Consider the following 57,671-nt stretch of genomic DNA (forward strand, 5'->3'; position numbering starts at 1 on the left):
CAATTTGGCACTATAATCCGTCCAATCCTTAAACAACTGGATAATCTTATCCTTATCCGTCGTATGCAAGTCCAAGACCACAAAATAAATATTCTTTTGCATGGGCGTACTAATCCCAGCTTGATGCTTGCCATAAAAAGCAATTTTTTCATTTCCGTACGAGATTTTTTCCTGACTTCCTAGCTTAGGTGCGAAAAAAGCAGAAGCACCAGAGAGTCCTAGCGCTAAACCAGCCCCTCCAATCCCTGCTTTTTTTAGAAATTCTCGACGGTCCATTTTCTTCTCAAAAAACTTTTCGTCTTTTTCAGTCATGACTCTTATTCTCCACTAAGAAATTTACCCATTTGTGACAGAGGTTCACCAAGTTTTGTCACTGCTTCTGACAATTCTTTGGTATCTTCTTTTGTCAAATCAGTATAGAGCTTGTAGTGTTCCTTGTCGATCATGTGTTTGTCCAACAAGCTATTAACAGATTTGAAATCTGCTTCCAATTCTTTAACTAGGTTAGCGTCTGATTTTTCAAGCAAAGGTTTAAAGAGTTGGAAAATCTTCTCAGCTCCCTCAATATTGGCACGGAAGTCATACAAGTCTGTATGAGAATAAACTTCCTCTTCACCTGTAATCTTGCTTGTCGCTACTTCATTGAGCAAGTCAACTGCCCCAGTCAACATAACCTTGTAGTCCACATCTACAGTTGCAATCTTGGCTTTCAATTCCTTGATATCATTTACCAACTGATCGCCGTAGCTTTCAGTTCCTTTAGTTGTATTGTCTTCCCAAAGGATACGCTCGATACGGTGGAAACCTGACCAACCTTCTTCTGTCTTGTTTTCGTCCATGTAGTCTGCCAAACGGAAGTCAATCTTGACATCTGACTCACCAAAACTTTCAGCAATTGGTTCTGAACGCTCATAGGACATACGAATCAGTGGATAAACTTTCTTAGCCTCTTCTAATTTGCCTTCTTTCAACAATTTGACAAAGCCTTCCGTATCTGTCAACAGTTTATCGATTTGCTCTTGCACAAAAGTTTTATAGTCAGAAGTGGCCTTATCAAGCATTTTTTGCTTGTCTTCAGACAAGGCTGTCACCTTGGACGAATCACTTGTGTTGCTTGGCTTAGATTGATTATTAGCACAAGCTGTCAATAGCAAGGCTGAAGATAAAAGGACAAAACCTAGTTTTTTCATTGTTTACTCCTATTGGTTCAGGAAACCTGAATTAATTTTACGTTTCATTATACCATGTTTTCACTCATTTTTCAATAAATTTTCAGACAATTTAATATTGAGTAACTTATACTAATAATAGACTTTTATCCTCAAAATTGATAAAATAGGAAAGAAAATAAGATAAAAGGAAACTGAAATCACCATGATGAACATGCAAAACATGATGCGTCAAGCACAAAAACTTCAAAAACAGATGGAACAAAGCCAAGCTGAGCTTGCTGCTCTGCAATTTGTTGGCAAATCTGCTCAAGACCTTGTTCAAGCGACCTTAACTGGAGATAAGAAAGTTGTCAGCATTGACTTCAATCCAGCTGTCGTTGACCCTGAAGACCTTGAAACTCTTTCTGATATGACCGTTCAAGCCATCAACTCTGCTCTTGAACAAATCGATGAAACTACCAAGAAAAAACTAGGTGCTTTCGCTGGAAAATTACCATTCTAAGCATAAGAAAAAGGCTCTTTAATATCTGTAGGTAAGTTCCCCTACAGATAATATAGAGCCTATTTTGTTGTCTTGAAAATATCTGAAAATATCAAATCAATGCTTCTATTTAATATGAAAAAGGCTACTGGATTTTTTCAAAATGAACATCCAGCAGCCTTTTCACTTTTTATTAATAAGTTCCTTCTTCACCTTGACTAGTCAAGATAACTGGTCCATCTTTAGTAATCACGAATTGGTGTTCATATTGACAAGATAAACCACCGTCAATGGTCTTATGCGCCCAACCGGTCTTCATATCTGTATCAATTTCCCAGTCACCTGTATTGATCATTGGTTCAATAGTCAATACCATTCCTTCACGGAGACGAAGCCCACGACCAGCAATACCATAGTTAGGAACCATTGGTTCTTCGTGCATAGTTGGACCAACACCATGACCAACCAAATCACGTACTACACCGTAACCACGACTTTCAGCGTATTCTTGAATAGCTGCACCAATATCACCGATACGATTTCCAACAACAGCTTGCTCGATTCCCTTGTACATAGCTTCTTTGGTTACATCCATCAAATTTTTCACTTCTTCGGACGGTGTACCAACAGCATAAGCCCAACACGAGTCTGCTAAACCACCAGAGTAGCTCTGAGTGTATTTTTTCATTTGCTCCACATTGTTGAAGTTTAGTTTTGAGACATTCAGGTCAGATTTGGCTATAGGACCTCCCAAAACCATATCAACTTTCAGTAAATCACCATCTTTCAAGATATAGTGACGAGGGAAGGCATGAGCCACTTCATCATTAAGAGAGCAACAGGTAGCATAAGGATAGTCCATCATAGCACCGTCAACTCCAATCTGAAGCGGAAGGAAATTTTCTTCCTTACAACGACGGCGGACATACTCTTCAACTTCCCACATATCTACGCCAGGCTTAATCAAATCACGTAAGCCGATATGAATACTTGCTAGAAAATCACCAGCCTTATCCATAGCTTCGATTTCACGAGCTGATTTTAATGTTATCATTTTTTCTCCTAGTTTCTAATTAATTTTAACAGTCACATTTGCTTTTGAAACAATCTGGTGACCATGATAAATATCGTAGTCAATAATAGCTGACCGTCTCGTATGATGGATAATTCGTGCTTGAATGCGCAGTATATCATCTATCTGAACAGCCTGTAAAAAGTAAATCAGCATCTGCTCGATAATGAGATTTCGACCACTATTAACAACTAAATCTTGGGTCATGTGGGTCAAAATTTCTGCCAATACACCATTAGCCAAAACACCGTTCTTCTCAAGCATAAAGGGTTCCACTGTAATGACTACTTCATCATGATGATAAGAAAGTTTTTGTCCAATCTGCTCAGAAAAAGTAGGTAGAGCAGAAACTTGGGAACGACTCATCTTCTCCATGACATCTCGTCTAGTTACAACGCCAAGTAAGGTTTGATTACTTCGAATAACTGGTACCATTTCAAAGTCTTCAGCAATCATCCGTTGACTCACATTGGCAATATTTGTCGATAATCCAACTAAAAATAGACTACGAGACATGACCTTATCAATTGTCGTACTTGGCGATTTATCACCAGCGTCCCTCATGGTTACAACTCCAACAACAACCTGATGTTGATTAATAACAGGGAAACGACTGCTACGATTCTTACGTACCAAGTCCAAATAATCTTTAACAGTGTCGGTCTCTCTCAGAAAACCATATTCATGACTCGGGCGATAAAGCTTCTCAACTGTCAAAATATCTGTTTTGATTTGAACATTTGACAAGGCTTTATTGATCATGGTCGCAACGGTGAAAGTATCATGTTTGCTTCTTAAAACAGGAATTCCCTTTTGGTTAGCCAGTTTAATGACATCATCATGAACCTGAAATCCACCTGTAACCAGAACTGCATTTTCATTTTCCAGCGCTAATAATTGAATACGAGTCCGGTCTCCGACAATCAAGAGCCCCCCATCATGAAGGTAAGATAAGATATTTTGCTCAGTCATGGCACCGATCGAGAACTTACTAAATTCTCTCTCTAAACCTTCTTGACCAGCCAGAACCTCAGAAGAAGTCACTTCTGCAATTTCAGCAAAAGTTAATCTCTCTATAGCAACTTTCTGAGATTTAACACGTATAGTACCACTTCTTGGGCGAGTCTCTACAATTCCACGGTTTTCAGCTTCCTTGATAGCCCGATAGGCCGTTCCATCACTGACTCCTAGATGGTTGGAAATGCTTCGAACACTGACTCTTTTACCAACGGGTAATTCTTCCAAATAGCTTAGAATTTCTTGGTGTTTACTCATTAATTTCTCCCTTTACAAAGCGAAACTCAAGATAATCTCGCATTTTCCTTGTATAGCGATCACTTCCTTTAAATTGCCGAATTAAACGGAATCCAGACTTAAGAGCAACTTTTTGGCTAGCTTCATTTTCAAGATGAGTAATGATGGATAATTGTTTTAAACCAAATTCTTCAAAAGAAAGCTGACAAATTTTTCTAACAACCTCGGTCATAAATCCTTGAGACCAAGCATCTTTTCTCAAAAAATAGCCAAGCTCCGCTTCTTTTTTAATTTCATCTAGCTTCTCAAACTTAATTGAACCAATCATTTTTTCAGTTTTCTTGTCACAAATAGCCCATACTCCTAAAGGAGCCTTCATAAAATAATTGGCCAGTGCATATTGACTCTCTTCCAAACTAGCTTGACTTGGAAAAATGAATTGTAAATTTTCTGGATTTGAAGCTATCGCATGGAAGTCCTGACTATCACTAAAAAAGAAAGGACGCAAATACAAGCGATCCGTTTCAAAGAAAGAAAACATTGCTAATTTGGTCCAAATATTCATAAACACCTCTACGGTTTATTCTTCAACAAGTGTAATATCCGCTCCTAGATTACGTAATTTTTCAATAATATCTGAATAACCACGTAAGATGAACTCAATATTTGTAATTTCAGTTTTACCTTCAGCCATCAAACCAGCAATGACAAGTGCGGCCCCAGCTCTAAGGTCAGTAGCTTTTACATTTGCTCCACGTAAACTACGTCCACCGGTATATAAAATATGGTCATTTGTAGTCGTAATATCCGCGTCCATCTTTGCTAGTTCAAAAACATGGTTTACACGTTTTTCATAAATAGTATCAATAATGGTACCACGCCCTTCCGCTGTTAACAAGAGAGGAGTAATTGGTTGTTGCAAGTCAGTAGCAAAACCAGGATAAGGAGCTGTCTTAATATTGATTGCTTTCAAATTAGACTGTTCTTCGACAAAAATGCTATCTTCAGATACAGTCATTCGAACTCCCATTTCTTCCAACTTCGCAATGAAACCTTCTAAGTGCTCGTATAGTACATTATTAATACGAATTCCCTTACCAACTGCAGCAGCTAAAGAAATATACGTTCCAGCTTCAATACGATCTGGAATCACCTGATGACGCGTTCCATGTAATCTGTCAACACCATCAATAATGATGATATTGGTTCCAGCACCACGGATATGGGCACCCATATTATTCAATAGAGTAGCAACGTCAATAATCTCAGGTTCACGGGCTGCATTTTCAATAATAGTACGACCATTTGCTTTAACCGCAGCAATCATCGTATTAATCGTCGCACCCACACTAACCGTATCCATGTAGATACTTGCGCCGTGAAGTCCTGTATCTTTGGCAGATAACTTCATGTTATCTCCCTCGTAGCTAACAGTTGCTCCCATAGCTTCAAAAGCCTTAAGGTGTAAGTCAATAGGGCGAGGTCCCAAATCACATCCACCAGGTAAACCGACAGTGGCTTCCCCAAAACGACCTAAAAGACTTCCATAAAAATAATAAGATGCACGAAGACTATTGATTTTCCCATAAGGCATTGGAATATTTTGAACACCTCTTGGATCAATCTCTAACACATCGTCATAACGCTTAACGGTAGCGCCCATCAATTCCATAATTTCGACAAGACTTGCCACATCCGAAATATCTGGTACACAATCCAAAGTCACAACATCATCTGCCAAAATAATAGCCGGAATCAAAGCTACAACACTATTTTTTGCGCCACTAATGGTAATCTCACCTTGCAGGGGCAAACCACCATTGATAACAATTTTTCTCATTTTAAATTTTTAATACTCTTTCAAAATTTCTAAAAAGGTCTTTCTAGTCCATTATACCATAAATTTTAATAATTTCCCATTGCTCTTATTAAAATCATCCCCTTTTTGCCCCCTGATACAAAAAAAGACCTATCATACAGGCTAGAAAGCTTGATATGATAGGCTTTTTTTATTTTGATTAGCGTACTGTGCGGATACGCATTGTGTTTGTACGAACAGCTTCTCCAACTGGTACACCAGCTACGATAACGATATCGTCACCAGATTGTACAAGTCCTGCTTCAACTGCTTTACGTTCAGCGATTTCGAACATATCGTCAGTTGATGATGGAGCATCTGTCAACATTGGGATAACACCCCAGTTCAACATCAATCCACGTTCTGTCAATTCGTCGAATGTCAATGCCAAGATGTCAGCATTTGGACGGTATTTAGAGATCAAACGTGCAGTGTGACCTGTCTTAGTAAGAGTTACAACCAATTTGATATCCATTGAGTTAGTAGCATCTTTAACAGCTGAAGCCATTACTTCTGTCTTAGAGTTACGTTCAAATGAATCTGAGTTCAAACGACCGTATTCGTTAAGAAGAGTTTGAGCGTTCTTGTCGATTGTAGCCATTGTAGTTACTGACTCAAGTGGGTATTTACCATTTGCAGACTCACCTGAAAGCATTGTTGCGTCAGTTCCATCGATAACAGCGTTAAATACGTCTGATACTTCTGAACGAGTTGCACGTGGTTTTTCAGTCATTGTTTCAAGCATGTTTGTTGCAGTGATAACAACTTTACCTGCAGCATTGACTTTAGTAATAATCATTTTTTGGTAAACTGGAACCATTTCGAATGGTACTTCGATACCCATGTCACCACGAGCGATCATGATACCGTCAGCAGCTTCAATGATTTCATCCAAGTTGTCGATACCTTGTTGGTTTTCGATTTTAGCGAACAATTGAACGTGTCCATTTCCAGTTTCTTTACAGATTGCACGAACTTCGTTCACGTCTTTAGCAGTACGTACGAATGAAATCGCGATGAAGTTGATACCTTGTTCAAGACCGAAGCGGATATCATCGTTATCGCGTTCAGCAAGAGCTGGGAAAGGAATTTTAGTGTTAGGGATGTTAACACCTTTTTGTTTAGCAATTACGCCATCGTTTTCAACTTCAACTTCAAATTCACGAGTTGCATCATCTTTAGCAACCACACGAAGACCAAGTTTACCATCGTCAACCAAAACTTGACGACCAACTTCAACATCATCATAGATATCAAGAGCGCCAGCAACGTTCAATGCAATCACTTCACGAGTTGATTTGATTCCTTGTTTAGTCGCAATACGGATTTTTTCACCAGTTGCGTAAGAGTACTCTTTTGCATCTCCTTCAAACAATTCAGTACGGATTTCTGGTCCTTTTGTATCAAGAAGGAAACCAACTTTTTTACCTGCAAGTTTTTCTGCAAGTTTAACAGTTGCCATACGGTCACCTTGTTCTTGGTGGTCACCGTGTGAGAAGTTGAAACGGAATGTGTTAGCACCAGCTTCAATCAATTTAGCAATGTTTTTAGCTGAAGCTTCAACATCAAGTTTTTCACCCCAGTATCCGTCATCACCAAATTTTTTACCACCACGGATTTCTACCGCAGGTCCCAAAGTTGCAACGATTTTTACACGTTTATTCATGATTTTTGTGACTCCTTTATATATATGACCTTTTTGGTCTTATTAACTAAATTATAAATTATGACAAGCTCTTATTCAAGCTAGATAGCTCAAGGTCAGCCTTGTGTGGGTTGTTAACCACAATCTTACCATCTGCAGTAAGGCTAAACAATGCTCCTTCTTCTGCAGTTCCAAGAATTGGGTTTTCAACCATTTTCTCGTTACGGATACCAACCGCAACCCCACCGATACCTTCTTTAAGAAGTTTAACAGCATGTGCACCCATACGTGATGCCAAAACACGGTCACGCGCAGTTGGAGAACCACCACGTTGAATATGTCCAAGTTCTGTCACACGAAGGTCGCTTGTATCCCCAGCTTCTTTTAGTTTTTGACCAAATTCAGCTGCAGACATCACACCTTCTGCCAAGACGATGATGTTGTGTTTTTTACCACACTCATAACCACATTTAATGCTTTCAACGATATCTTCAATCTTGAATCCTTCTTCAGGAATGATGATTTCATCAGCACCAGTTGCAATACCAGCCCAAAGAGCGATATCACCAGCGTTACGTCCCATAACTTCGATAACAAAAGTACGACGGTGACTTGATGACGTATCACGAATCTTATCGATAGCGTCCATAGCAGTCGTAACCGCTGTGTCAAAACCGATTGTAAAGTCAGTACCAACGATATCGTTATCGATTGTGCCTGGAAGACCGATAGCTGGGAATCCATGTTCAGTCAAACGCATAGCACCGTGGTAAGATCCGTCACCACCGATAACAACTACACCTTCAATTCCGTGTTTTTTCAATTGCTCAATCCCTTTAAGTTGCCCTTCAAGTTGAGCGAACTCTGGGTAACGAGCAGAGTGAAGGAAAGTACCACCACGAGAAATGATGTCTCCTACTGAAGCCGCATCTAGGGGATGAATTTCACCAGCAACCATACCAGCATATCCATCATAGATACCAAATACTTCCATTCCTTCTGAAATTGCTTGACGAACAACTGCACGGATAGCAGCGTTCATACCAGGGGCGTCTCCACCACTAGTCAAAACAGCAATACGTTTCATATTGGTTATGCTCCTTTTTCTTTTAACATTCTTACTGATTATATCACATTTAAATGGAAAATTCTTCTATTTTCCGTAATTTTAGCGATAAATCGTTTTCATAACGATTCCACCTAATTTCGCTTCTAATTCAGTGGATTTAACTACAAAATGATTGGGAGAAACAATCGTTCTCTGTTCCTCTTCATACCTGATGATGACTGGGATTGGGCCTTTATATTGATCTAAAATTCTCGAAATTTCTTGATCTGAGTCATGATTTTTCAACTGAATCCAAAAACGCTCAGCTACTGCTTCTCTTATTTCTTGTGCAATCATTTGCAGACGGCCATCTCGTAACTGGATTTTTCCTTTTATATAGTAGAAAGCTCCTTCTCTTACTTCCTGTCCAACCTGTCGATATAAATCTGAAAAGAGCGTAACATCCAATTTTTTCTTACTGTCATCCACCTGTAAGAAAGCCATATTTTCACCTTTTTTGGTACGAATTACTTTTATCTTCTGAACCTCAACCAAGATAATAGCATAGCTATTTTCTGATAAATTACTAATAGGAGTAATCGGATAAATAGCCTTACTTGCAATAGCTTGTAGTGGATGTTTGCTGACTCCTACTCCTAGAAGCTCTTGTTCCATGTAGAATTTTTCTTGCTCCGTCCAGTCCTCCAAATCTTGCCAACTATAAATGCTCTCTCCAAATAAGCTTCCTAACTCTTTCACAAATTCAAATAGATTACCTAAATTATTAAATACTTTTTGGCGATTTTTTTCAAATGAATCGAAAAGACCAACTTTTACCAAAGGTTCCAGCAAGGGAAGTTTCAAATAATTCTCAGGTAGTTTAGCTATAAAATCTTCAATGTTAGAATAAGGTCTATGTTCGATAATCCAAAGTGCCAAATCCTTGCTGAGCCCCTTAATCGATTTCAAACCTAGATAGATAGATTTGTTGGCAATTTTATCGTGATAGGGAATAGTATTAATGGACAATGGGGCTACTTCAAAACCTGCTTCTAAGGCATCTGTTACATAATCACTGTTGGCAGAATTCAACATGACTTGATAAAAAATGGCTGGATAATGTGTTTTGAAATAGGCCAACTGGAAGGCCAAGGCTGAGTAAGCATAGGCGTGAGATCGGTTAAATCCATAACCTGCAAACTTCTCCATAACATCAAAGACCTGCTCTGCCTTTTCCCTAGTATGACCAGCATCTAATGATCCTTGAATAAAGGATTCCCTCATTTCATGCATGGCAAAGGCATCTTTTTTCCCCATAGCCCGACGTAAAATATCGGCTTTCCCGAGGCTAAATCCAGCAAATCTCTGAGCAACCTGCATAACCTGCTCCTGATAGAGCATGATGCCGTAGGTTGGAGCCAAAATATCCTCCAGTACTGGATCCAGAACAGTCACTTCTTCCTGCCCATGCTTTCTTGCCACAAAATTATTGATGTAGTCACTGGCACCTGGTCGATTTAGAGAAGTAGTTGCTACGACATCTTCAAAACAGACTGGTTGCACACGTTTGAGCAAGCGAATGGCACCAGGTTGCTCAAATTGAAAGATACCTTTTGTATTGCCAGAGGCAAATAAAGCTAACGTTTCTTTGTCTTCCAAATCAATTTCTTCAATTTTAAGGTGAATACCTTCTGATTCAGCAAGCAATTCTTGCATCTTCTGGACAAAGGTCAAATTTCGCAGTCCCAGAAAGTCCATTTTCAATAGCCCGCTAGATTCAACTCCATGAGCATCATACTGAGTCAGCGGAATTTCGTCACCATGTTTTAGAGGAATGTAGTTGGTCAAATCTTGGTCACTGATTACAACACCAGCCGCATGGACAGAGGTTTGTCTTGGATAGCCCTCTATCCTGCAAGCAATTTCAAAGGCTTTTTGATATTCTAGCTTACTATTGATTTGCTGACGAAACTGAAGATTACCCTCATAGGCCGACTTGAGATTATCACGAAAACTGATTTTCTTGGTAATTGCAGATAATTCATACTCTGGCACACCAAAACGTTTTAAAACATCTCGCAGAGCTTGCTTAGCACCAAAAGTAGAAAAGGTAACGATTTGAGCCGCATGTTTACTACCATATTTATTACCAACATATCTGATAAAATCTGGACGATAAATATCAGGAATATCAATATCAATATCAGGCATGGTATAGCGTTCACGATTGAGGAAACGTTCAAAAATCAGATTTTTCTGAACTGGGTCAATCCCTGTAATGTCTAGAGCATAGGAAACCAAGCTACCAACTGCGGAACCTCGTCCCATTCCCATATAATAGCCATTCGAACGTCCAAAACGCAATAAATCCCAAACAACCAAGAAATAATCATCAAAGCCCATATCATGAATAACAGCCAATTCTTGGTCTAGACGGTCTTGATATTCTTTACCAGTTAACCCCTTCTGAGCAAGCCCCAATTCAGCACGTTCTCTTAATTCTTCTACTGCTGGTCTAGCAGGATTAAAGCGAGGCAGTTTCAGACTAGTATCCAAGTCATAAGAAATACCTGAAATAAGCTTTTCTAAGTTTTCCAAGGCTTGAGGAAAACGCTCTTGGAATAGTTTCTCTAAAGAACTTGCTGACATAAAAACATCTTGTCTAGAACGCAAAGGAACTTCTCTGAGCGGTAGATTTTCTTTAATCGCTGCTAATACTTGAAGAACTTCTCTATCCTTACTTTCAAATGTATTGACCCGATAAAGTGGCAAAATTGGATGATGAAATTCTCTGGCCAGTGTCTCTGGGTAAACCCCTATATAGTAATCACAGCCTATATTGAGCGACTCCAGTCCATCAAAATAAGGCACAATTACCGCAATATCCTCTAGATACTGAGATAAAACTGTCCAATCTTTCTCCCCCTGCATCTTGGATGTTGATAGTTTCATCAACTGCTGATAGCCCACACTAGATAAAGCTAAAAAGCGCAAATTCACATCCTTATCATCTACAAGCACATTCATTTCAAGCCCTAACAAAGGATGAATGCCGTATTTTTTTGTAACCTCTAGAAAATCGAAAGCCCCGTAAAGATTGTCAATATCCATCATAGCCAGATGAGTGTAGCCATAGTCTTTTGCTACTCTCACATACTTGTCGATTGAAATGACACTCTCCATAAAACTATAGACTGTTTTTGTATCTAGTTGTGCGATCAATTTACACTTCTCCTCTATCGTTCTCACTATATTATACCATTTTCTTAAAATTTCTATTACTATTACTGATGCTTTAATATCTAATAGCTCAAATCATAGTTAATTAGACAATCCTTGCCTGATTTACAACAGCACCACTAATATTTTTGTATTTAAGCTTATCATTTCACATGTTTATTTTATAAATACTTATTTTTATTTATTATAGTTTCTATTAATTTTTATAGTATCTTTTCTCTCTATTTTTTGATATAATAACTGTAATATATTTCATAAGTAGGAGGCTTTTATGCGTTTTAATCAATTCAGCTATTTTGCGCTACCTAGAGATACAATTATCTTTGAATTAAAAAAGTATGGATTTGATTTACCAGTCAACATCACAAATAAAAAAATGCTTGAAGCGTTTCTTATTCGTTTCTTTTTTAATTACAAAGATAGCTCCTATCCCCTATCCAGTTTAGCAGTTGATAAGGAAACTGACTTATTGACATTTTTTCAATCAGATAAAGAGTTGACTGCTGATATTTTCTATACTGTGGCTTTTCAACTTTTAGGTTTTTCTTACTTGGTTGACTTTGAAGACGGCGAAGCTTTTCGCAAAGAGACTGGTTTTCCCATTGTATATGGTGACTTGATTGAAAATCTCTATCAGTTACTCAATACTCGCACTAAAAAGGGGAACACTCTTATCGACCAACTTGTCAGCGACGGTCTTATTCCTGAGGATAATGACTATCACTACTTTAACGGCAAGAGTTTGGCTACTTTTTCTAGCCATGATGCCATTCGAGAAGTCGTTTACGTTGAGTCTCGTGTCGATACTGACCAAAAAGGTCTACCAGACCTAGTCAAGGTCAGCATTATTCGTCCTCGTTATGATGGGCAAATCCCTGCTATCATGACAGCCAGCCCCTACCATCAGGGAACCAATGACAAGGCTAGTGATAAGGCTCTCTACAAGATGGAGGGTGAGCTTGAGGTCAAACCTGCTCACAAGATTGAGCTTAAAGAACCTCAACTAAATCTCCTCCAACCTCAAGGTCAAGCTGAGCTTGTGTCAGAAGCTGAGGAAAAGCTAACGCACATCAACGCTAGCTATACTCTCAACGACTACTTCCTTCCACGAGGCTTTGCCAATCTCTATGTGTCAGGTGTTGGAACCAAAGATTCTACAGGTTTCATGACTAATGGAGACTACCAGCAAATCGAAGCTTATAAAAATGTTATCGATTGGCTTAATGGTCGTTGTCGTGCCTTCACCGACCACACGCGCCAGCGTCAAGTTAAGGCTGACTGGTCAAACGGAAAAGTAGCCACAACTGGACTTTCCTATCTAGGTACCATGTCCAATGGTCTTGCGACTACAGGTGTAGATGGTTTAGAGGTTATCATTTCCGAGGCTGGTATTTCTTCGTGGTACAACTACTACCGTGAAAACGGTCTGGTAACTAGCCCAGGTGGATATCCAGGGGAGGACTTTGACTCCCTTGCTGAACTAACCTACTCTCGTAATCTCTTGGCTGGTGACTATATTCGTGGGAACGAAGCTCACCAAGCTGACTTAGAAAAAGTAAAAGAGCAACTGGATCGCAAGTCTGGCGACTACAATCAGTTTTGGCATGACCGTAATTATCTACTCAATGCCCATAAGGTAAAAGCAGAGGTTGTCTTTACCCACGGGTCTCAGGATTGGAATGTCAAGCCACTTCATGTTTACCAGATGTTCCATGCCCTTCCTACTTATATAAATAAGCATCTTTTTTTCCATAATGGCGCTCATGTTTATATGAACAACTGGCAGTCCATTGACTTCCGTGAATCCATGAATGCCTTATTGACTAAGAAATTACTAGAACAGGAAACGGATTACCAACTTCCTACTGTTATCTGGCAGGATAATACCGCTCCTCAGACTTGGTTATCACTTGATACATTCGGTGAGCAAGAGAACTTTGAAACTTTCTCACTTGGTCAAGAAGAGCAAGTCATTCAAAACCAGTACCCAGATAAGGATTTTGGGCGCTATGGTAAAACATACCAGACCTTTAATACAGACCTCTATCAAGGGAAAGCCAATCAAATTACTATTGACCTTCCTGTAACCAAGGATCTCCACCTGAACGGTCGCGCTCAGCTCAATCTGCGTATCAAGTCCAGTACAAACAAGGGGCTCTTATCAGCCCAACTACTGGAACATGGACAAAAGAAATATCTACAACCTTATCCAGCTGTTTTAAGTGCTAGAACCATTGACAACGGTCGCTACCACATGTTGGAAAATCTCTGTGAATTGCCATTTCGTGAAAATGCGCAACGAGTCGTGACAAAAGGCTACCTCAATTTGCAAAATAGAAATGATTTACTGTTAGTAGAGGATATTAAGGCAGATGAATGGATGGATATCCAGTTTGAACTGCAACCAACTATTTACAAGTTAAAAGAAGGAGATACTCTTCGTTTAGTCCTCTATACTACTGACTTTGAAATCACCATCCGTGACAATACTGACTACCACCTGACTGTCGATCTTGAACAGTCTACACTTCTCTTACCTTGTCAAAAGGTATGATATCAGACTTTCAATATGGAAGATTTCCACTTAAACAGTTGAAACAAACATAAACTTGGTATCAAATGCAATCCCGATATAGGCTTATGATAGGTCTACACGGAAGCTTTGACAAAAGATACTAAAACCCTAACCAACATGTGTACTCATTAATAATACTCGCTACCACACCACATGTTGAAAAATCTTTGTGAATTAACATTAATCATAAATTCACAATAAGTCGTGACAAAAGGCTACCCTAATTGAATGATTTACTGTTAGTAGAGGACACCAATGTAGATAAACGGATAGATACCCAATTCATCTACACTCAACTAGTGACAAGTTAAAAGAGTGGGATTTTCTCCATTTAGTCCTATACTACTGACTTTGAAATCATCATACGTGACAATACCGCTTACCACCCGACTGACGATTTCGTTCCGTCCACGCTTTCTGTACCTAGTACAAGGAGTAACATTTTATGAATAAATCTGAACACCGACACCAACTCATACGAGCTCTTGTAACGAAAAACAAGATTCATACTCAAGCTGAGCTACAAGCTCTTCTTGCTGATAATGATATTCAAGTTACACAAGCTACACTTTCAAGAGATATTAAAAGCATGAACCTCTCAAAAGTACGAGAAGAAGACAACTCTTACTACGTGCTCAATACAGGTTCTATCTCAAAATGGGAAAAACGTCTCGAAATTTACATGGAAGATGCTCTTGTCTTGATGCGCCCAGTTCAACATCAAGTCCTACTAAAAACCCTTCCTGGACTTGCTCAATCCTTTGGTTCTATCATTGATGCTTTGAGCTTCCCCGACGCTATTGCTAGCCTCTGTGGCGATGATGTCTGTCTCGTCATCTGCGAAGATGCAGAAGCTGCTCAAAAATGCTTTGAAGAATTGAAAAAATTCGCTCCACCATTTTTCTTTGAAGAATAAGAAAATTCCGTGTCTGATGTGGCACGGAATTTTCTTATATTCTTTACTGAGATGGATTTTCTTTTTTAGTTCGTGCCAATCTCAGGGCACGATTTGGATTGAGACGATTAAATAGTTCTTCCAATTTCTTTTCATTCCAAACGTCTGCGGCAGAAACAAAATTGCCATCCGCATCTCGGAAAGATATCGGTTTATCTCCCATACCAGTCTCCTAGTCTACAAATTCAAACTCAAATTTACCAATGCGGACCAAGTCACCATCTTTAGCTCCACGCGCACGAAGGGCTTCATCAACCCCCATACCACGTAGCTGGCGAGCAAATTTCATGACTGATTCGTCACGATCAAAGTTGGTCATATTAAAGAGTTTCATCAGTTTTTCACCAGAAAGCACCCATGTTGCATCGTCATCACGACTAATTTCAAAGGCTTTTTCTTCCTCGTCAAAGCCATAGTAGGCTTCTTCTTCCATATCTGACTCGTCGTAGAGCAAGAATTCTGGTGTCTTGTCTAACAATTCAGCTGTAGCATCCAAGAGCGTTGCCAGACCTTGCTTGGTCAATCCAGAAATCGGGAAGATAGCTGGTAGCTCTTCAAATTCATCATAGTTTTCAGCTAATTTTTTCTTGAATTCTTCAAGATTTTCCTGACTCTCAGGCATATCCATCTTATTGGCTACGATAATCTGTGGACGCTCCATGAGACGAAGATTGTATGACTCCAACTCCTTGTTAATAGCAAGATAATCCTCATAAGGATCACGTCCTTCGCTAGCTGACATATCAATGATGTGAAGGATGACACGTGTACGCTCGATGTGACGGAGGAACTGAGTTCCCAGACCGACTCCCTGACTAGCTCCTTCAATCAAACCTGGTAGATCAGCTACTGCAAAGGATTCACCTGATTGGGTACGAACCATTCCTAGATTTGGCACAATTGTCGTAAAGTGGTAGGCAGCAATTTTAGGCTTAGCTGAGGTGATAACACTTAAAAGTGTTGATTTCCCAACAGAGGGGAAGCCTACTAAACCAACATCTGCCAAGATTTTTAATTCCAATTGTAACTCACGTTCCTGACCTGGTTCTCCATTTTCAGAGATTTCCGGTGCAGGATTTTTTGGTGTTGCAAAGCGGATATTTCCACGTCCACCACGACCACCGTGGGCAACGATAAATTCTTGACCGTGTTCAATCAAATCTGTCAAGACCTTGCCTGTCTCAGCATCACGCACAGTCGTACCTTGTGGTACTCGAACTCTAAGGTCCTCAGCACCACGACCATGCATCCCTTTGGTCATTCCTTTCTCACCAGAATCAGCCTTGAAATGGCGATTATAGCGGAAATCCATGAGAGTACGTAGACCTTCGTCTACAACGAAGACTACATTACCTCCACGACCACCGTCACCACCCCAAGGACCGCCATTAGGGACATATTTTTCACGGCGAAAGGCAACCATACCATCGCCACCATTACCAGCCTTGACCTTGATCTTGGCTGTATCTAAAAACATACTCATTTTTTTCTTCTCACTTTAAAAAAGGGCTGGGAAATCCCAGTCACAAAATTTTCTTGAATCTATTTTATAGATTACTGAGGGCACCAATTGCAGTTGCAAAAATACCCAAAATACTTGCTACTAACATGATAAGTACGATAAGCAAGGTTAATTTCTCAAACATAGTTTTTTTACGTTTTCCATTATCTCCAAATGCCATTTTTATCTCCTTCATTACATTCTATTTTCTATTATCTTAGCATGAATTTAGCTAGTTTTCAATAGTCACTTGCTACCGGCGCAATAATCCATAAAATGATATAAGCTACAATTCCTGCCCCATAACAAAATGCAAGAACACCCCATATTACACGAACAATAGTCGGATCAATATCAAAATAATTTGCGACCCCAGCACATACTCCAGCAATTTTTTGATCACTACCACTTCTCATCAATTGTTTTTTCATAGCTATTCCTCTTTCTATTCTTCATGGTCTTTCCAATAATCTCTGATGCTGATTAACTGTGTTTTTGAAGCCCTCAGCATTCGTCTAGAGCCTTTTACAGGCACAGCAACCACCTGTTGCGGTAGATACAAAACTGTCTTAAAGATACGCTGACTGACCGTATCATCTTTTGCTAAATCTTTCTGGAAGTTATTTGAAATAATGGCATCCAGATAAAACTCATGCACTCGTTTTCCAAAGTTCTCAGCTGAAATCTCGTACAATTTCTCTGATAAGGTATGCTCATCCATATCTGGAGTTGCAATCAGGGCTTCCAAAATAGCTCCAGCCAAATCATGTTCCCCATAGTACAAGGTTCCAAACATTTTATCACTGATAAGATTATCCAGATAAGGATTTCCATGAGCAATGACAGGCGTTCCACTGGCTAAGCTTTCCAAGTATGTCAAACCTTGCGTTTCACTTGTCGATGCCGAGATGAAGAAATCCGCCGCCTTATAGTAAAGAGCCGTCTCACTAGGAGCAATCATGCCTGTAAAGATGACGTAGTCTTGAATCTCTAGTTTCTTGGCTTGCTCTTTGAGGTCATCCAGATAAGGACCATCCCCAGCTACCACCAGTTTGACCTTGTCTTCTTCTTTCAGAACTTCTGCAAAGGCTGCTAGTACTGCTTGAATATTTTTTTCATAGGAAATTCTGGAAAGACTCAGCAACATCTTTTCATCATCTTGAATTCCTAGTTTAGTACGCAGTTCTGTCAAATTTTCCTGCTTGATTTCCGGACGCTCAAACTTGGCTAATTCAATCCCAGTTGGAATGACCCTTTTTTCAACCTTGACCTTATAGTCAGATAGCAAGTCTCGGACAATCTCACTCGGGCAAATAACCCCATCCACATCATGCAGGAAACCTCTTACTAAGTACTTGACCATACTAGGACGAATCAACATCCCCTTAGCAATATAATGCACGTAGTCTTCGTATTGGGTGTGATAGGTATGGATGACTGGAATCTTCAATTCACGCGCAATCCAAATTCCCAACAAGCCAAGAGAAAATTCTGTCTGAGTATGGATAATATCCAGTTGATATTGTTTAGCAATTTCAAGCGCCTTGCTGAATCCTCGATAGGCAAAGCGGCGATCCTTAAAAGCAAAGAAAGGAACACTTGGAATACGGATGATTTGCCAATCTTCGTAGCGATTGACATCCTTATCTGTCGTAGTAAAGATAAAAACAGCATGCCCCTGCTTTTCAAGTTCTGTTTTCAAGGTTCGAATACTGGTCGCAACACCAGAAACCTGAGGAAAATAGGTATCTGTAAATAAACCAATTCGCATAGATTACCTCACTTTTTACTTTCTCCCTAAAGCGGCTTGTTTCTCATAAAAATCCAACCAGATTTGTAAGAGATGCTCTTCAGAATACTCTCTAGAAATATTCTTAGCTTTTTCTTTCAAATCTTTTAAAGCATCAGGATTCGCTTGATATTCCAGAATAGCTTCTTTCATCTCTTCTCTATCTGCTGTCGCCCGATAATTGCCCTCCAAAATTACCTTATAAAGATCTAAATCACGCAACATAATCGGAGCTTCACAACTGGCAGCTTCTAGGATAGTCATAGGAAAGAGTTCATTGTAACTAGGAAGCAAGAAAAGATCCGCTAGGGCATACAATTCGCGCATCCGCTCTGGCGATACAATACCTGGAAAAATCAAATTTTTAGGGGGATTATCCATCATTTTCTTGTAGCGTTCATAACCATCTGTCATACCACCAAAAGAGAAACCACCTGCCCAGATAAAGGTAATTTGCGGCAATTCCTCAGCCAGACGGATAAAATCGTCAATCCCTTTGCGTTTCTGAACTTGACCAGCACCTACTACGATAAACTGATTGTCACTAAGACCTAGCTCTGTACGCAGTCTCGCTACCTCTTCCTGTGGAAGCGGATGCCATTTTTCCTTGTTGACAAAGTTAGGGATATAGGTCACTTTTTCACGTGGAATACCAGCTGCCACTAAATCCTCAATAAACATAGGATTGACCACCACCAAGTGCTCCATCCGGTTGTAAAAAGAAAATACATAGCGTTTCACAATTCCCTTTATGAAAAATGGAATTTTCAAACTCCCCTCGAGTGTATCAGGTAAGAAATGCACATAGCCAATTTTCCTTCCTGATCGTTTCTTCTGGAATGTTGATAAATAATAGGGGAGATCAATTGTATGAAAGTGAGTCACATCTGCCTCTATTGGAAGATTTTCTGTAACAATCAATTGGTCCTTGGCATCACGGTGAAGAAGACGAACTAATTCACGGTAAGCACCTGAAACTCCTTGTCCTGCTACTTTCTCACTTGAACTCAACATATTGATGCGTAATTTCTTTTTTTCCATAACTACTATTATATCATTTTCTTTGAATAAAATCAGCAAAAGAAAGGAGAGACTAGAGGAAAAGAGGGGGAAATTTCCTCGCTTTTCCAATAATCTCTCACATGTTTTTATTTGTTTACTTAATGCCTAGGGCAATACGTGCATAGCGACTCATTTTTTCAACAGTCCAGGCTGGATACCAAACTAATTTGACCTCAGTATCCGTTACTTCTGGAACCTCTGTCATAGCATCATAAATCTGGTCTGTCAAAAGGTCTGCTAGGGGACACCCCATGGTTGTCAAAGTCATATCAATCTCTGTTTGTCCTGTGTCACCGTCAAAACGAATCTCATAGATCAAGCCAAGATTGACAATATCGATTCCCAACTCAGGGTCAATAACTTCTTCCAAGGCTGATAAAATTCGTGTTTTGATATTTTCAATTTGCTCTTCTGTATAAGCCATATTCATCCTCACTCTTAGTCTTCAATAAAATCACGAAGCGGTTTGCTGCGACTTGGTTGGCGTAGTTTTCTCAAAGCTTTAGCTTCAATCTGACGGATACGCTCACGAGTCACGTTAAAGACTTTACCCACATCTTCAAGGGTACGCATTTTACCATCATCTAGCCCAAAACGCAGACGCAAAACATTTTCTTCACGGTCTGTAAGAGTATCCAAGACCTCATCCAACTGCTCACGCAAGACGATACGAGTTGTATAGTCCACTGGATTTTCAATCACTTCATCTTCGATAAAGTCCCCAAGGTGGCTATCATCCTCTTCACCAATAGGAGTTTCAAGGGATACCGGTTCTTGGGCAATCTTCAAGATTTCACGAACCTTGTCAGGTGTCATATCCATACGTTCAGCGATTTGTTCTGGTGTCGGATCTTGTCCCAATTCTTGAAGGAGGTTACGCTGTTCACGAACCAGCTTATTAATCGTTTCAACCATGTGAACTGGGATACGGATAGTACGAGCTTGATCCGCAATAGCACGAGTGATAGCCTGACGAATCCACCAAGTTGCGTAAGTTGAAAACTTGAACCCTTTAGAATAATCAAACTTGTCAACCGCCTTCATCAAGCCCATATTTCCTTCTTGAATCAAGTCAAGGAACTGCATACCGCGTCCAACATAACGTTTGGCAATAGAAACAACCAAACGAAGATTGGCTTCCGCAAGTCGTTGTTTGGCTTCGATATCACCAGCTTCAACTGCAAGTGCCAACTCTTTTTCCTCTTCATTGGTCAAGAGAGGAACGACCCCGATTTCTTTCAGGTACATACGGACAGGGTCATTAACCTTAGCCGAAGTTGAACCAATCAAGTCCTCGTCGCTGAGTTCTGGCTCTTCTTCTGCACTAAGAACACGCGCACTTGGATTTCCTTCGTTATCTGTGATAGAAATCCCTGCATCCTGAATTCGTTGCAAGAGATCTTCAATCCCATCAGCATCCAAGGTAAAAGGAATCACCAGACTAGCATTGATTTCATCATCAGTTGCTGTCCCTTTTTGTTTATGATTACGGATAAATTCTGCTACTTGTACGTCAAATGTTGTTACTTCTTTTTGTTTTGTTGCCATTATTACTCCATTCTTCTCTTTTGGGAAATTAAACGTTCCAATTCTTCTAGGGCTGTGTCTGTATCTCCTACATGGCTAGCTTCCTGCACCTTCTTTTTGATTCTCATATTGTCCTGATTCAAGAGAGCCTTGTTTCGAGTCATTTCTACTTCACTAAGTTCCTGAGGTGACATCTCAGCAGGCAAATCCTGAGCTAAAACTTGGTACCAAGCTCTTTCAACTTCCTCTGTTTGTTCTGCTAGAACTTCTGGAGGAAGATTGCCATACTGACCAAGCAAGTCATATAAGACCTGAAATTCAGGAGTATCAAATGCAAAGTCTTCTCGCAAGCGGTAATCATTCAAAATAAGAGGGGATTCCATCATTCGATAAAGTAGATGAGCTTCTGCCCTCATAATAGCCGATAACTGCTTGGTGACAGGCATAGTGATTGACGTCGGTATGGAAATACCTTCCATGCGATTCTGCCTTTGTGCCTGACGACTTTCATTAACAATCTGCTCAATCTGGGCATAATCAAAGGACGCCAGACTGTCAGCTAAAATATGTATATAGCTGTTTTGAGCAGTAATAGATTTTTCTTGAACAATCAAGGGAGCTATTTTTTCAATAAACTCAATCTGTGCCTGCAGATTTTCACTGTTTTCAGGCTTATACTGATGAATGTAAAACTCAATCGGACTAATACGAGTTTTCGTTAATAGATAGGCCAAGTCTTCTGGTCCATTTTTTTGTAGATACTCATCAGGATCCAAGTTATCAGGCATGCTAACGATTTGCACAGGCATGTCACCAATTTCGTCCAGCGCTTTCAATGTCGCAGCTTGCCCAGCCTTATCACCATCATAAACAAGAACTAACTTCTTAGTTAGCCTTTTCAAATGCTCAACATGCTCTCGACTCAAGGCTGTTCCCATAGATGCAACAGCATTTTCGATTCCAGCCCGATAGGCTGCAATGACATCCATGAATCCTTCCATCAGGTAAATCTCACTGGTTTTACCAGAAGATTTTTTTGCCCTATCCATATGATATAATTCGTAACTTTTGTTAAAAATTGCAGTCGATCGGCTATTTTTATACTTAGAAGTTTGTGAATCCGTTTTCTGCCAGATACGACCTGAGAAGGCAATGACCTTTCCCTGGTCATTTGTCAGGGGAAACATAATACGATTGTGAAAGGTGTCTACAAATTGATTGGCATCTGAGAGGTAAAACAGTCCTGAATCTAGGAAATCCTCATCACGATACTGAGCAGACAAACGTTGATAGAGATAATTTCGTTCTGGAGGTGCTAAACCAATCCGAAAATGCTTGAGCACTTCATCTGTCAAACCACGCTGATAAAGGTAGTTTCTGGCCTCTTTCCCCATGGTCGTTGTCATGAGAATAGCATGATAAAATTTGGCAGCATCTTCGTGCATATCATAAAGAGCTTGGTGGGGTGAAGCTGGCTTCTGTTCACTATAAAGCGGTTTTTCCACCTCTATCCCGACACGCTGACCTAAGATTTGGACAGCCTCCATAAAGGGAACCCCTTGGTACTCCTCGATGAATTTAAAGACATCACCAGAGCGACCACAACCAAAACAGTGGTAAAACTGCTTGTCTTCTACAACGTTGAAAGAAGGTGTTTTTTCACCATGAAAAGGACAGAGCCCTAGATAGTTCCGTCCTGCCTTTTGTAAAGAAATCACATCTCCTATGACTTCCACAATGTTGGCATTGTTTTTGATTTCTTCAATGACTTGTTTGTCAACCATACACAATACCTCCATGTTATCATAGTTTACTTTATATAGTATACTTTATTTCAGAAAAAAAGTAAACCATTTCACGCATTTTCCCTACTTTATTCAAAGAGCTGATAATAATCAGAGATTTTCATTTTTGCTTTTTCTTCTTGTTTCAAATCTTGGATAATTCGTCCTTCTTTCATGACAATTAAACGATTGCCATATTTGAGAGCATCTTCCATATGGTGGGTAATCATAAGCGCTGTCAGCTGATCTTTCTTGACAAATTCATCCGTCAATTCCATGAGTGCGACACTGGTCTTTGGATCAAGAGCTGCAGTATGCTCGTCTAACAAGAGCAATTCAGGGCGCTTCAAGGTTGCCATCAAGAGACTCAAAGCCTGTCTTTGTCCACCTGATAAGAACTCAATCGGTGTATTCAAGTGTTTCTCAAGACCGTTTCCCACTTTTTCAATAGTTGCCTGAAACTCATCCTTATAACTAGACAAGCGTCGTGGTAACAATCCACGCTTTTCACCACGAAACTTGGCAATCAAAAGATTTTCAGCCACCGTCATACGGGGAGCTGTCCCCATCTTGGGATCTTGGAAGACACGAGACAGATACTTAGCCCGCTTCTCTGGTGAAAACTTAGTAACATCCTCACCCAAGATACGAATAGTTCCACTGCTTAATGACAAGGTTCCTGCAATAGTGTTAAAGAGAGTTGATTTCCCAGCTCCATTTCCACCCAAAATCGTGATAAAGTCCCGTTCAAAAATTTCTAAGGAAACATCATTTAAAATAATCTTTTCTTCATCAAAGCCATTTTTAACGACTTTGGTTGCATTTTTTAATTCTACAATGGCTGTCATTTACTTAACTTGGCTCCTTTCAAGATTGTTTGCTTAAATGTTGGAATCATGAGGCAGACTGCTAAAATCACGGCGCTATATAGACGAAGGTAACTTGTGTTAAATCCAAGCGCGATAACAGCCCATACTAAGAATTGATAAGCGATAGAACCTACAACGATTGTAACCAAACGCTCTGCCAAGCTCAAACTCTTGAAGATAACTTCTCCAATAATCAAACTTGCAAGCCCCACAACGATAACCCCGATTCCTCGAGAAACATCAGCATAGCCTTCTTGCTGGGCAATAAGAGCCCCTGCAAGGGCAATCACACCATTTGATAAGACCAACCCCATAAGCTCCATGCGCCCAGTATGAATCCCGAAACTTCTAGCCATATCAGGATTGTCACCTGTAGCAATATAGGCTTGTCCGAGTTTGGTATCCAAGAAAAAGAGCATGAGAGCAATAACAAGACTGACAAAGATGAGACCTGTCAAGAGTTGGTTCAAATCTGAATCAAAAGGCAAAACATCCTGGATTTGCTTGGTTCCAAGCAATCCTAAATTTGCACGTCCCATAATCAAGAGCATGATAGAGTGACAGGAAGTCATCACCAAAATCCCTGAGAGCAAGGTTGGGATCTTCCCTTTTGTATAAAGAAGTCCTGCTGCCATTCCAGCCAAACAACCTGCTCCTACAGCAACAAGAGTCGCTAAAAATGGGTTCACTCCTTTGGTTATCAAAGTGACAGCAACAGCTCCCCCAAGAGGGAAGGAACCTTCTGTCGTCATATCTGGAAAGTTCAAAATCCTAAATGTCATAAAGATCCCCAGACCTAGAATAGCCCAGACAAATCCTTGAGAAATAATAGATAATATCATCTGTTTCTTAACCTTTTCTATATGATTTCTATTGTAAAAAATTGGAGGAGATGTCCCCAACTCCTCCATTGTAGATTATTCAATCACTTGTCCTGCTTCTTTTAGAACAGATTCAGGAATCGTAATACCTAGCTCTTGTGCCAATTTTTTGTTAATTACTGACTTACCAGTTGAAAAGACATTGACTGGAGTTTCAGCTGGTTTTGCACCTTTCAAGACTTGTGCAATCATTTTACCTGTTGCCACACCAAGGTCGTGTTGGTCAACTACAACTGATGCCAAACCACCTGCTTCTACCATGGCAGTCGCGCTTGGATAAATTGGTTTCTTAGCGGATTGATTACTTGATACAACTGTTGAGAAGGCTGAAGCAATGGTGTTGTCGATTGGAACCCAGATAGCATCGACCTTGCTAGTCATAACGTTGACTGTTGAAGCAATTTCATTTGTTGAAGGAACAGCAAATGTTTCGACTGTCAAACCTGCTTTTTCAGCAAAAGCCTTAAATTCTTCTACCTGTGTTTTTGAATTGTCTTCGCTGCTTGAATAAAGAGCTCCAATTGTTTTCACATTTGGTGTGAGAGCTTTGATAAGTTCAACTTGTTGTTGAGCTGGATTATGGTCAGATACCCCTGTGATGTTGCCACCTGGTTTTTTCAAATCTTTGACCAAGTTAGCACCAATTGGGTCTGTAATAGCAGCCATGATAACCGGTAGGTCTTTTGTGGCACTAGCCAAGCCTTGAGCAGCTGGTGTTGCAATCCCTACTACTAGGTCATTCCCATTTGCAACCAATTGTTTACTCATTGTCGCAACCTTACTTTGGTCACCTTCTGAGTTCATAAAATCGATTTTAAGTTGATCATCTTTATAACCTTCTTCTGCAAGTCCATCTTGGATTCCCTTATAAATCAAGTCAAGAGATGGATGGCTTACAAACTGAAGGACACCAACTTTGGCAACTTTCTTTTCATTTTTAGCTTCTGGTTTATTCATTGAAGAGTAAATCAAGCTTCCTGCTACTAAGACCGCTAATGCAGCGATAATTCCAATTAAACGTTTATTTTTCATTCTATTTCTCCTTTTTAATTCCTTTAAAATACTTCACTTATCTAAACAAGCGACGCCATCGTTTTCTTTCCATACTAACCTCCATCAAAAAAGTCCTCACACAAAAAACTTGTGTGAGGACGTCGATGCGCGGTACCACCTCAATTATAGGGAATTTCCCTATCACTCTGTCTCGCAATAACGAGATGCACTGTAAGGTGTGCTCACCGAATTTTTATGATTTCAAATTCTAAATAACATTCAGCCCAATCTTCATCATCACCACTTATCTGTTTTCAGCTACCACAGACTCTCTAAAAAGTTTATATGATTACTTTTCTGAATGGTTAAATTATATCATTTTTCAAATACTTGTCAAGACTCTTTTAGCATTTTTTTGAACTATTCAAAAACTTCCCCTATAGAAAAGAGGAAGTTTGATAGGTATCAGCCTGAATTACGCAATCCTGTCGCAATTCCGTTGATGGTTGTATGGATTAATTTTTCTTGATCGCTTGATAATTCTCCACGACGTTGACGTTTAATCAACTCCAACTGGATATAGTTGAGAATATTAAAGTAAGGCATACGGTAATCCAAACTTGCTTTTAGATATGGATTTTCAGCCAAGAGTTCATCGTAACCTTCGATAGCCAAGATGACTTCCTTGGTAACTTGCCATTCATTTAGAATAGTCTCATAAATCGCTTTTACTTGATCATCTTCACAAAGTTTGGCATATTCAAAAGCAATATTCATATTTGATTTTGACAAGACCATGTCAACATTTGAAAGAAGTGACTGGAAGAAAGGCCAATTTTGGTACATATCTCGTAGGATAGCGATATTTTCTGGATTCTTATCAATAAATTCTTTGAAGCTTGAACCAACTCCATACCAGCCAGGGAACATGACACGGCTTTGCGACCATGAGAATACCCAAGGGATAGCGCGTAAACCACCGATTTCAGTAATCGTCTTACGAGCAGCTGGACGTGAACCGATATTAAAGCTTGAAATAGCCTTGATTGGACTTGACTCAAAGAAATAATCATAGAAATGGTCATTGCCAAAGACCAAATCACGGTAGATATCGTAACTGCAGTCCACCACTTGGTCCATAATAGCTTCATAACGATTGGATGTATTGGTATCGCTCTTCTTCTGAGTAATCATACGGTTAATGGCTGCAGATACTAACATTTCAAGGTTATAATAGGCAGCATCTTTGTTACCGTATTTATTCCCAATTACTTCCCCCTGCTCTGTCAAGCGGATACGGTCCTTGATAGACTTAAGCGGTTGAGATGTGATAGCTTCATAGGTTGGTCCACCACCACGACCGACAGTTCCACCACGACCATGGAAGAAGGTAACCTTAACACCAAATTCATCTCCAATGGCAGTCAGTTGTTGTTGAGCCTTGTAGAGAGTCCAACATGATGAAAGGTAACCACCATCTTTATTACTATCAGAGTAGCCAAGCATGATTTCTTGGTAATTATTGCGCGAAGCAATCCATTTCTTAGCAAGAGGAAGAGAAAGGTATTCTCTCATAGTTTCTTCTGAGTGATCCAAGTCCTCAATTGTCTCAAAGAGAGGAACGATTTGGACACGGGCTCTTTCTTTATCAACTAACCCTACTTCTTTTAGCAAGATAGCCAATTCCAACATGTCTGATACGCTGGTTGCATGTGAAATGATTGTCTGACGAATGACATCATCTCCCAACTTATCTTTCAACTTACGAGCAGCCTTAAAGATTTCTAATTCTTTTTCAAGTAACTCTGATTTTTCAACATGAGTGGCAGAAAGAATACGTGGATCTTCTTCCAATTCTTTCAAGAGAAGCTGGCATTTTTCTTCTTCACTTAGTTCGCTATAATGAGAATGAATACCTGCTGATTTCAAGAGTTCAGCTACACAGGCTTCATGAACACTAGAATCTTGACGCATGTCAATAGATGCCAAATAGAAACCAAAAATTTCAACTGCCTGAATTAACTCAACAAAATCACCAGAAATCAGTGCTTCACCCTTGTTTTCCAAGAGGGAATCACGAATGGTAATTAAATCCTTATAAAAATCATTAGCTGTTTCATAGCGAGCCCCAACTTCCTTATCCTCAATCAGATAGGTTTTTGTTGCTTGGATTTTTGATTGAATATCAAACAAGGCACGACGGTAAAGCTCTTTTTCACGATAAATCGAGTTATCCTTAGACTGACGAGCCATTTCTCTGACTTGCTTGCTCACATTGACAATACTGGTTGAGAGAGAGAATTCACGATAAAGTTGGTAAATCTTTTCATCATAGTAGTTCATGATGACTTCACACTGAGTCATAGCAGATTGTTTCAAGGTATCTGCTGTAACAAAAGGATTCCCATCACGGTCTCCACCAATCCACATTCCCATGGTAATTGGTTTAGGATGTTTCAACTCCAGTCCATGTTTTTTAGCTAGACGCTTGTACTCAGCAGTCAGATGAGGAACTGCCTTCAAGAATGAGCTATTGTAGTATTCCATTACATTCGTGATTTCATTGGTTACTTTCAATTTCTTTTCACGAATCATATCTGTCTGCATGATAATTTCAATGTAACGACGGAGATCATTATGCCATTTTTCCTTATTAATCAAACCTAATTTCACATCACGGTACTTACGCAAGAGGGTATGGATATGGTTAGTCAAATCCAACATACTCTTACGTTGCACTTGTGTTGGATGGGCTGTCAAAACAGGGACAACATTCAAGTGTTCTAGAATTTCAACCGCGTTTTCTTTTTCCGCAACCATTTTGATCGTTGCTGATAATTTCCCAAGATAATCTTGATCGATATTATTTTGATGGTTGATTTCATAGGCTAAATCCACGTCTTCAGAAATATTAATCAAAAGAGGCAAGATAGAGAAATAGCGTGAAATATAAGCCATTTCATCATTTGTCAGACTAGTAACTAATTGGTTCAAACCTTGATAATCTTCTTGAGTTGACAATTCCTTCAACTGCATGATTTTTTCAAAAGTCTCTGGGGCAAGCATATTTTTAGTGATATCTTCTAACAATTCTGTTAAAATCAATACTTCTTCTTGCACGACAGCTTTATTACTATAGTTTTCTAATTTTTGAAGAGACATAGGTCATCCTTTCCACTATCAACTCTACATATAGTTTGATGAGTGAGCTTCTAACTCCTCATATAATTGGGCACGTTTTTCACTTGCATCAATATTTAAGACAAAGGCGATGGCTACAGACAAGACTAGGAGACTGTTCCCTCCTTGTGATAAGAAGGGGAAGGTTACTCCTGTCGAAGGAATAATGCCAGAAATTCCACCGATATTGACAAATACCTGTACCAGCATCATCCCCCCAACCCCAATCGCCATCATAGAATTAAAGGGATTCTTAGCACGAATACCGACTAGGATAATTCGTAAAATCAGGAAAAAGACAAGTGCTAAAATCAAGCTGGCTCCCACAAATCCAAACTCTTCAATAACAATTGAAAATACAAAGTCTGTATGTGCCTCTGGTAAATAACCACGTTTTTCTATTGAATTTCCTAAGCCTAGACCAAACCACCCACCATTTACCATGGCAAAGTAGGAATTTGCAAGTTGGTGGCCTGACCCTGCCAAATCGGCAAAGGGATTAAAGTAGGCACTGAAACGCTTAGCAACGTAACCAAATACTGGAACTTTTGAAAACTTATCAACCCCGATCATAGAGATAGCTGATAAGGATAGGGCTGAAACTCCAAATAATACACCGATAAAGACTATAAACCAACGATGAGCAATTCCACTAACTGTATACATAATCAAGGCGACAAGAACTAGGATGGTAGCATTCCCCAAATCTGGGAAAATAGCTAAACTTCCTATCATTACTAGTAGGACGAAGCGCCAATCATTAAAAGCACGAGGAATCCATTGATTTTGAGTTAAAACTTGAAAATCGTAAATCCCAATTTCATCCTGTTGTTTTGAAAAACGTTGGGCCAAGTACCAGACGATGATAATCTTCAAATACTCAGCTGGCTGAATGGTCAACGGTCCTACTGAAATCCAACCATAGGCTCCATTGACTGGCGTACCAATTAAGCGAGCCAGAGCCAAAAGAATCAGCTCAACAAACATAACAATAAATAAGAGTCGTTCTTTTCTTAAAAAATTCAATTTCAGCTTATATATCAAGGCAATCAATATTAAACTAAGTATCCAAAACATTCCCTGACTTCGAACCAATTGGAGGGCACTTTTACCTTCTTCGATAAGAATGGCACTGGTTGTAGAATAAACTACAATCAAGCCCAAAATAGATAAAAGCAAGTAAGGAACTAGAATAGAATAGTTTAACAGGTGCCTCTTACTAATCTTCATAGTATCACCAATCTAATGAGAACAAAAGAAATTATTCCCAAATTCCGTTTATTTTCTAGTTTTGATTGCTATTATACCATTTTTTCCGAAAGAAAAAAACTCTTACCCTCAAGATAGAAGATTTTCTCATAAGAAAAAGAGCACTTGGCTCTTTTCTGTTTTATTCTTTTGAAGAACTGCTTGAGCTTGAATCGCCACCACCGATGTATTGAGTAAAGATATTTTGGAAGGCTTGGTCTTTAACCTTGATGTTGGCTGCTTGCAATTCTTTTCCGACAATACTTTGAACAAATGATGCATCATTTTGTTTTTGAGTCAAGATAACAGTTTTCAATTTTTCTTTGTAGTCATCGATATTAGATGACTTTTCTGTTTTCTTAATGAGTTTTACAATGTAATACTGACTGCTGTATGCTTGAGTACCAGTAGCTGTAATGACATCAGAAATGCCATTAACATCCAAGGCAAAAGCTGCTTTCTTAACTTGATCTGGTACCTCTGTTGAAGCTGAATCAAAAGTAATTTCACCACCGTTAGCTTTGGTTTTCTCATCTGTTGAATTATCTTTAGCTAATTGAGCGAAATCTGCGCCACTTGCCTTAGCTTTTTCGAGGACTTCTTTCGCTTTATCCTCATTATCAAGACGGATAATTTGAGCAGTTACGTCCGGAGTATAGCTCTCAAATGCTTTCTTATACGCTTCATCAGTTAATTCAGCTTCTGCAGCCTTTTTAACTGCAAATTCAACTAATTTACTTGTACGAATTTGTGCTTTACGTGTTTCAAGAGTCATACCTGATTGTGATAAGACACGTTGGTAATTCTCACCATATTGTTTTTCTTCTCCAGAAATGATATCATCGATTTCTTTGTCATCTACTTCTGATCCATATTGCTTCTCAAATACTTTTTGAATAGTCAAGTTCAACAAGACTTGTTGGGCTGAAGGATTGCTTTTCACTTGCTCATAAAATTGATGTTCTGTGATGACATCTCCTTTCATGCTGATAAGGTCTGCCCCTTCTGAACCTTTGGAACAAGCTGCTAAAGTTGCTACTGATAATAGTGTAATGGCACCTGCCAATAGTTTTTTCTTCATGTCTACTCCTTTGAGATAAGTGTTACCCTATCTATTTTACTATATTTTCTTAAATTTTTCTGAAAATTATTCGCTGTCAGGCAATTGAACATCTGCTACATTTTTACGAAGCATGAGAATACCGTCCCCCAGAGGTACTAATGTTGCAGTGAGTCCTGGATTGTCTAAGGTTGCATCAAATAATCTTTGAAGGCCTCGATAAATAGTTCGCTGGCCACGACGGACTTCCATAATATCCTTGGCAACATCACCACCTTGGAAAATATCATCCAAGACAACCACGCCTCCAACGTCCAAATGTTTGAGGATTTCTGGCAGAAAGACGATGTATTTAGACTTGGCTGAATCCATAAAGACGAAATCATAGGACTCTGTCAAGGTAGATAAGACATCTACCGCATCTCCTTCTAGGAGCGTAATTTGCTTGCGACTGTCAAATTGAGCAAAATTTTCCTTGGCAAAACCAATCATTTCTGGATTGCGATCAATGGTTGTAATCTTTGCATTCGGTGCATGTTCTGCCATCAAAAGGGCTGAAAAACCGATAGCCGTCCCAATTTCCAGAATGTTTTTAGGTTGCATGGTCTCCATGAGAAAACGGAAATAAGCAACCGTTTCATGGGGAATAATAGGAATATTTTCCTTGCGAGCAAAGTCTTCCAATTCTTTCAGGGAACCTGTGACTTGCTTTTGACGCTGGCGCATCAAGTCCACAATTTCTTCTTTGACAACAGGACGACGCATGTTATGGTTGGCATTCTTACTATATGATTCAACCATCTTATGCCAATCCCAATTTTTCAACAAGGGCTTCAAACTCATTCAAACGACGTTCAAAGACTGCAAAGGCATCGTTGAGATAGTCTTCCTTCTCCATATCAACACCAGCTTTTCTCATGACATTAAGTGGATAGTCAGACTTACCTGCCTTGAGATAGTCGATATAGCGGTCACGGTCTTCTTGACTACCATGTACAATCTTTTCAGCCAAGGCTGAAGCTGCTGCAAAGCCAGTTGAATATTGGTATACATAATAGTTATAGTAGAAGTGTGGAATTCGAGCCCACTCGTATTGGATTTCAGGATTATCTTCCTTACTCAAACCATAATACTCTTGGTTCAAGTCTGCGTAGAGTTTATTTAGGAAATCGCTTGTCAAGACTTCACCATTTTGGTCTGCTTGATGAATCGCGTGTTCAAACTCAGCGAATTGAGTTTGGCGGAAAACTGTTCCACGGAAACCATCTAGGAAGTTATTGAGAATCGCAAAGCGCGTTGCGTCGTCTTCCACTTCTTCCAATAATTTCTCCGTCAAGATATTTTCATTGGTAGTTGATGCAATCTCAGCTAAGAAGATAGAATAATCTCCGTAAACATAAGGCTGCGTTTCACGAGTATAGCTGGAATGCATACTGTGACCTGTTTCATGAACAAGAGTAAAGAGATTGTCTAGATTGTCCTGCCAGTTTAGGAGCATAAAGGCATTGGTATCGTAAGAACCACCAGAATAGGCCCCTGAACGCTTGCCTTGGTTTTCGTAAACATCAATCCAACGCTCGCTGAAGGCACGTTTAACACGGCTCAAGTAATCCTCACCCAAGACTGCCAAGGCTTCTTCTGCTTTTTTCAAGGCTTCTTGGTAGGTAAAACTATATTCGACAGACGAAAGCGGAGTGTAAACATCATACATCTTGAGGTCTGAAATCCCCAAGATTTTTGAACGAAGTTCAAGGTAACGATGCAAGAGTGGCAGATGCTTGCGAACTGCTACTACCAAATTGTCATAAACACTTTCTGGAACAAAATTGGCCGCTAGGGCTGCATGACGCGCACTCTTGTAGTTGCGAACCTTGGCACGGTAGTTTTGCACCTTAACATTGGTTTGCAAGGTTTTGGCATAGGTATGTTGGAATTGCTCATAAGTCGCATAAAGGGCTTGATAGGCACCACGGCGCACCTCACGATTTTTAGATTCCATTAAATGCATATAAACGCCATGTGATAATTGTACTTCGTTACCATCTTCATCTTTAACAAATGGAAAGACGATATCTGCATTATCTAAAATAGCAAAGGTTTCACTTGCCGAACCAAAGATTTCCCCAGCTCCAGCTAATAATTCTTCTTCACGTTGTGAAAGAACGTGTTCCTTGCCTTGCAAAAGCTTGTCAAAATAGTGTTGATAAACCTGCAATTTTGGTTGAGCTTCTAAAAAGTCAGCATACTGCTTTTCACTGATTTCCATAAATTCAGGTTCATAGAATGAAAAGGCTTGGTCTAGCTGGCTGTAGAGAGTCATGGCCTTGGCGTAATACTCTTGATACTTAGCTTCACGTGTGTCTTGGTCATTCTTCATATGAGCATAAACGTAAAGCTTCTCCATTTGGCGTTCCATTTCAAGAGAAAATTCAGTAATTTCGAGTAGGCTATCCGCACTATCCAGGAGATGACCTTCATACTGGGCTACTTTCTCCAATTGTTCTGTTAAATCTTTTAAGGCTTCTTCCCAAGCCTGGTCAGTTGGGTAAATCGTTGATAGATCCCATGTATCTTTTTCATTTATTTCATTTCTTTGTAATACCATTAGATTCCTCCATCTTTTCTATTCTACCATATTTTTCAAGAAATATTGCTGATAAAAGGCTGGTGGATAAAGCTTTTGCCAATCATTTTGAGGATTTTCTTGGTAATAGATTTGAAAATACTGATAATATCTGGTCAAGTCCTTCTCAATTTGGCAAAAATTACCTACTAGTGGTCTTATTTGTGGATACCATTCTTTTAGTCCATAAGTCAGGAGATTTTCCCCCTTTTGATAGGCTTCTGCTTGTTCTTTCATCCAAATAGGATTTTGATAATAGAGTTGTTGCCGAATATAGCGACAGATGTCCTTATCCTCAGAAACTGTAAAATGAGATATTTTTTGTTTCTTATAGGGACACCGTAATATCTCCAGTAGACTATCTTGTCCATAGGGAAATTTCTTAATTTGATAATGGAGTTTACCTCGGAGATCTTGGTGAATCAGGTATTTGAGTCTTAAAACTTGTTTTTCACTGTCTATCTCCCAAACATAAAAGCCCATGTTTTGACTGAAATAGAGAAAACCTTCTTGCAGACGAGTCAACCGCTCTTTGAGCCAAAGTTTTTCTCCCAGCAACCACAGTACTTGGTAACCCTGACTACGATAGCCCTCGCTACGCTCTTTAAGAACTTTTTGAGGCAAGGGACTACATTGGACTTCTAGAGCTAGATTGCGATTTACAAATACATCCGCAATCTGTTTAAGGTCTGGAAGAGGGTATTCTAATTGCACCTCTGCATCTTTTTTCAACCAGTGATAAAGTGATTTTTTATTTTCTAGGTGTTCTGGACTTTCATTTTCAGAGGAAAAATCACAGTCTTTTAAGGTTTTGTGGGCAAAATGGGTCCGGACACTTGGTCCTTGACGCAAACGGAGCCGACCTCCACAAGCTGGGCAGGTGTATGCTTGCTTCTCAAGTTTATCCTCTAACACATTTACCAATTCTCCCCGAGCATCTCTCGCAACAAACATGATTTCCCTCCTTTTCTATATTATTCGTAAAAAAAGAAAAAAGATCAGGAAATTTCCTAATCTTCATTCATACTTATTTGATTTTTTTAGCTAGCATGGTCGCAAACCGTAGTTGAATACGATTGCCATTTTCGTCACGACGGTGCAAATGACCTGGATTTTCATTGTACTTAACCAATTCCCAGTCCTTGTAATAGTCCGCTAGTTCTCCTTCCTTAAAAGTAAATGGGAAGTTCACTGAGCAAGGATAATCTTCGGTGTCCATGGCACAAACGATAAGATTGTAGCCATCAACAGTAGTTTTCTCCTGCATATTTTTGATAATTGCAGGAATGCGGTCTGCTTGCAAAAACATCAAAACAACTGTCGAAACGATGAAATCATACTCTTGCCCAATGCTGGCTGAATTGATATCGTAGAGACCAACAGGCATGTCCAAATCTTCTTGCTCCACAATGCTTTGCAAAATTTCAAGGGCCAATTCATTTTGATCTACAGCTGTCACATCAAAACCATTCTGTGCAAGAAAGAGAGAGTTACGGCCCTGACCACAGCCTAAATCCAAGGCTTTCCCTGGTTTTACTGTCTGCATTGCCTCTAGGACCTCTGAATGAACAGGATTGGTATTGTATTTCTTAGGGAAATAATCCTCAGGTTTACAATAAAATTCCAAATACCATTCTACATCGTCTGTTACAGCCTCCACTCGGTGCCAGGCTTGAGGTTGTGCCATGGGATTGTCGGCTCCTGCTTCAAAGATGTGTTCAGCTAGAACCTCATCATCTTCTGCTAACTCAATAAACTTGAGAGCTCCCTTCAAGACAGTAATCTTGCCCCAAGTCCCAACCTTGGTATTGTGCTTTTGCTGAACAGCTTCAGGCATAGTTTGTTTATTCCACAAAGGCATGCGTTTATAGGCAACTAGTTTTTCCATCTTCATTCCTCTTTTTATCGCTGATTAACAGCTTTCATCACGCGCGCAATATCGCGATTCTGCTCACGACGTTTGATAGACTCCCGTTTGTCATAGTCATGCTTCCCTTTGGCAAGTCCTAAAAGAAGCTTGGCATAGCCATCTTTGATATAGACTTTAAGGGGAACCAGAGTCATTCCTGTCCCTTTAGTCTCTTGTTCCAACTTTTGGATTTGCTTCTTATGGAGCAGGAGTTTGCGACGACGTTCTGGTTCCTGGTTCCAGATATTGCCCTCTTCGTAAGGAGCGATATGAACATTGCTCAACCAGACTTCTCCATTTTTTACTTGGGCAAAGCCATCCTTGAGATTGATTCGAGCTGCTCGCATACTCTTGATTTCAGTTCCAGTCAGGACCATCCCTGCCTCTAGCGTATCTACTATTGTATAGTCGTGACGCGCCTTTTTATTTTGTGCGACGACCTTTCCCTCGCCCTTTGCCATGTTTGGCTCCTTTCTTAGCTACTTCCTTATAAAAAGGTTTCTTTCCTTTTTTCTTCTTGTCTTTTTGTGAATGCTTACGTTTATCATTTGAGCGTCCTGATTTTCTCTTGTCTTCCTTCTTCTCTGAACGACGATTTGAACCACGCCCTCTGTCTTTGCGACCAGCTTGTTTCAAGCCTTTTTCAATCACATCAAATCCACTTGGGATGTAAGAGAAGTCAATTTCACCTGTCATCTTATCAGCTCTTTCAACGCGAATGCGAATCTGCTGTCCGACACGGAAAGTTGTTCCTGATTTCTCCCCACGAAGAGTCAAATCACGTTCGTTGAAATGGTAAAATTCAGGTAGATTTGTAATATGAATCAAGCCCTCAACTGTATTCGGCAATTCAACAAAGAGACCGAATTTAACGATGCTAGACACAACCGCATCGTACTCTTCGCCCACGTATTCTTCCATATACTCAGCCTTTTTCATGGCTTCGACTTCACGCTCAGCCTCGATAGCACGACGCTCACGGTTGGAAGACTGGGTCGCAATCTCTGGAATCACTTGTTCAAAATGCTCGGCTATTTCTTTAGAACGGCCGTAATCCCGAATCATACGGTGAACAAGAAGGTCTGGATAACGACGAATCGGACTAGTAAAGTGAGTATAATAGTCAGCCGCTAATCCATAATGGCCGTGATTGTGCTCCGAATAGCGGGCCTGTTGCATGGAACGGAGAAGCATCATGGACAATACATCTGCATAAGGTTCTCCCTCAACAGCACGCATGATGTCTTGGAGGGTCTCTTGGCTAATCTCACTGGCAGTCCCATAAATGCGCAAGCCAAAGCTCGAAGCATAATCAATAAACTTCTGAACTTTTTCAGCCTTAGGTTCCTCGTGAATTCGATAAATGAAAGGTAGATCCAGCTTGCTAAAATGCTCGGCAACTGTTTCGTTGGCTATCAACATGAAGGACTCAATCATACGCTCGGCAATGCCACGCTGACGAAGGACGATATCAACAGGCTTACCCTGTTTATCCACTAAAATCTTCGCTTCGTTGGTATCAAAATTAAGAGCTCCACGTTTCACACGCATGTTTTCTAGAGTTTCATGGAGCTTAGCCATAAGTTCGATACTTGGAACAATTTTCTGATATTCTTGTCTCTTCTCCTCGTCACCTGCTAGGATATCATTGACATCGCTATAGGTCATACGAAAACTGGTCTTGATAACCGTTTGTGTGATGTTGTAGTTGACTACATGACCATGTTTATCAATCTCCATGATAGCTGACTGGGTTAGACGGTCAACTTGAGGATTGAGGGAACAGATGCCATTTGACAGTCGTTCTGGAAGCATTGGAACCACTCGGTCTGTTACATAGACAGAAGTCGCGCGGTTAAGGGCTTCCTTATCAAGGGCAGAACCCTCAGTCACATAGTAGGAAACATCTGCAATGTGAACTCCGAGTTCCAGATTGCCATTTTTCAAGGCCTTGATATGCACCGCATCGTCCAAGTCCTTGGCGTCAGCACCATCAATGGTAAAGGTAATCTCATCTCTTAGATCCAGACGACCTTCCATATCCTTTTGAGACGGAGCATCAGGCACACTTTCTGCTTCCTTGACAACAGCTTCTGGAAACTCGGATACAATGTCCATTGATTCCAGGACCTCAAGAACATCAATTCCGACATCCGTTGAATGCCCCACCACATCGAGAACACTCGCGACAAAGAAATCATGTTTCTTACTTGGGTATTTATCGATAAAGACCTTGAGAACTTCGGTTCCCTCAAGTTTAAGGGCTGGTTTCTTAACATAGATGGGTTGGCTGATTTTCTGATTTTTCGAACGGATGTAGCCCGCATACTTAGGTTTTTCCTGATCCAGAACAATTTGTCCAACAACAGTTGTCAGACTGTGTTCTAAGATATCAATGATTTTTGCTTCTGCTGCTGTTCCCTTATTGCGGTCAGCTACTTTCTTAATCACGACCTCTACGGTATCACCATCAATAGCGTAGTTAACATCGTTTTTTCCTACAAAAAGGTCGTCCTCCTCGCCTTCTAGGCTGACAAAACCAAAGCCATTTTTATGGGCATGAAAAATCCCTTTGAGGGTAATCTCATGTTTTTTCTTGGCTTCCAAGGTCAGACTGCCATCTTCTTCAAAGCGAATCTGGTGCTTTCTTTCCATTAGGGACAAGGTTTTAATCAACTCACGAAAATCCTTGGAGCCGTCTTTTCCCAAAGCCTGAGCCAAGTCATTGACAGTCACCCTTCCCTTGTCTTGTAAATATTCTTTTATTCTATCTTTCATATTTTCTTTCTAGATTTTTTATTTTCTTTTACTGTAAAACCTTCTAACATATCTTTTAAAAATAAAAAGAGGCAAAGACCTAGTCCTGCCCATTATTTTCTTATCTACTTGATAATACCGTCAATGCTAAGGCAATGGCTAGCCAGAAAAAGACTAAAATCCCTGTCAAACGCTGCATTACAGCTTCAAAACCGCGTGCTTTACTGCGTTCAAACAAATCACCTGAGCTGGCATCAAATACATTGCTGGATTGGTTTTTAGTTGGTTGCATGAAAATCGCAATCACAATCACAACAGATAATACTAATAAAATGGTTAATAATAGGTTATACATATCAAACTCCTTAAAATCCCTATTATTTTACCATAAAATCTACTTAGATTCAAGATGTAGGGTTACTTTTCTTTCCTTGGGACAATACTTTAAAACCTCAATCTTGTCTGGATGAGTTTTTGAATTTTTACTGGTTAGGTAATTGATACTGCCACAAGAGGAGCATTTGAGATTAATTTTTACTCGCACTAGATTTCCTTTACTTTTAATAATGTTCGAAATTGAAGCAGGTTAAAGAGACAACTAAAGGCAACACAAAGACTTGTTGCATAAAAGACTGCATGGTAGCCAAATTGACCTGCTACTGCAGAACCTGCCATGGGACCAACGACACCTCCCAGATAAAAGAATACCTGATTGAAGGCAAAGACCCTCGAAATACCAGCTTTGGGCGTCATCTTGCTGAGAAGGGCATTAACTCCGGGAATCAAGGCACCTGTTCCAAATCCAAAGAGGAAACGATAAAGTCCTAGTTGAAGGGGGCTAGAGGCATTGGCACAGAGGAGATAGATGATAATTGAATAAAACTGGGCTACAACCAAGAGGCGATGGTTGCCCACCTTGTCACCTAGCTTTCCCATGACTCCTGCACTCATCATACTGGAAAAGCCCATACTGGATACAATCAAACCTGATACAAAGAGAAGATTCTCTGTCTGGCCTAAGTCGCGTACATACAGAGCTAAGATAGGACCGATTGATTGGGCTGAAAATTGGATAACAAAACTGGTCAGAAAGAGGTTGACCAAGAGATAGGGATATTTAACTGATGTAAACAATTCCTTTGTTGGAATAACCTTTTCCTTGGCTACTGGTTTAAAATCTTCCTTGATAAAGCAAATAGTCAAAACAGCGGCTAAAAATAGAAAACTACCAACCAGTAAAAAGACAGTACGAATACCAAATAATTCTGCGATAAAGCCACCAATAAAGGGACCAGTTAGAGTGCCTGCAACTACGCCAGTAGACAAAGTACCTAAGGCAGAGCCTGATTTCTCCTTGGGAACCTGACTGGCTATCAAGGCCGTTGCATTGGGAACAAAACCTGCAAATACACCATTTAATAAACGAAGAAAGATTAACCAATAGATATTGGTGACAAAAGCCAAGCCTCCCATAGTAATGGTCATGGCCATCCCAGCCCGAATCATCATGGTTTTTCGACCGTATTTGTCAGCAAGGATGCCCCAGATAGGAGAGAAAAGTGCCGCAGAAATGGCAGAGACAGAAATAGCTAAACCTGCATAAAAAGCAGCTTGCTCACTCCCTACACCCAGATTTTCCACGAAGATGGGCATAAAAGGCACAACCAAAGAAATACTGGCTCCAGTCAGAAAATTACCAAACCAGGCAATGCGCAGATTATCCTTCCAGTTAATCTCTGTCATCTTGCCTACCTCCCTCAAGCAGGGAGAATACCTGAGTAAGAAGCTGGTCTTGATTTCCATTGTTGTTTAAAACATGGCTGGCCAAATCTTTCTTTTTTTCTAAAGGCCACTGGGCTGCCAGACGAGACTCAGCTTCATCTTTGGACAACTGGTCCCTATTCATTAAGCGTTCTACTTGGACGTCTCGGTCCACATAGACCAACCAAGTCTCATCAAACCAAGAGACGTAGTCCTGCTCAAAAAGCAGGGGAATATCCATGAAGAAAATATCTTCTGTCTGAGCCAACTGGTCTCTCAACGTAGCTAGCTCCTCACGGATAATCTTTCCTTGGATTCGCTTAGACCATTCCTGTTCTTCAGGATTTGAAAAGATAAGACTAGCTAGGATAGGGCGATTAAGTTCTCCGTTTTCAAGGATGATTTCTTGCCCAAAGTGCTGGACTAGAGCCTCAAACAGACGACCACCAGGTTTCTGTAGTTGGTGGACGACTGCGTCGGCATCAACTACTTGAAAGCCTTGCTTTCTTAGAAAATTTGTCACGGTTGACTTACCAGAGGCAATTCCCCCAGTGATTCCAATGATTTTTCCCATCAATTCCTCCTTTGGCACTGAGGACAAAAATGGGTGCCTCGTCCACCTAGTTGGATTTTCTCAATGATGGTGCCACAGCGTACACATTCTTGACCAGCCTTGTCATAGACTTGATGAAAATTCTGCATGGTTCCATCTTCCCCAAAGGCATTGGTATAAGTTCGGATGGTGGAACCACCTTTTTCAACAGCCTGTCCCAATACAGCAATGGTCTGGTCATGAATGGCAGTCGCTTCTTCTGCTGTCAAAGTCTGGGAAGGTCTAGCTGGATGAACCTGAGCTCGCCAAAGAACCTCATCCACATAGATATTGCCAAGTCCAGCTACCAAAGTCTGGTCTAGGAGATGGGATTTGATAGGTTTTTTAGACTTGGATAGGGCAGCTTGAAAGACATGTAAATCAAAGTCTTGTTCGCTTGGTTCAGGACCTAATTTTTTAGAAATAAAGTAGGCGTCTAAAAGGTCCGGCACCAAGAGTTCCATAGTACCAAACTTGCGAACATCCTCATAAACAAGTGTGCCACCATCTTCAAACTGAAAGAAAACATGGGCATGCTTGCGTTCAGGTACTTGGTCTGGATAGTAAAAATACTTGCCCTCCATCCGCAAATGGGAAATCAAGACCTTGTCTGTCAGGTAAAAAAGCAAATATTTTCCCCGACGTTCCATTGACTCAATAATCTGACCAGGCACTTCCTTTTGAAACTCGTCCAAATCCGTCTTAATCGTCTTGGGATAGCGAATTTCTATACTCGAAATCTTCTTTCCTATAATCAATTTTTCCAATCCACGTCGAACGGTTTCAACCTCAGGTAATTCAGGCATAAGTCCTCCTTCTGTAAAAACAAGAAGCAGGCATGAGCCCACCTCTACTTAGTATTCTTTTTCATTATAGCCAAAGTCAGCCAAATCTAGCTTTTTATCGCGCCAGTTTTTCTTGACCTTGACCCATGTTTCTAGGAAGACCTTGTCTCCTAGCATAAGTTCGATATCACGACGGGCCATGCTACCGATTTTCTTAAGCATAGCGCCACCTTTACCGATGATAATCCCTTTTTGACTATCACGCTCGACCATGATGGTTGCACGGATGTGAACCTTGTCTGTCTCTTCGTCTCGTTTCATTGAATCCACAACTACTGCGACAGAATGCGGAATCTCTTCACGAGTTAGGTGCAAGACTTTCTCGCGAACCATTTCTGAAACCAAGAATCGTTCTGGATGGTCTGTGATTTGATCAGACGGGAAATATTGGACACCTTCATCTAGATTTTCACTCAAAATATCCACAAGACGAGAGACGTTATTCCCTTGAAGAGCTGAGATTGGAACGATTTCCTTAAAGTCCATCTGATTTCGGAAATCATCAATCTGAGACAAAAGCTGGTCTGGGTGAACCTTATCGATCTTGTTCACCACCAAAATCACAGGAACCTTGGCAGCCTTAAGACGCTCGATAATCATATCGTCCCCCTTACCACGCGCTTCATCCGCAGGTACCATGAAAAGAACGGTATCCACTTCACGAAGGGTGCTATAGGCAGATTCTACCATGAAATCTCCAAGGGCTGTTTTAGGCTTGTGAATTCCTGGTGTATCGATAAAGACGATTTGTTCCTTATCAGTCGTGTAAATTCCCATGATTTTATTGCGCGTTGTCTGCGCCTTGTCACTCATGATGGCAATCTTTTGTCCCATGACGTGGTTTAAAAAGGTTGACTTCCCAACGTTGGGACGTCCTAAAATGGCTACAAAGCCTGATTTAAAAGTCATAATTTCCTCTTACTGTTTAAAATAATAAATCCCATATTCGTGGGAGAAAAATCAATGCGCCTGTTAAGGCTGCGAAAAGAGAGACCACTAATACCGCTCCAGCCGCCATATCCTTGGCATTTTTAGCCAGCATGGAAAAGTGATAGTGACTGGCCAAATCCACCACATTTTCAATAGCAGAATTGATAATTTCAAAAGCTACTACCAAGAAAATGCTCAATAGGAGAAAGAGCCATTCGATTCGTGACACCTGAAAAACAAAACCTGCAAGAATGACTACAAGAGCCGTCACTGCATGTTTTCGCATATTGCGTTCTTCTTTGATAGCAGTAAAAATTCCTGTGAGGGCAAATTCTAAACTAGATATCAGGTCACGATTTTTCCATTTTCGTTTATTGTCTTGTGAGTCCATAGGCTGTCAAAATTTCTTCTTGTAAACCGAACATCTCCGCTTCTTCTTCCGGAGTGTAGTGATCATAGCCGTTAATATGTAAAAAGCCGTGCACTGCCAAGAAGCCCATCTCACGCTCAAAGCTGTGGCCGTATTCCTCGGCCTGCTCATGAGCCTTATCGATAGAGATGAACAGTTCCCCAATATAGGCATCAAACTCAGACATCATCGCTGCCAATTCTGGATTTTCAAGTAAATCCTCTTCGTCAAAGGCAATTTCCAACTCTGGCTTATATTCAAGGCTGATAACATCTGTCGGACGGTCTGTGTCACGATACTCCAGATTGAGTTCATGACTACGCTCATTGGTCACAAAGGTAACTGCCATCTCCTTGTCTTCTTTTCCTAATTTTTGGGCTGCAAATTCCAAAATCTCTTGGGTTTGTTGCAACATTTCTTTTGAAACTTGACCAGTTTCATCTACCATTTCAATATACATGTGCTTCTCGTTTCTCTTTACTTGGCTTTATTATACCACATTTCCATGATTTTATTCTACCTTTTTGATATAATACTATGGAATACAATCACAAGGAGAGAACGATGTCATTTGACGGATTTTTTTTACACCACATGGTTGAGGAATTGCGAAGAGAATTAGTGAATGGTCGCATTCAGAAAATCAATCAACCTTTTGAACAAGAGTTGGTCTTGCAAATCCGTAGCAATCGCCAAAGTCATCGCCTGCTCCTTTCTGCCCATCCTGTTTTTGGACGCATTCAGCTGACCCAAACGACTTTTGAAAATCCAGCCCAACCTTCCACCTTTATCATGGTTTTGAGAAAATATTTGCAGGGTGCCCTGATTGAATCGATTGAGCAAGTGGAAAATGACCGTATTGTGGAAATGACAGTTTCCAATAAAAACGAGATTGGGGACCATATTCAGGCTACCTTGATTATCGAAATCATGGGCAAACACAGTAATATTCTACTGGTTGATAAAAGAAGCCACAAAATCCTCGAAGTCATTAAACACGTCGGCTTTTCACAAAATAGCTACCGTACCTTGCTTCCTGGGTCTACCTATATCGCTCCGCCAAGTACGGAATCTCTCAATCCTTTTACAATCAAGGATGAGAAACTCTTTGAAATCCTGCAAACACAGGAAACGACAGCTAAAAATCTTCAAAGCCTCTTTCAAGGTCTGGGACGCGATACGGCAAATGAATTGGAAAGGATACTGGTTAGTGAAAAACTTTCCACTTTCCGAAACTTTTTCAATCAAGAAACCAAACCATGCTTGACTGAGACTTCCTTCAGTCCAGTTCCTTTTGCAAATCAAGTGGGAGAGCCTTTTGCAAATCTTTCTGATTTGTTGGACACCTACTATAAGGATAAGGCTGAGCGCGACCGTGTCAAACAACAAGCCAGTGAACTCATTCGCCGTGTTGAAAATGAACTGCAGAAAAATCGCCATAAGCTGAAAAAACAAGAAAAAGAGTTACTGGCGACAGACAATGCTGAAGAATTTCGCCAAAAAGGGGAATTGCTAACAACCTTCCTCCATCAAGTGCCTAACGACCAAGACCAGGTTATCCTAGACAACTACTACACCAACCAACCTATCACGATTGCGCTTGATAAGGCCTTGACTCCCAACCAGAACGCTCAACGCTACTTTAAACGTTATCAGAAATTAAAAGAAGCTGTCAAATACTTGACTGATCTGATTGAGGAAACCAAGGCAACCATTCTCTATCTGGAAAGTGTGGAAACTGTTCTCAACCAAGCTGGGCTGGAAGAAATCGCTGAAATCCGTGAAGAATTGATCCAAACAGGTTTTATCCGCAGAAGACAGCGAGAGAAAATTCAGAAACGCAAAAAACCAGAACAGTATATGGCGAGCGATGGCAAAACCATCATCTATGTCGGACGCAATAACCTGCAAAATGAGGAGCTAACCTTTAAAATGGCACGCAAGGAGGAACTTTGGTTCCATGCCAAGGACATTCCTGGAAGCCACGTTGTCATCTCAGGCAACCTAGACCCATCTGATGAAGTCAAGACAGACGCAGCAGAACTTGCAGCCTACTTCTCTCAAGGTCGCCTTTCAAATCTGGTCCAGGTGGATATGATTGAAGTCAAAAAACTCAACAAACCAACTGGTGGCAAACCAGGCTTTGTAACTTACACGGGACAAAAGACCCTCCGTGTCACACCAGACCCAGAAAAAATCGCATCCATGAAAAAATCCTGATTTCACTTGAAATCAGGATTTTCTTTTACATTTTACTCTGCAATTAAGGTTTCCAATCCAACCTTCATCATATCAGTGAAGGTATTTTGGCGTTCTTCTGCAGTCGTGTCTTCATCTGGATTGACCAAACTATCAGAAATAGTCATGATGGCAAGCGCGTCAACATGGTGTTGGGCCGCCAGATAGTAAAGGGCTGCTGCTTCCATTTCCACAGCCTTGACTCCCCATTTACCAAGCTCGATATTCTTTTCAAAGTAGTTTGAGTAAAAGACATCAGATGACAAAACGTTCCCAACGTGGGTTGTCATACCAAGTTCTTTAGCGATATGGTAGGCCTTGTCCAGCAAATCAAAGCTAGCGATTTGTGGGAAATCGTACTGTGGCCAGTCATTACGGACAATGTTTGAGTTGGTTGCAGCTGCCTGCGCCAAAACCAATTCACGAACATGAACATCTTCATTCAAAGAACCTGCAGTTCCCACACGGATCAGTTTTTTCACGCCATAGTCAACAATCAACTCACGCGCATAAATCGAAATAGATGGCATTCCCATCCCAGTTCCCATGACAGATACACGGTGACCCTTGTAAGTACCAGTGTAACCAAACATGTTACGAACTTCATTAAAACAAACAGCATCTTCAAGGAAATTCTCCGCAATAAACTTAGCACGAAGAGGATCTCCAGGAAGAAGAATTTTATCAGCAATTTCACCCTGCTGAGCAGCAATATGGATAGACATAGTTAAGATATAAAGGGCGACAGAGAACAAAGTGAAAATAGGAAACTGACGTAGCATAGATAATGCTAGGAAGTTTATCTTTTTTACACAGTTCTCCGCCCGTATTCAGTTCAGCGAATACGGTTTACCCATCCTTTCTTTCTTAATTTTGATAACATAGAGGCGAACAGCCCGAGTCCAATTCAAACCCGAACTACCCTTCTCTTCTGAGTTTTTAGAAAAGTTTTCCGCTCGTGTTCAAATTAGAACACGCGCTCTACCTTTCTTTTTTTATTTTTATATTTCATAGCTAGGAAAAATCGTATTCAATCATGACTCCGATAAGCCTACTTCATTTTTATTTAAAACAGTTATAAATAAATTGAGAGTTTTTTTAATCTTTTAAATCAAATCATTGACTAGAAGAAATGGGCATTTCCTACCTAATTACTTTATTATTTGACTTCTGACACAGTATGCTAGCACAAGGAAAGTGGTCTAACATTTTTGCAAATTCATAGGCTAAAACAGCTGTTACTAAGAGATACGGAAGAGAATCTATACCTAGCCCAGTGAAACCTATAACTAATCCGGTTGCAGAAATGGGCGCCCTCAAGGTCACAGACAAAAAACAAACCGATCCCAAAAGCAAAATGGTTGACTGGCTACCCAAACCTAGAATCATGCACAAAACACCAGCTCCAGCCATCCCCAAGGCAAAAGATGGCGTAAGGTTACCACCATAGGCCCCTGCCCACAGAATAATAAGAACAGCTAATGCTTTTAAGATAAATAAAAGGAGTACTGTTTTGCCATTGCTACCATTCAATACTTCCTGAGCCATCATACGTCCATTTCCAAGTAGATGTGGAAAATAACTTGCCAACCCAGCAAGAAAAAGAAAAGCTGTAGGCAATGTGAGAAGTATTCGTTTATCTTTTATTCTGTTTGAAGACACTTCTTTGCTCAAACGACCAAAAAGCCAAGCTAGTGGGGTTAAGAAAAGAAGTAATAAGGGAATAATCCATATTTCCTTTAATGACCAAATGATGGCTGGAATCTGGTAGAGAGCCTGATCTGAAATAACCCAGCCTGCTATATAGGTTGAGACATAGGTAGTCAAACCGACTAAGACAAATCGTTTAATAGATAGAGCGATTCCTAGGGTTTCAAAAACAAAGAAGACACTTGTTAATGGAACCTGATAAACAGCCGCTAAACCAGCACCAGCACCACAAGCAAGGAGAAAGATTTGATCCTTCTTAGAGAGAGAACATATTTTTCCAATTGGTCCTGCAAATAGAGTTCCAATCTCTCGTGGCGCAGCTTCTTTACCAATAGATGCTCCCCCTCCAACTGCAATGATCTGCCAAATTGAATGAAATAGCTGTCTTAAAAAATGAAGTTTGTATTGTGAAGTCTCATCCTTCATCTGATCTTTGATGGAAAAAATCTTCGACCCTTTTTGCAAGAAATACCAAACCAAGGATGAGCCAAGACCCACGATTATTAAACTTAGTCCTATCCGTGAGGAGGAAACTCCATCTGTCAAAAATCCACTATGATGCTCTGACTGATCAAAAGCTTGCTCCTCCACCATCTCCAAAAGATAGTGGAGAAATATACCAGATAAACCCGAAACTATTCCTTGCAGAATTACTGCTATAAATAATCTAAAATTATAAGGGATTTTTCGAAAAATACTCCTCAATTCTATTAACATGATTACAATTCAGCAAGAATAGCTTTAAGCAAGCCTTTGAAATCACCTTTAACACGTTCAGTCACTTCTACAACCTCTTCGTGGTTCAGTTCTTCTTGGAATCCAGCAGCAAAGTTAGTAATACATGAAATTCCCAGAACTTTTAAACCTGAGTGGGCTGCCACGATAACTTCAGGAACCGTAGACATACCCACAGCATCTGCTCCCAGTGTCTTATAGGCACGAATTTCTGCTGGTGTTTCATAAGTCGGACCAGTTACACCAATATAGACACCTTCATCAAGCTTGATACCAAGTTTTTTAGCCACTTCATGGGCAGTAGCACGGTATTCTGGTGTATAGGCCTTAGACATATCAGGGAAACGAGGACCAAATTCATCCAAGTTTTCACCCATCAATGGGTTTTGCCCCGTCATGTTGATATGGTCTGAGATAGCCATCAAAGTACCTGGGCCAAATCCGATACCACCAGCTGCATTGGTTACAATGACACCTTCGCATCCGAGAACTTTCATCACACGTACTGGGAAAGTCACGACTTCAAGAGGATTTCCTTCATAGAAATGGAAACGACCTTGAAGAGCTAAGACCTTGCGACCTGCAAGGTCACCATATACCAATTTACCAGCATGACCGACTACTGTAGAGCGGCCCCAGTTTGGAATCTCAGCATAGTCTACTACAACTGGATTTTGGATTTCTTCTGCCAATTCTCCCAGTCCTGATCCAAGGATTAGACCGAACTCAGGTGCTTGGATTCCCTTTTCTTTCAGGAAGGCAGCTGTTTCATTGATTTTATCTAAAAATGTCATTGTGTGTCTCCTTTATTTTTTTTTAGCATTTGACCGATTTTGTCAAAAGTTTTAGCATTGCGAATGGTGATGTTGCGATAAAAAGGCATCTTGAGCAAGTACTTATGATAGGCAGTTGCATAGTAGGATTCTTCAGAAAATTTCCCCCAGAAAATACCAAGTTTTCCAAAATGAACGACTTCATCTTCCAGTTCCAAATTGTCTACTTTCTCAATGACTTGAGTCACATCCAAGCCCTCCGTGTAAAAGAGGACATCCTTTCGTGCCAAATCTTTGGTCCACCAATCTGGCAGATTCTTCAGCTCTTCTTCATAATCTTCCTGACTCAGCAAAGAAAAGCTCTGAATAAATGGATAATGGACTGCAAAGAAAGCCTCTAACATTTCGACCAATCGGACTTTGGCATCTGTCGAAGTAAAGAAAATATTGCCACTGTTGATGTAGGTTTCAACTTTTTCCAGTCCCAACTCTGTCAATTCTTGACGAAGTTGCGCCATGACAACTTTATTTTTTCCACCGACATTAATGCCCCTTACCAGTAAAGCATAGCGTTTCATCTTATACCAATTTATCTAAGAAACTTTCCCCGATCATGGCTGTTTCAACACCAAAGTTATCCGCAACAGTCGCTGAGATATCTGCAAAATGTCCTACTGGAATGACACCATTTCCTTTAAAGGCAGGGCTGTAGGCCAACAATGGAATATATTCACGAGTGTGGTCTGTTCCTGCATAGGTTGGGTCATTTCCATGGTCCGCAGTAATCAAGAGAAGGTCGTTCTCTCTCATGGCTGCGATAATTTCAGGCAAGCGCTCATCAAACTCATGCAAACAATCACGGTAACCGTGAGCATTGCGGCGGTGTCCATAAAGGGCATCAAAGTCAACTAAGTTTGTGAAGGAGAATCCTTTTTCAAACTCAGCAAGGCCCATGGTCTTCAAGAGTGTATCAATTCCATGGCTGTTTGACTTGTTGTGGCCCATGTCATGGTTGATACCTGCACCGTTAAAGATATCGTTGATTTTACCAACAGCATAAGTATCGATACCAGCTTCATTCAATTTATCCAAAACAGTTGGTGCAAATGGAGATACAGCCAAGTCACGACGGTTTGCTGTACGAGTGAAGTTACCTGGTTCACCTACATAAGGACGGGCAATGATACGACCTAGAAGGGCAGGACGCTCAAGTGTAATTGAACGAGCGTATTCACAGATACGGTACAATTCGTCCAAAGGAATAATATCTTCGTGGGCAGCAATCTGCAAAACAGGATCAGCTGAAGTATAGATAATCAACTCCCCAGTTTCCATTTGACGTGGTCCGAAATCATCGATAACAGCCGTTCCTGAGTAAGGTTTGTTAGCTTCACGAATGACCTTACGTCCTGAGAATTCTTCAATTTTTGTCAAGATTTCTTCTGGGAATCCGTTCCAGAAAGTATCGAAGGGCTCCGTAATGTTAAGGCCCATGATTTCCCAGTGTCCAGTCATGGTATCCTTACCAAGAGATACTTCTTCCAATTTTGTTGCATATCCTGTTGGATTGCTTTCAGCTGGAACAGTCTTAAGAGGAGTTTCTCGAGGAATATTTCCAAGACCAATTTTAGCCATGTTTGGGACATTCAAACCAACTGCTTTTGAAATGTGTCCTAATGTGTCAGAAGCTCCATCTGGAACTCCTGCATTGACAAAGTTATTAGCATCTGGTGCAGCACCGATTCCTACAGAATCCAGTACCACCAAGTGAATACGATTAAATTTTGGCATAGTATGTCTCCTTATTACTTTGATTAGTTTGCTTTTGTTGAAGTTAAAATCTGAACCCCATCTCGTCCAGCTACGATCACCTTATCCACCATTTTGTTGAATAAGCCGTGCTCCACGACGCCAACGACATGGTCCAATTCTTGTCCGAAAGTAATTGGATCTTCAATGACTTCCAAGGCAAGGTCAATGATAAAATTCTGCATATCGGTCACAAAACGTTGGCCGTCTTTTTCACGGAAACTTGGTTTGTAGCCAGCTCGCTCAAAACGACGAAAGACCTGTTCTGCGCCATACTGAACCACTTCTACTGGCAATTTAAAAGCACCCAGTTTCTCTACTAGCTTGCTTTCATCCACCACCCAAATGTATTCTTTTGAGGGCGTTGCTACAACCTTCTCCATCAGAAGGGCACCACCACCGCCTTTGATTCCATTAAACTGATTATCCACTTCATCCGCCCCGTCGACTGTCACATCGACAAAGTCTACTTGGTCAATAGACTTGAGTGGGATATTAAGCCCTTCGGCCTGTTTACTAGTCACACTAGAAGTCGTTACAGCTGTAATCTGTAAGCCTTCTTCCTTAATACGACGACCGATTTCTTCGACAAAATAATAGGCAGTAGAACCCGTTCCCAGTCCGACAACCATCCCATCTTTGACAAACTCAGCAGCCTTGATACCTGCCATTTTCTTCAGATTTTCCACTCAAACACCTCCATTAAAGAGCTACTTTTATTATAACATGTATCCCTTTTTATTTCATGGATACACTGGAAAAACCCGAACATTTTTATTTCGGGTTTTGATGTCCTATTTAACCATGTCAGGATCGTAGTCATAAAATCCTGTATCAAGGAAACGGTTTTTAGGGTGAAGTTTACGCAATTCTTCATCCAGCAAGAAGGCTTGGTCATGGCTAAAATTGCCCTCTTGAATCAAGCTACGCGCTTGGATAAAGAGTTTTGCAATTTCAACAAAGTTCTGACCAGGAGTGTAGAGCCCTTCTAGTTTCCAGTGAGTAAAGCCATGCTCTACCAATTCTGTCAATTTTGTCATCAAATCAAGGTCGTTATTGGCAAAGATATGAGTACCATGATTGTCTTCAAAAATGGAATAATGGCTCTCAGGGTCACTTGGCTCTGCCAAGAAAAGGTCACGCTTGCGAGTCTTTTCATCATCGATATGCGTGAAGTTATAGTAGTTTTGCAAGAGCGGACGCTTAGAATGGTGAATAACACTAGCTCCGTAAACCAAAACTTCAGCAGGAATTTCCAAAATCTCTGGCATTTTGAAGAGTTCAGCAGATGGAATTTCACGCGCCAAAACAGCCTCAGATGCGCCAGCCTTTTGTCCCCAGAAGTTAATCTGGCGACTGCTAGTTACCATGGTTGAAGCATCGTAGATGGTCTTAAAGGAATAACCATCGCGGTTGACTACGTAAAAGACACCTGCATCCCCAATCGTAATGTAGTCTGTCTTGATTTCTTCCAAAAAGTCTAAGAAAGGCTTGATACGATCCATCATATCTTGGTGCATGAGGGCGTTAACCGCAACGATCAATTCCTTACCAGTATCATGAACCAGATTAGCGATTTCACGCAATTGGTCATAACTAAAGGTCGTTGGCAGGCGAAGGCCAAAATCTTTCTCACCGACATAGATACGGTCTACGCCAGCTTCGAGAAGTTGTTTAACTTGTTCAATACTTTCAGCAGTTGCTGTAATGATAATCTTTTCCATAAGAAAAATTATACCACATTTCTGGAAAATCAGCCATTCTTTAAAAATGAAAAGGGACTTTATTCTTATTGTAACCTTTCTGTAATAATTCTCTGCTGAAAAAATGATAAAATAGGTACGTACTGTTAAGGAGAGAATAATGCCCGTAAGAAAATTACAATCCTATGAGGTAGACAATCAAGAAGAATTAAGCCAGCAGGTTCCTCGCTATCAAGATTATACACCTGAAGCGCAATCTGATACCAATCTCAAGGAAATCCTATTTTTTGTTAATATCGCTGTTTTTTGTATCTGTATTGCTATCTTTAGTTTTATCTTTTTAGCATTAAAATTATCACCTGCTCTTGCCTTTGTCGCAGCAATCGGATCCAGCTTACTTGTCTTAAAAGTTCAACGATCTATTATCAAGCGAAAACGTAGAAGATAAATCCAAAATATCGCCCCAGTTGGAGCGATATTTTTATTTTTTCTTTTTAGATGGTGTGTGGATGGCAATCTTCACTTCAAAGATTGTTCCCTTTGGTTTATTATCTTTGACAGTAATGCTTCCTTTTAGGGCATCTACAATTTGCTTGGCTAGGGATAAACCTAAACCAAAACCACCTTTTTGGCGGGTTCTAGCCTTATCAACTCGATAAAATCTATCAAAAATTTTCTTCTTATCTTCTGCGGAAATACCAACTCCATTATCAGAAACAAGTAAATACAGATTGCGATTGGTCGCTGAAATCACAAAATCAATTTCACCATCCTCTTCAGTATATTTGATGGCATTATCAAATAGGATGGTCATCAGTTGTTTCAAAAGAAGTTGATCTGTGACAATTGTTCGATGGATGCGATTTTCAAAACGGAAGACACGGTCATTTTCTGAAGCAATCATTTCATAGTTTGTGAAAGTCGTATTGAAAAAACTGGTTGGAACTTCTGCAAGTTCCGGCTTAATCCCATCATCTCTACGAGCTAAATTCAACAAGTTCGTTGTCAAAAACCGCATATTTCGGACTTCTTCTAAACTAGAGGCAATACTTTCACTCACATCCATAATGGTAGCTTCTGGCTTACGGAAAAGGGTTTCTAAGCGATTTTGCAAAACAGCAAGTGGAGTTCGTAACTCATGACTGGCATTTTCCACAAAGGACTGTTGCTTTTGCATACTTTCAAGTAAAGGACGAACACTGACCCTAGCTAGATAGAGACTGGAAAGTAAAGACAAAATCCAGAAACTTGCCATCACGACCACAATCAATTTCTCATGCTTTTGACTGGCCTGCTCCAACTGACTGGTATTAATCAAGACAGCCGCATACTTAATATTGGTTGAAACCGAACTGATATTCGTTTCCATCAAAATCATGCGATAGATTTCTTCTTGTCCATAGCTATTAAAAACTTGAATCTGATAGATATGTCCTAGTTCTTTCTTCTCTAACTTAATCTTATCCAATCCCAAAAATCGATTTCCAGAAAGGAGTTGGGTAAAATTTTTATCAAAAAGAATAACTTCTGTGTTAGAACTGACATTGGGTTTTATCTCAGTCTTGCTGGTATCTGTAGCGGCATTCTCTAAATCTTTAATCTCTTCTGTTGCCCTATTTACAGCAAGCTGAATAACTGCTTGAGGATTTTCACTCAGTCCATGAAGCTTATCATCCACCGAAGTATAAAGACTCGAATGCATAACCTGTAAAATAATCAAGGTCATGGTAGAGAAAATCAGAGTGAAGACACCAAAGTTGCGGATAAAATAACTAAAGTCATCCGCATACCATGTTTTTTTTAGTTTACTGAACATCTTTTAAAATATACCCAACACTACGCAAGGTTTGCAAATTCTCTGCAAAAGTGGTTCCTTTTAATTTCTTACGGACTTTTGAAACATAGACTTCAACAACCGAAATCGTTGTATCACTATCAAATCCCCATAGACGATCAAAAATCTGAGTCTTCGGCAAAATAACATTTTGATTTTGAAGGAAATAAACTAATAAATCAAACTCTTTTCCCAGTAATTCGACAGGAGTATCTTCAACCTTAACGGTATTGGTTGACAAATTAACTACAATATTTCCATAAGTCAAGGTGTTTTCATTAAATTTACCTGAACGTTTGAGAAGGGCTTGAATTCGCATTTTGAGTTCTTCTAGGTAGAAAGGTTTGGTCAGATAATCATCTGCTCCCAGTTCAAATCCATGTCCCTTGTCATCCAAACTTTCCTTGGCAGTCATGATCAGAACTGGAGTCGTAATCCCCTTTTCACGCAATTCTTTCAAGACTTGGAAGCCATTTTTTTCAGGCAACATCAAATCGAGCAAAATCAAATCATAGACGCCACTCTCAGCTTCGTAGAGACCTTCTTCTCCATCAAATACCTGCATGACATCCGCAAAATCGTCTAAAAAGTCAAATACTGAATTTGACAGGCCTAGGTCATCCTCAACTAATAAGATTTTTATCATGAGAAACTCCTCCTTATTAAAACCATTATACCAAATTTGCCTTAAAAAAAACTCAACTCTCTGCATTTTACATGAGATAGCTGAGTTTTCTTTTATTTAGTCTTGATTATTTAGTTCCGTATTGAAGAACAACTGCTTCCACTGCAGCTTTTTCACGGTTAATCAAGTCAACACGCGCTGCAATTTCCTTGATTCCCATACCGATGTTACGGCTAAGAGCAAGGTCAGAAAGTTGTGGCTCAAAGAATTCCTTGTACTCTGCCAAGCGTTGCTGAGTCTTAAATACGTGAGCAGGAAGGATAACAAAGCTATCAAAGCTCATATCTCCACCAAGAGCTGCCTTAATCCAAGCCCAGTTTTCACGAGCCCAAGACCATGCTGTTTCCTGAGTTGCTTGATGGCTTAAGAACTGGAAGTACCAAGCAGACAAGTCTTGTGGTTTCACCATAAATTTGTCCTTCCAAGAAGCAATCAAGTTTTGGATATTATCCGCATCTGTACTGTATGCTAGAGCAGCTGCCAACTGGCGTTTAAAGACAGCATCTGTTGCGTGAGTATAAGTATCAAGATAAAGTGCTAACAAGTCTTTAGTCTCATGATGTTTCATCTCATTAATCAGAACTTGTGAGCGAATTGCTGCTGGGAGTCCTGCAAGATTCTCATTGTGAGCCGCGAAGATTTGGCTAGCGGCTTGACTAGCTTCTGCATCATTTGAGCGAATCATCATAGAAACAGCTAGTTGACGAACCAATTCATCCTCATCAGATTCACCATCTTTAGCTTCAAAACCAAGACGGTCATAATTATGACGAGCCAATTTAGCAACCAAAGCTTTGAAGGCTGTTTCAGCTTCTGTACCTTCATCGATAAAGCGCTCAAGAGCAGAAATTACTTGAGAAACAGCTGAAACAACAAGGTAAGATTCTTCCTTAGCAAGTTTATCAAGGACTGGAAGCAAGTCTGCATAAGAAATGTGCCCTGTTTCAGCAAGCAAACGACGTTCTTGAACGATTTGCAGTTTACTTGTGTTATCAAGCTCAACTAGGTCAACAAGAATAGCATCCAACAAGTCTCCTTGATAGTCGGTAATGTAGTGGGCTGTATTTTCAGTGTTGAGACGAAGAGCTCCTTCATTTTCAGCAAGAAGGGCTGCGTAGCCAGGGATTTCGATGCTTTCAGTTTCAAGTGTATCAGGTAAACCTTTCCAGTTGCTGTTTAGTGGCACAACCCAGAGACGGTTCTTGTCTTCGTGCTCACCGATGAAGAATTGTTTTTGTGAGATCTTCAAGACATCATTTTCAACTTTGACAGTGAGAACTGGATAACCAGGTTGTTCCAACCAAGAATCCATGAAGGCTGCGACATCACGTCCAGACGCTTGACCAAGAGCATCCCAAAGGTCACGACCAATTGTATTGCTGTATTGATGTTTTTCAAAGTAGGCATGCAAACCTTTGGCAAAATCGGTATCACCTAGCCAACGACGAAGCATGTGCATGAGGCGACTTCCTTTGGCATAGACGATAGCTCCGTCAAAGAGCGTATTGATTTCATCTGGATGTTTCACTTCGACGTGAACAGACTGAACACCATCAGTCGCATCACGTTTCAAGGCAGACGGAACACCACCTGTTTGGAAATCTTCAAAGATATTCCAGCTTGGTTCAATAGCATCCACACAGACGTACTCCATCATATTAGCAAAGCTTTCATTGAGCCAAAGGTCATCCCACCATTTCATAGTAACAAGGTTACCAAACCACTGGTGAGCCAATTCATGGGCTACAACAAGGGCAACTTGTTGACGACTGGCAAAGGTAGAGTTCTCATCCACAACTAAGTAAACTTCACGGTAGGTCACAAGACCCCAGTTTTCCATAGCTCCAGCTGAGAAGTCAGGAAGGGCGATATGGAGAGATTGAGGGATTGGGTACTTAACTCCATAGTAATCTTCGTAAAACTCGATAGAGCGAACAGCGATATCCAGTGAGAAATCAAGGTTTGATAGTGGATGAGCTTTGGTTGAGTAGACACCTACGAGAGTACCGTTTTTAGTTTTAGCCGTCACACCTTGCAAATCACCCGCAACAAAGGCTAACAAGTAAGAAGACATGCGAGGTGTTGTCTCAAACTTCCAGATACCTGTTTCCTTACGGTTTTCAACTTCGATTTCTGGCATATTAGACAAGGCCAATTCACCTTCTGCTTGGTCAAAACGTAGAGAGAGGTCAAAAGTTGCTTTGGCTTCTGGCTCATCCACACATGGGAAGGCTTCTCGCGCAAAATGGCTCTCAAATTGAGTAGACAATACTTCCTTCTTCACTCCATCAACTGTGTAGTAAGATGGGTAAATCCCTGTCATGTTGTCTGTAATTTTTCCTGAGAAAGCGATAACCACTTCAACTTGACCTGCTTCAGCAAGTTCAATATGAAGGGCTTCATTGTCATGGTCAACTGTAAATGGGCGAGCTTGACCAGCAACTTCTACAGTGGCGATTTCCAAGTCTTTTTGGTGGAGGGAAATGCGGTCACTCTGTGCTTGACCACTAATAGTCACCTTTCCTGAAAAAGTCTTGGTCTCACGACTCAAGTCTAAAAATAAATCATAATGTTCAGGAACAAATTGCTTAATAAAATGTTCAACTGCTTGCATAATTTTCTCCTATTCTAAGTTTAAGAGCTAGAGCTCTTCTTCAAACAAACTTATTATATCATGTTTTGCTTGAGAAAAAAGGATTGGACGGCGATTTCCAAAACTTTATTCCTTCTAATAGTCTACAGTGGGTAGACCTTGCGAAATTCTTCTAAAACAACCTTGGTGTCAGGTGTAAAAGTCAGTCCTGCTTCTTTCAGCCACTCGGCGAAACAATCCTCATGAACCTGACGCCAATAGGATAGGGATTTGTCACCTTCCCCTTCCTTGTAGGCATGTTGAGCAGAAACTTGATTGAAGGGCTGGACAGAAACCTTTGTAATTTTGACAATACAGACAGCCTGATTTTGACTATCTAAAATGATATCGAAGGTGCCTTCTTGAGGAAGAGACTCGGCTTCTAGTGCATAGAGGTCGTAGGCTGAGGCGGTTGCAGTCTTTTCGCCTCTTAAAACCAAATCTGCTAAAAGATCTGGTTCCATTCCAAAAGCCCAAGCATCGATTTCATCTCCTATAGAGGGGGTAATTTTCTTGTATGCATTCCACATTT

55 protein-coding genes and 1 other annotated feature (3 of these 56 cut by a window edge) are annotated in these 57,671 nt (G+C 40.3%); of the genes, 5 read left to right on the forward strand and 50 right to left on the reverse strand.

Going from position 1 to position 57,671, the window contains the following annotated elements:
- Together efeB and efeO are read right to left on the reverse strand one after the other, a co-directional pair.
- On the reverse strand, positions 1-312 hold the 5' end (the start) of the coding sequence (efeB, locus tag KUA57_RS00855; RefSeq protein ID WP_218493488.1) for an iron uptake transporter deferrochelatase/peroxidase subunit. Its footprint begins 903 nt before the window's first position; the window shows 312 of its 1,215 coding nt (coding positions 1-312); its start codon is at positions 310-312; the stop codon falls past the left edge of the window.
- Between the two features lie 5 nt (positions 313-317).
- Positions 318-1,190: an iron uptake system protein EfeO gene (gene efeO, locus KUA57_RS00860; protein WP_125447158.1), complete on the reverse strand. Its 873-nt coding sequence runs from the start codon at positions 1,188-1,190 to the stop codon at positions 318-320.
- Positions 1,191-1,374: 184 nt separating this feature from the next.
- On the opposite strand from efeO, the gene KUA57_RS00865 reads away from it, so the two are divergent.
- Positions 1,375-1,674, forward strand: a complete 300-nt coding sequence (locus tag KUA57_RS00865; protein WP_125447156.1) for a YbaB/EbfC family nucleoid-associated protein — start codon at positions 1,375-1,377, stop codon at positions 1,672-1,674.
- A gap of 172 nt (positions 1,675-1,846) precedes the next feature.
- On the opposite strand, the gene KUA57_RS00870 is transcribed toward KUA57_RS00865, so the two are convergent.
- From KUA57_RS00870 to KUA57_RS00900, 7 genes are all read right to left on the reverse strand, one after another.
- Complete coding sequence (locus tag KUA57_RS00870; RefSeq protein ID WP_000631543.1) at positions 1,847-2,707, reverse strand: methionyl aminopeptidase; 861 nt, start codon at positions 2,705-2,707, stop codon at positions 1,847-1,849.
- Between the two features lie 15 nt (positions 2,708-2,722).
- Complete coding sequence (spxR, locus tag KUA57_RS00875) at positions 2,723-4,000, reverse strand: CBS-HotDog domain-containing transcription factor SpxR (RefSeq protein WP_218493489.1); 1,278 nt, start codon at positions 3,998-4,000, stop codon at positions 2,723-2,725.
- On the reverse strand, positions 3,993-4,544 hold the full coding sequence (locus KUA57_RS00880; protein ID WP_218493490.1) for a GNAT family N-acetyltransferase: 552 nt from the start codon (positions 4,542-4,544) through the stop codon (positions 3,993-3,995). Before KUA57_RS00880 ends, spxR begins: the two co-directional genes overlap by 8 nt.
- Positions 4,545-4,559: 15 nt before the next feature.
- Complete coding sequence (gene murA, locus KUA57_RS00885) at positions 4,560-5,819, reverse strand: UDP-N-acetylglucosamine 1-carboxyvinyltransferase (protein WP_049491775.1); 1,260 nt, start codon at positions 5,817-5,819, stop codon at positions 4,560-4,562.
- Positions 5,820-5,997: 178 nt separating this feature from the next.
- A complete protein-coding gene (gene pyk, locus KUA57_RS00890; protein WP_125447152.1) occupies positions 5,998-7,503 on the reverse strand; it encodes a pyruvate kinase in 1,506 nt (501 codons plus the stop codon).
- Positions 7,504-7,561: 58 nt separating this feature from the next.
- A complete protein-coding gene (gene pfkA / locus KUA57_RS00895) occupies positions 7,562-8,569 on the reverse strand; it encodes a 6-phosphofructokinase (RefSeq protein ID WP_000820863.1) in 1,008 nt (335 codons plus the stop codon).
- A gap of 81 nt (positions 8,570-8,650) precedes the next feature.
- Positions 8,651-11,752, reverse strand: a complete 3,102-nt coding sequence (locus tag KUA57_RS00900; RefSeq protein WP_185756766.1) for a DNA polymerase III subunit alpha — start codon at positions 11,750-11,752, stop codon at positions 8,651-8,653.
- A gap of 289 nt (positions 11,753-12,041) precedes the next feature.
- Between KUA57_RS00900 and KUA57_RS00905 the strand changes: the two genes are divergently transcribed.
- Together KUA57_RS00905 and KUA57_RS00910 are read left to right on the forward strand one after the other, a co-directional pair.
- Positions 12,042-14,324, forward strand: a complete 2,283-nt coding sequence (locus tag KUA57_RS00905) for a Xaa-Pro dipeptidyl-peptidase (RefSeq protein ID WP_218493491.1) — start codon at positions 12,042-12,044, stop codon at positions 14,322-14,324.
- 466 nt (positions 14,325-14,790) lie between these two features.
- A complete protein-coding gene (locus tag KUA57_RS00910) occupies positions 14,791-15,261 on the forward strand; it encodes an arginine repressor (protein WP_001043024.1) in 471 nt (156 codons plus the stop codon).
- A 43-nt stretch (positions 15,262-15,304) separates the two neighbouring features.
- Here KUA57_RS00910 and KUA57_RS00915 read toward each other — a convergent pair whose 3' ends face one another.
- The 29 genes from KUA57_RS00915 to ybeY form a co-directional block, all read right to left on the reverse strand.
- Positions 15,305-15,463: a hypothetical protein gene (locus tag KUA57_RS00915; protein WP_001808548.1), complete on the reverse strand. Its 159-nt coding sequence runs from the start codon at positions 15,461-15,463 to the stop codon at positions 15,305-15,307.
- A gap of 9 nt (positions 15,464-15,472) precedes the next feature.
- Positions 15,473-16,783, reverse strand: coding sequence for a GTPase ObgE (gene obgE, locus KUA57_RS00920; protein ID WP_218493492.1), 1,311 nt, complete (start codon positions 16,781-16,783; stop codon positions 15,473-15,475).
- 64 nt (positions 16,784-16,847) lie between these two features.
- A complete protein-coding gene (locus tag KUA57_RS00925) occupies positions 16,848-16,982 on the reverse strand; it encodes a DUF4044 domain-containing protein (RefSeq protein WP_000863852.1) in 135 nt (44 codons plus the stop codon).
- A 58-nt stretch (positions 16,983-17,040) separates the two neighbouring features.
- A complete protein-coding gene (locus tag KUA57_RS00930; RefSeq protein WP_000744434.1) occupies positions 17,041-17,232 on the reverse strand; it encodes a PspC domain-containing protein in 192 nt (63 codons plus the stop codon).
- A gap of 14 nt (positions 17,233-17,246) precedes the next feature.
- The gene (locus KUA57_RS00935; RefSeq protein WP_001219441.1) at positions 17,247-18,572 is read right to left on the reverse strand and encodes a glycosyltransferase family 4 protein; all 1,326 of its coding nucleotides are present in this window, start codon (positions 18,570-18,572) and stop codon (positions 17,247-17,249) included.
- A 15-nt stretch (positions 18,573-18,587) separates the two neighbouring features.
- Complete coding sequence (gene cpoA, locus KUA57_RS00940) at positions 18,588-19,631, reverse strand: alpha-galactosylglucosyldiacylglycerol synthase (protein ID WP_250646298.1); 1,044 nt, start codon at positions 19,629-19,631, stop codon at positions 18,588-18,590.
- A gap of 115 nt (positions 19,632-19,746) precedes the next feature.
- On the reverse strand, positions 19,747-20,076 hold the full coding sequence (locus KUA57_RS00945) for a metal-sulfur cluster assembly factor (protein WP_000331925.1): 330 nt from the start codon (positions 20,074-20,076) through the stop codon (positions 19,747-19,749).
- A gap of 14 nt (positions 20,077-20,090) precedes the next feature.
- The gene (rpoD, locus tag KUA57_RS00950; protein ID WP_004259586.1) at positions 20,091-21,200 is read right to left on the reverse strand and encodes an RNA polymerase sigma factor RpoD; all 1,110 of its coding nucleotides are present in this window, start codon (positions 21,198-21,200) and stop codon (positions 20,091-20,093) included.
- Between the two features lie 2 nt (positions 21,201-21,202).
- On the reverse strand, positions 21,203-22,963 hold the full coding sequence (dnaG, locus tag KUA57_RS00955; RefSeq protein ID WP_061864129.1) for a DNA primase: 1,761 nt from the start codon (positions 22,961-22,963) through the stop codon (positions 21,203-21,205).
- A gap of 89 nt (positions 22,964-23,052) precedes the next feature.
- Entirely contained in the window at positions 23,053-23,811 is a 759-nt protein-coding gene (locus KUA57_RS00960) for an ABC transporter ATP-binding protein (RefSeq protein ID WP_218493494.1), read from the reverse strand.
- Positions 23,808-24,674: an ABC transporter permease gene (locus KUA57_RS00965; protein WP_004234420.1), complete on the reverse strand. Its 867-nt coding sequence runs from the start codon at positions 24,672-24,674 to the stop codon at positions 23,808-23,810. Before KUA57_RS00965 ends, KUA57_RS00960 begins: the two co-directional genes overlap by 4 nt.
- 75 nt (positions 24,675-24,749) lie before the next feature.
- Positions 24,750-25,745, reverse strand: a complete 996-nt coding sequence (gene trpX / locus KUA57_RS00970; protein ID WP_061864128.1) for a tryptophan ABC transporter substrate-binding protein — start codon at positions 25,743-25,745, stop codon at positions 24,750-24,752.
- Positions 25,746-25,857: 112 nt separating this feature from the next.
- Positions 25,858-26,075, reverse strand: a binding site (T-box leader).
- A gap of 96 nt (positions 26,076-26,171) precedes the next feature.
- Positions 26,172-28,868 carry a phosphoenolpyruvate carboxylase gene (gene ppc / locus KUA57_RS00975; protein ID WP_218493495.1) on the reverse strand — a complete coding sequence of 899 codons (2,697 nt, stop codon included), beginning with the start codon at positions 28,866-28,868 and terminating at the stop codon, positions 26,172-26,174.
- A 24-nt stretch (positions 28,869-28,892) separates the two neighbouring features.
- Positions 28,893-30,116 (reverse strand): cell division peptidoglycan polymerase FtsW, encoded by a 1,224-nt coding sequence (gene ftsW, locus KUA57_RS00980; RefSeq protein ID WP_203180642.1) that lies wholly within the window; start codon positions 30,114-30,116, stop codon positions 28,893-28,895.
- A gap of 160 nt (positions 30,117-30,276) precedes the next feature.
- Positions 30,277-31,215 (reverse strand): peptidylprolyl isomerase PrsA, encoded by a 939-nt coding sequence (prsA, locus tag KUA57_RS00985; protein ID WP_218493496.1) that lies wholly within the window; start codon positions 31,213-31,215, stop codon positions 30,277-30,279.
- 66 nt (positions 31,216-31,281) lie between these two features.
- Positions 31,282-31,995, reverse strand: coding sequence for an O-methyltransferase (locus KUA57_RS00990; RefSeq protein ID WP_029689930.1), 714 nt, complete (start codon positions 31,993-31,995; stop codon positions 31,282-31,284).
- 1 nt (position 31,996) lies between these two features.
- On the reverse strand, positions 31,997-33,799 hold the full coding sequence (gene pepF / locus KUA57_RS00995) for an oligoendopeptidase F (protein WP_218493497.1): 1,803 nt from the start codon (positions 33,797-33,799) through the stop codon (positions 31,997-31,999).
- Positions 33,800-33,817: 18 nt separating this feature from the next.
- The gene (locus KUA57_RS01000) at positions 33,818-34,771 is read right to left on the reverse strand and encodes a competence protein CoiA (protein ID WP_125447132.1); all 954 of its coding nucleotides are present in this window, start codon (positions 34,769-34,771) and stop codon (positions 33,818-33,820) included.
- A gap of 73 nt (positions 34,772-34,844) precedes the next feature.
- Entirely contained in the window at positions 34,845-35,705 is an 861-nt protein-coding gene (gene tehB, locus KUA57_RS01005) for an SAM-dependent methyltransferase TehB (protein ID WP_218493498.1), read from the reverse strand.
- 14 nt (positions 35,706-35,719) lie between these two features.
- Positions 35,720-36,187 (reverse strand): SsrA-binding protein SmpB, encoded by a 468-nt coding sequence (gene smpB, locus KUA57_RS01010; RefSeq protein WP_218493499.1) that lies wholly within the window; start codon positions 36,185-36,187, stop codon positions 35,720-35,722.
- Positions 36,150-38,504, reverse strand: coding sequence for a ribonuclease R (rnr, locus tag KUA57_RS01015; protein WP_218493500.1), 2,355 nt, complete (start codon positions 38,502-38,504; stop codon positions 36,150-36,152). Before rnr ends, smpB begins: the two co-directional genes overlap by 38 nt.
- 100 nt (positions 38,505-38,604) lie before the next feature.
- Entirely contained in the window at positions 38,605-38,838 is a 234-nt protein-coding gene (secG, locus tag KUA57_RS01020) for a preprotein translocase subunit SecG (RefSeq protein WP_000282517.1), read from the reverse strand.
- A gap of 39 nt (positions 38,839-38,877) precedes the next feature.
- Positions 38,878-39,027, reverse strand: coding sequence for a 50S ribosomal protein L33 (gene rpmG / locus KUA57_RS01025; RefSeq protein ID WP_001809104.1), 150 nt, complete (start codon positions 39,025-39,027; stop codon positions 38,878-38,880).
- Complete coding sequence (gene pmrA, locus KUA57_RS01030; RefSeq protein WP_125447126.1) at positions 39,027-40,226, reverse strand: multidrug efflux MFS transporter PmrA; 1,200 nt, start codon at positions 40,224-40,226, stop codon at positions 39,027-39,029. Before pmrA ends, rpmG begins: the two co-directional genes overlap by 1 nt.
- Positions 40,213-40,818 (reverse strand): dephospho-CoA kinase, encoded by a 606-nt coding sequence (gene coaE, locus KUA57_RS01035; protein WP_218493501.1) that lies wholly within the window; start codon positions 40,816-40,818, stop codon positions 40,213-40,215. Before coaE ends, pmrA begins: the two co-directional genes overlap by 14 nt.
- Positions 40,818-41,642, reverse strand: a complete 825-nt coding sequence (gene mutM, locus KUA57_RS01040; RefSeq protein ID WP_218493502.1) for a DNA-formamidopyrimidine glycosylase — start codon at positions 41,640-41,642, stop codon at positions 40,818-40,820. Before mutM ends, coaE begins: the two co-directional genes overlap by 1 nt.
- Before the next feature lie 48 nt (positions 41,643-41,690).
- Entirely contained in the window at positions 41,691-42,590 is a 900-nt protein-coding gene (gene era, locus KUA57_RS01045) for a GTPase Era (protein WP_218493503.1), read from the reverse strand.
- A gap of 16 nt (positions 42,591-42,606) precedes the next feature.
- Positions 42,607-43,002, reverse strand: coding sequence for a diacylglycerol kinase family protein (locus KUA57_RS01050; protein ID WP_000378166.1), 396 nt, complete (start codon positions 43,000-43,002; stop codon positions 42,607-42,609).
- Entirely contained in the window at positions 42,983-43,480 is a 498-nt protein-coding gene (gene ybeY / locus KUA57_RS01055) for an rRNA maturation RNase YbeY (protein ID WP_218493504.1), read from the reverse strand. Before ybeY ends, KUA57_RS01050 begins: the two co-directional genes overlap by 20 nt.
- Positions 43,481-43,584: 104 nt before the next feature.
- Between ybeY and pavA the strand changes: the two genes are divergently transcribed.
- Positions 43,585-45,240, forward strand: coding sequence for an Rqc2 family fibronectin-binding protein PavA (gene pavA, locus KUA57_RS01060; protein WP_218493505.1), 1,656 nt, complete (start codon positions 43,585-43,587; stop codon positions 45,238-45,240).
- 32 nt (positions 45,241-45,272) lie between these two features.
- On the opposite strand, the gene deoD is transcribed toward pavA, so the two are convergent.
- The 7 genes from deoD to KUA57_RS01095 all read right to left on the reverse strand — a co-directional run bounded on the left by deoD (position 45,273) and on the right by KUA57_RS01095 (position 52,009).
- Positions 45,273-45,983 carry a purine-nucleoside phosphorylase gene (gene deoD, locus KUA57_RS01065; protein ID WP_000022097.1) on the reverse strand — a complete coding sequence of 237 codons (711 nt, stop codon included), beginning with the start codon at positions 45,981-45,983 and terminating at the stop codon, positions 45,273-45,275.
- 418 nt (positions 45,984-46,401) lie between these two features.
- Complete coding sequence (locus tag KUA57_RS01070; RefSeq protein ID WP_061864121.1) at positions 46,402-47,685, reverse strand: chloride channel protein; 1,284 nt, start codon at positions 47,683-47,685, stop codon at positions 46,402-46,404.
- 2 nt (positions 47,686-47,687) lie between these two features.
- The gene (locus KUA57_RS01075; protein WP_061864120.1) at positions 47,688-48,497 is read right to left on the reverse strand and encodes a purine-nucleoside phosphorylase; all 810 of its coding nucleotides are present in this window, start codon (positions 48,495-48,497) and stop codon (positions 47,688-47,690) included.
- Positions 48,494-49,054: a DUF1697 domain-containing protein gene (locus KUA57_RS01080; protein ID WP_218493506.1), complete on the reverse strand. Its 561-nt coding sequence runs from the start codon at positions 49,052-49,054 to the stop codon at positions 48,494-48,496. Before KUA57_RS01080 ends, KUA57_RS01075 begins: the two co-directional genes overlap by 4 nt.
- Position 49,055: 1 nt before the next feature.
- Positions 49,056-50,267 (reverse strand): phosphopentomutase, encoded by a 1,212-nt coding sequence (locus tag KUA57_RS01085; RefSeq protein WP_004259464.1) that lies wholly within the window; start codon positions 50,265-50,267, stop codon positions 49,056-49,058.
- Between the two features lie 23 nt (positions 50,268-50,290).
- Positions 50,291-50,974, reverse strand: a complete 684-nt coding sequence (gene rpiA / locus KUA57_RS01090; RefSeq protein WP_061864119.1) for a ribose-5-phosphate isomerase RpiA — start codon at positions 50,972-50,974, stop codon at positions 50,291-50,293.
- A gap of 105 nt (positions 50,975-51,079) precedes the next feature.
- Complete coding sequence (locus KUA57_RS01095) at positions 51,080-52,009, reverse strand: peptidase U32 family protein (RefSeq protein ID WP_004259456.1); 930 nt, start codon at positions 52,007-52,009, stop codon at positions 51,080-51,082.
- Between the two features lie 139 nt (positions 52,010-52,148).
- On the opposite strand from KUA57_RS01095, the gene KUA57_RS01100 reads away from it, so the two are divergent.
- Entirely contained in the window at positions 52,149-52,436 is a 288-nt protein-coding gene (locus KUA57_RS01100) for a DUF3270 domain-containing protein (protein ID WP_004259451.1), read from the forward strand.
- A 33-nt stretch (positions 52,437-52,469) separates the two neighbouring features.
- Here KUA57_RS01100 and ciaH read toward each other — a convergent pair whose 3' ends face one another.
- The gene (gene ciaH, locus KUA57_RS01105; RefSeq protein ID WP_218493507.1) at positions 52,470-53,804 is read right to left on the reverse strand and encodes a two-component system sensor histidine kinase CiaH; all 1,335 of its coding nucleotides are present in this window, start codon (positions 53,802-53,804) and stop codon (positions 52,470-52,472) included.
- Positions 53,794-54,468: a two-component system response regulator CiaR gene (gene ciaR, locus KUA57_RS01110; protein WP_000590639.1), complete on the reverse strand. Its 675-nt coding sequence runs from the start codon at positions 54,466-54,468 to the stop codon at positions 53,794-53,796. Before ciaR ends, ciaH begins: the two co-directional genes overlap by 11 nt.
- Before the next feature lie 106 nt (positions 54,469-54,574).
- Positions 54,575-57,121: a M1 family metallopeptidase gene (locus tag KUA57_RS01115; protein WP_061864117.1), complete on the reverse strand. Its 2,547-nt coding sequence runs from the start codon at positions 57,119-57,121 to the stop codon at positions 54,575-54,577.
- Between the two features lie 122 nt (positions 57,122-57,243).
- Positions 57,244-57,671: the 3' portion of an ASCH domain-containing protein gene (locus KUA57_RS01120; RefSeq protein WP_061864116.1), read on the reverse strand. The gene runs 13 nt beyond the window's last position; only the last 428 of its 441 coding nucleotides appear in the window; the start codon falls outside the window, past its right edge; its stop codon occupies positions 57,244-57,246.
- On the reverse strand, positions 57,626-57,671 hold the 3' portion of the coding sequence (locus KUA57_RS01125; RefSeq protein WP_061864138.1) for a putative PEP-binding protein. 857 nt of this gene lie beyond the right edge of the window; only the last 46 of its 903 coding nucleotides appear in the window; its start codon lies beyond the right edge, outside the window; it ends in the stop codon at positions 57,626-57,628. Before KUA57_RS01125 ends, KUA57_RS01120 begins: the two co-directional genes overlap by 59 nt.

Origin of the sequence: Streptococcus vulneris, from assembly GCF_019218685.1 — a bacterium.
Lineage (GTDB): Bacteria > Bacillota > Bacilli > Lactobacillales > Streptococcaceae > Streptococcus > Streptococcus vulneris.

Bases quoted from the DNA above. Each gene is read 5' to 3' on its own strand.
- KUA57_RS00935 (WP_001219441.1), bottom strand. From the start codon at position 18,572: ATGCGAATTGGTTTATTTACAGATACCTATTTTCCTCAGGTTTCTGGT.
- KUA57_RS00915 (WP_001808548.1), bottom strand. From the start codon at position 15,463: ATGGGAGATAAACCGATATCTTTCCGAGATGCGGATGGCAATTTTGTT.
- KUA57_RS01080 (WP_218493506.1), bottom strand. From the start codon at position 49,054: ATGAAACGCTATGCTTTACTGGTAAGGGGCATTAATGTCGGTGGAAAA.
- ftsW (WP_203180642.1), bottom strand. From the start codon at position 30,116: ATGAAGATTAGTAAGAGGCACCTGTTAAACTATTCTATTCTAGTTCCT.
- KUA57_RS01085 (WP_004259464.1), bottom strand. From the start codon at position 50,267: ATGCCAAAATTTAATCGTATTCACTTGGTGGTACTGGATTCTGTAGGA.
- rnr (WP_218493500.1), bottom strand. From the start codon at position 38,504: ATGAAAGATAGAATAAAAGAATATTTACAAGACAAGGGAAGGGTGACT.
- pepF (WP_218493497.1), bottom strand. From the start codon at position 33,799: ATGGTATTACAAAGAAATGAAATAAATGAAAAAGATACATGGGATCTA.
- ciaR (WP_000590639.1), bottom strand. From the start codon at position 54,468: ATGATAAAAATCTTATTAGTTGAGGATGACCTAGGCCTGTCAAATTCA.
- smpB (WP_218493499.1), bottom strand. From the start codon at position 36,187: ATGGCAAAGGGCGAGGGAAAGGTCGTCGCACAAAATAAAAAGGCGCGT.
- KUA57_RS01070 (WP_061864121.1), bottom strand. From the start codon at position 47,685: ATGTTAATAGAATTGAGGAGTATTTTTCGAAAAATCCCTTATAATTTT.
- pyk (WP_125447152.1), bottom strand. From the start codon at position 7,503: ATGAATAAACGTGTAAAAATCGTTGCAACTTTGGGACCTGCGGTAGAA.
- pavA (WP_218493505.1), top strand. From the start codon at position 43,585: ATGTCATTTGACGGATTTTTTTTACACCACATGGTTGAGGAATTGCGA.
- pmrA (WP_125447126.1), bottom strand. From the start codon at position 40,226: ATGACAGAGATTAACTGGAAGGATAATCTGCGCATTGCCTGGTTTGGT.
- ppc (WP_218493495.1), bottom strand. From the start codon at position 28,868: ATGTCTCTTCAAAAATTAGAAAACTATAGTAATAAAGCTGTCGTGCAA.
- efeO (WP_125447158.1), bottom strand. From the start codon at position 1,190: ATGAAAAAACTAGGTTTTGTCCTTTTATCTTCAGCCTTGCTATTGACA.
- KUA57_RS00990 (WP_029689930.1), bottom strand. From the start codon at position 31,995: ATGGTTGAATCATATAGTAAGAATGCCAACCATAACATGCGTCGTCCT.
- KUA57_RS00965 (WP_004234420.1), bottom strand. From the start codon at position 24,674: ATGATATTATCTATTATTTCTCAAGGATTTGTCTGGGCTATTCTAGGT.
- spxR (WP_218493489.1), bottom strand. From the start codon at position 4,000: ATGAGTAAACACCAAGAAATTCTAAGCTATTTGGAAGAATTACCCGTT.
- rpoD (WP_004259586.1), bottom strand. From the start codon at position 21,200: ATGGCAACAAAACAAAAAGAAGTAACAACATTTGACGTACAAGTAGCA.
- KUA57_RS01100 (WP_004259451.1), top strand. From the start codon at position 52,149: ATGCCCGTAAGAAAATTACAATCCTATGAGGTAGACAATCAAGAAGAA.
- KUA57_RS01095 (WP_004259456.1), bottom strand. From the start codon at position 52,009: ATGGAAAAGATTATCATTACAGCAACTGCTGAAAGTATTGAACAAGTT.
- KUA57_RS00865 (WP_125447156.1), top strand. From the start codon at position 1,375: ATGATGAACATGCAAAACATGATGCGTCAAGCACAAAAACTTCAAAAA.
- murA (WP_049491775.1), bottom strand. From the start codon at position 5,819: ATGAGAAAAATTGTTATCAATGGTGGTTTGCCCCTGCAAGGTGAGATT.
- trpX (WP_061864128.1), bottom strand. From the start codon at position 25,745: ATGAAAAATAAACGTTTAATTGGAATTATCGCTGCATTAGCGGTCTTA.
- KUA57_RS00905 (WP_218493491.1), top strand. From the start codon at position 12,042: ATGCGTTTTAATCAATTCAGCTATTTTGCGCTACCTAGAGATACAATT.
- KUA57_RS00960 (WP_218493494.1), bottom strand. From the start codon at position 23,811: ATGACAGCCATTGTAGAATTAAAAAATGCAACCAAAGTCGTTAAAAAT.
- cpoA (WP_250646298.1), bottom strand. From the start codon at position 19,631: ATGGAAAAAAAGAAATTACGCATCAATATGTTGAGTTCAAGTGAGAAA.
- KUA57_RS00930 (WP_000744434.1), bottom strand. From the start codon at position 17,232: ATGAAAAAACAATTGATGAGAAGTGGTAGTGATCAAAAAATTGCTGGA.
- mutM (WP_218493502.1), bottom strand. From the start codon at position 41,642: ATGCCTGAATTACCTGAGGTTGAAACCGTTCGACGTGGATTGGAAAAA.
- pfkA (WP_000820863.1), bottom strand. From the start codon at position 8,569: ATGAAACGTATTGCTGTTTTGACTAGTGGTGGAGACGCCCCTGGTATG.
- secG (WP_000282517.1), bottom strand. From the start codon at position 38,838: ATGTATAACCTATTATTAACCATTTTATTAGTATTATCTGTTGTGATT.
- dnaG (WP_061864129.1), bottom strand. From the start codon at position 22,963: ATGGTTGACAAACAAGTCATTGAAGAAATCAAAAACAATGCCAACATT.
- obgE (WP_218493492.1), bottom strand. From the start codon at position 16,783: ATGAGTATGTTTTTAGATACAGCCAAGATCAAGGTCAAGGCTGGTAAT.
- coaE (WP_218493501.1), bottom strand. From the start codon at position 40,818: ATGGGAAAAATCATTGGAATCACTGGGGGAATTGCCTCTGGTAAGTCA.
- tehB (WP_218493498.1), bottom strand. From the start codon at position 35,705: ATGGAAAAACTAGTTGCCTATAAACGCATGCCTTTGTGGAATAAACAA.
- KUA57_RS00945 (WP_000331925.1), bottom strand. From the start codon at position 20,076: ATGGCTTATACAGAAGAGCAAATTGAAAATATCAAAACACGAATTTTA.
- KUA57_RS00925 (WP_000863852.1), bottom strand. From the start codon at position 16,982: ATGGCATTTGGAGATAATGGAAAACGTAAAAAAACTATGTTTGAGAAA.
- KUA57_RS00910 (WP_001043024.1), top strand. From the start codon at position 14,791: ATGAATAAATCTGAACACCGACACCAACTCATACGAGCTCTTGTAACG.
- KUA57_RS00880 (WP_218493490.1), bottom strand. From the start codon at position 4,544: ATGAATATTTGGACCAAATTAGCAATGTTTTCTTTCTTTGAAACGGAT.
- KUA57_RS01075 (WP_061864120.1), bottom strand. From the start codon at position 48,497: ATGACATTTTTAGATAAAATCAATGAAACAGCTGCCTTCCTGAAAGAA.
- ciaH (WP_218493507.1), bottom strand. From the start codon at position 53,804: ATGTTCAGTAAACTAAAAAAAACATGGTATGCGGATGACTTTAGTTAT.
- KUA57_RS01050 (WP_000378166.1), bottom strand. From the start codon at position 43,002: ATGGACTCACAAGACAATAAACGAAAATGGAAAAATCGTGACCTGATA.
- prsA (WP_218493496.1), bottom strand. From the start codon at position 31,215: ATGAAGAAAAAACTATTGGCAGGTGCCATTACACTATTATCAGTAGCA.
- era (WP_218493503.1), bottom strand. From the start codon at position 42,590: ATGACTTTTAAATCAGGCTTTGTAGCCATTTTAGGACGTCCCAACGTT.
- KUA57_RS00870 (WP_000631543.1), bottom strand. From the start codon at position 2,707: ATGATAACATTAAAATCAGCTCGTGAAATCGAAGCTATGGATAAGGCT.
- KUA57_RS01115 (WP_061864117.1), bottom strand. From the start codon at position 57,121: ATGCAAGCAGTTGAACATTTTATTAAGCAATTTGTTCCTGAACATTAT.
- KUA57_RS01000 (WP_125447132.1), bottom strand. From the start codon at position 34,771: ATGTTTGTTGCGAGAGATGCTCGGGGAGAATTGGTAAATGTGTTAGAG.
- deoD (WP_000022097.1), bottom strand. From the start codon at position 45,983: ATGTCTATCCATATTGCTGCTCAGCAGGGTGAAATTGCTGATAAAATT.
- ybeY (WP_218493504.1), bottom strand. From the start codon at position 43,480: ATGTATATTGAAATGGTAGATGAAACTGGTCAAGTTTCAAAAGAAATG.